Origin of the sequence: Streptomyces sp. NPDC058000 (assembly GCF_042886435.1) — a bacterium.
Classification (GTDB): Bacteria; Actinomycetota; Actinomycetes; order Streptomycetales; family Streptomycetaceae; genus Streptomyces.
Map to the genome: position 1 here is coordinate 1 of NZ_JBHVQS010000060.1, position 54,291 is coordinate 54,291.

At 72.9% G+C, this 54,291-nt stretch carries 41 protein-coding genes, 2 tRNA genes and 2 pseudogenes; 10 read left to right on the forward strand and 35 right to left on the reverse strand.

Going from position 1 to position 54,291, the window contains the following annotated elements:
* Window positions 1-28: 28 nt before the first annotated feature.
* From ACFVT2_RS35630 to ACFVT2_RS35645, 4 genes are all read right to left on the reverse strand, one after another.
* Window positions 29-102: transfer RNA gene (locus ACFVT2_RS35630), tRNA-Met, on the reverse strand.
* A 134-nt stretch (window positions 103-236) separates the two neighbouring features.
* A complete protein-coding gene (locus tag ACFVT2_RS35635) occupies window positions 237-2,072 on the reverse strand; it encodes a tetratricopeptide repeat protein (protein WP_390024877.1) in 1,836 nt (611 codons plus the stop codon).
* 208 nt (window positions 2,073-2,280) lie between these two features.
* Window positions 2,281-2,354, reverse strand: a tRNA-Met gene (locus ACFVT2_RS35640).
* A 108-nt stretch (window positions 2,355-2,462) separates the two neighbouring features.
* Window positions 2,463-5,276, reverse strand: a complete 2,814-nt coding sequence (locus ACFVT2_RS35645) for a UPF0182 family protein (protein WP_390024879.1) — start codon at window positions 5,274-5,276, stop codon at window positions 2,463-2,465.
* Window positions 5,277-5,490: 214 nt separating this feature from the next.
* Between ACFVT2_RS35645 and ACFVT2_RS35650 the strand changes: the two genes are divergently transcribed.
* The gene (locus tag ACFVT2_RS35650; protein ID WP_390024881.1) at window positions 5,491-6,045 is read left to right on the forward strand and encodes a PPA1309 family protein; all 555 of its coding nucleotides are present in this window, start codon (window positions 5,491-5,493) and stop codon (window positions 6,043-6,045) included.
* 36 nt (window positions 6,046-6,081) lie between these two features.
* On the opposite strand, the gene ACFVT2_RS35655 is transcribed toward ACFVT2_RS35650, so the two are convergent.
* The 4 genes from ACFVT2_RS35655 to ACFVT2_RS35670 form a co-directional block, all read right to left on the reverse strand.
* Window positions 6,082-7,176, reverse strand: a complete 1,095-nt coding sequence (locus ACFVT2_RS35655; RefSeq protein ID WP_390024883.1) for a PDZ domain-containing protein — start codon at window positions 7,174-7,176, stop codon at window positions 6,082-6,084.
* A gap of 67 nt (window positions 7,177-7,243) precedes the next feature.
* Entirely contained in the window at window positions 7,244-7,447 is a 204-nt protein-coding gene (locus ACFVT2_RS35660) for a hypothetical protein (RefSeq protein WP_390024885.1), read from the reverse strand.
* 135 nt (window positions 7,448-7,582) lie between these two features.
* The gene (locus ACFVT2_RS35665; protein ID WP_390024887.1) at window positions 7,583-8,062 is read right to left on the reverse strand and encodes a molybdenum cofactor biosynthesis protein MoaE; all 480 of its coding nucleotides are present in this window, start codon (window positions 8,060-8,062) and stop codon (window positions 7,583-7,585) included.
* A gap of 151 nt (window positions 8,063-8,213) precedes the next feature.
* Window positions 8,214-9,362 (reverse strand): SDR family oxidoreductase, encoded by a 1,149-nt coding sequence (locus ACFVT2_RS35670; protein ID WP_100599895.1) that lies wholly within the window; start codon window positions 9,360-9,362, stop codon window positions 8,214-8,216.
* Between the two features lie 190 nt (window positions 9,363-9,552).
* Between ACFVT2_RS35670 and ACFVT2_RS35675 the strand changes: the two genes are divergently transcribed.
* Window positions 9,553-11,061 (forward strand): zinc-dependent metalloprotease, encoded by a 1,509-nt coding sequence (locus ACFVT2_RS35675; RefSeq protein WP_390024889.1) that lies wholly within the window; start codon window positions 9,553-9,555, stop codon window positions 11,059-11,061.
* Window positions 11,058-11,600, forward strand: coding sequence for an NUDIX hydrolase (locus ACFVT2_RS35680; protein ID WP_390024891.1), 543 nt, complete (start codon window positions 11,058-11,060; stop codon window positions 11,598-11,600). The genes ACFVT2_RS35675 and ACFVT2_RS35680 overlap by 4 nt, the downstream gene beginning before the upstream one ends.
* A 266-nt stretch (window positions 11,601-11,866) precedes the next feature.
* On the opposite strand, the pseudogene ACFVT2_RS35685 reads toward ACFVT2_RS35680, so the two are convergent.
* Window positions 11,867-12,985: pseudogene (locus ACFVT2_RS35685) on the reverse strand (TerD family protein); the annotation flags it as partial.
* Between the two features lie 108 nt (window positions 12,986-13,093).
* On the reverse strand, window positions 13,094-13,705 hold the full coding sequence (locus tag ACFVT2_RS35690) for a M48 family metallopeptidase (protein ID WP_390024893.1): 612 nt from the start codon (window positions 13,703-13,705) through the stop codon (window positions 13,094-13,096).
* Between the two features lie 190 nt (window positions 13,706-13,895).
* On the opposite strand from ACFVT2_RS35690, the gene ACFVT2_RS35695 reads away from it, so the two are divergent.
* A complete protein-coding gene (locus tag ACFVT2_RS35695) occupies window positions 13,896-15,035 on the forward strand; it encodes a TOMM precursor leader peptide-binding protein (protein ID WP_390024948.1) in 1,140 nt (379 codons plus the stop codon).
* A gap of 34 nt (window positions 15,036-15,069) precedes the next feature.
* On the forward strand, window positions 15,070-16,524 hold the full coding sequence (locus ACFVT2_RS35700; RefSeq protein WP_390024895.1) for an ABC1 kinase family protein: 1,455 nt from the start codon (window positions 15,070-15,072) through the stop codon (window positions 16,522-16,524).
* A 3-nt stretch (window positions 16,525-16,527) separates the two neighbouring features.
* Here the strand turns inward: ACFVT2_RS35700 and ACFVT2_RS35705 are convergent, their stop codons facing one another.
* The 5 genes from ACFVT2_RS35705 to ACFVT2_RS35725 form a co-directional block, all read right to left on the reverse strand.
* A complete protein-coding gene (locus ACFVT2_RS35705) occupies window positions 16,528-16,728 on the reverse strand; it encodes a hypothetical protein (RefSeq protein WP_390024897.1) in 201 nt (66 codons plus the stop codon).
* A 113-nt stretch (window positions 16,729-16,841) separates the two neighbouring features.
* Window positions 16,842-17,159: a hypothetical protein gene (locus tag ACFVT2_RS35710; protein WP_390024899.1), complete on the reverse strand. Its 318-nt coding sequence runs from the start codon at window positions 17,157-17,159 to the stop codon at window positions 16,842-16,844.
* Window positions 17,156-17,506, reverse strand: a complete 351-nt coding sequence (locus ACFVT2_RS35715) for a WhiB family transcriptional regulator (protein ID WP_390024901.1) — start codon at window positions 17,504-17,506, stop codon at window positions 17,156-17,158. Before ACFVT2_RS35715 ends, ACFVT2_RS35710 begins: the two co-directional genes overlap by 4 nt.
* Before the next feature lie 119 nt (window positions 17,507-17,625).
* Window positions 17,626-17,952 carry a hypothetical protein gene (locus ACFVT2_RS35720; protein ID WP_390024903.1) on the reverse strand — a complete coding sequence of 109 codons (327 nt, stop codon included), beginning with the start codon at window positions 17,950-17,952 and terminating at the stop codon, window positions 17,626-17,628.
* Window positions 17,953-18,095: 143 nt separating this feature from the next.
* Window positions 18,096-20,423, reverse strand: a complete 2,328-nt coding sequence (locus ACFVT2_RS35725) for an ATP-dependent DNA helicase UvrD2 (RefSeq protein WP_390024905.1) — start codon at window positions 20,421-20,423, stop codon at window positions 18,096-18,098.
* 190 nt (window positions 20,424-20,613) lie between these two features.
* Between ACFVT2_RS35725 and ACFVT2_RS35730 the strand changes: the two genes are divergently transcribed.
* A complete protein-coding gene (locus tag ACFVT2_RS35730; protein ID WP_039632983.1) occupies window positions 20,614-20,859 on the forward strand; it encodes a mycoredoxin in 246 nt (81 codons plus the stop codon).
* A gap of 205 nt (window positions 20,860-21,064) precedes the next feature.
* Here ACFVT2_RS35730 and nudC read toward each other — a convergent pair whose 3' ends face one another.
* From nudC to ACFVT2_RS35755, 5 genes are all read right to left on the reverse strand, one after another.
* Window positions 21,065-22,000, reverse strand: a complete 936-nt coding sequence (gene nudC / locus ACFVT2_RS35735; RefSeq protein ID WP_390024907.1) for an NAD(+) diphosphatase — start codon at window positions 21,998-22,000, stop codon at window positions 21,065-21,067.
* Window positions 22,001-22,075: 75 nt separating this feature from the next.
* Window positions 22,076-23,476 (reverse strand): dipeptidase, encoded by a 1,401-nt coding sequence (locus ACFVT2_RS35740; RefSeq protein WP_390024909.1) that lies wholly within the window; start codon window positions 23,474-23,476, stop codon window positions 22,076-22,078.
* 10 nt (window positions 23,477-23,486) lie between these two features.
* Window positions 23,487-27,305, reverse strand: a complete 3,819-nt coding sequence (locus ACFVT2_RS35745; RefSeq protein ID WP_390024950.1) for a UvrD-helicase domain-containing protein — start codon at window positions 27,303-27,305, stop codon at window positions 23,487-23,489.
* Window positions 27,306-27,400: 95 nt separating this feature from the next.
* On the reverse strand, window positions 27,401-30,970 hold the full coding sequence (locus ACFVT2_RS35750; protein ID WP_390024911.1) for an ATP-dependent helicase: 3,570 nt from the start codon (window positions 30,968-30,970) through the stop codon (window positions 27,401-27,403).
* A gap of 266 nt (window positions 30,971-31,236) precedes the next feature.
* Window positions 31,237-31,689, reverse strand: coding sequence for an MGMT family protein (locus tag ACFVT2_RS35755; RefSeq protein WP_390024912.1), 453 nt, complete (start codon window positions 31,687-31,689; stop codon window positions 31,237-31,239).
* Between the two features lie 187 nt (window positions 31,690-31,876).
* Here ACFVT2_RS35755 and ACFVT2_RS35760 point away from each other — a divergent pair, with 187 nt between their 5' ends.
* A complete protein-coding gene (locus tag ACFVT2_RS35760) occupies window positions 31,877-34,891 on the forward strand; it encodes a lysylphosphatidylglycerol synthase domain-containing protein (RefSeq protein WP_390024914.1) in 3,015 nt (1,004 codons plus the stop codon).
* A gap of 36 nt (window positions 34,892-34,927) precedes the next feature.
* Here ACFVT2_RS35760 and ACFVT2_RS35765 read toward each other — a convergent pair whose 3' ends face one another.
* The 15 genes and pseudogenes from ACFVT2_RS35765 to ACFVT2_RS35835 all read right to left on the reverse strand — a co-directional run bounded on the left by ACFVT2_RS35765 (window position 34,928) and on the right by ACFVT2_RS35835 (window position 52,601).
* The gene (locus tag ACFVT2_RS35765) at window positions 34,928-37,540 is read right to left on the reverse strand and encodes a DUF6185 family protein (protein ID WP_390024916.1); all 2,613 of its coding nucleotides are present in this window, start codon (window positions 37,538-37,540) and stop codon (window positions 34,928-34,930) included.
* The gene (locus tag ACFVT2_RS35770; protein ID WP_390024918.1) at window positions 37,522-37,902 is read right to left on the reverse strand and encodes a hypothetical protein; all 381 of its coding nucleotides are present in this window, start codon (window positions 37,900-37,902) and stop codon (window positions 37,522-37,524) included. The genes ACFVT2_RS35765 and ACFVT2_RS35770 overlap by 19 nt, the downstream gene beginning before the upstream one ends.
* A gap of 194 nt (window positions 37,903-38,096) precedes the next feature.
* Complete coding sequence (gene moeZ, locus ACFVT2_RS35775; protein WP_390024919.1) at window positions 38,097-39,275, reverse strand: adenylyltransferase/sulfurtransferase MoeZ; 1,179 nt, start codon at window positions 39,273-39,275, stop codon at window positions 38,097-38,099.
* Between the two features lie 97 nt (window positions 39,276-39,372).
* A pseudogene (locus tag ACFVT2_RS35780) lies at window positions 39,373-39,459 on the reverse strand (phage tail protein); the annotation flags it as partial.
* 169 nt (window positions 39,460-39,628) lie between these two features.
* Complete coding sequence (locus ACFVT2_RS35785; RefSeq protein WP_390024920.1) at window positions 39,629-40,588, reverse strand: NAD-dependent epimerase/dehydratase family protein; 960 nt, start codon at window positions 40,586-40,588, stop codon at window positions 39,629-39,631.
* Window positions 40,589-40,838: 250 nt separating this feature from the next.
* On the reverse strand, window positions 40,839-42,086 hold the full coding sequence (locus tag ACFVT2_RS35790) for a hypothetical protein (protein WP_390024922.1): 1,248 nt from the start codon (window positions 42,084-42,086) through the stop codon (window positions 40,839-40,841).
* Complete coding sequence (locus ACFVT2_RS35795) at window positions 42,083-42,307, reverse strand: hypothetical protein (protein WP_390024924.1); 225 nt, start codon at window positions 42,305-42,307, stop codon at window positions 42,083-42,085. The genes ACFVT2_RS35790 and ACFVT2_RS35795 overlap by 4 nt, the downstream gene beginning before the upstream one ends.
* 17 nt (window positions 42,308-42,324) lie before the next feature.
* A complete protein-coding gene (locus ACFVT2_RS35800) occupies window positions 42,325-44,094 on the reverse strand; it encodes a DUF3492 domain-containing protein (RefSeq protein WP_390024926.1) in 1,770 nt (589 codons plus the stop codon).
* Between the two features lie 167 nt (window positions 44,095-44,261).
* Window positions 44,262-45,971 carry a dipeptide ABC transporter ATP-binding protein gene (locus ACFVT2_RS35805; RefSeq protein ID WP_390024928.1) on the reverse strand — a complete coding sequence of 570 codons (1,710 nt, stop codon included), beginning with the start codon at window positions 45,969-45,971 and terminating at the stop codon, window positions 44,262-44,264.
* The gene (locus ACFVT2_RS35810) at window positions 45,968-46,957 is read right to left on the reverse strand and encodes an ABC transporter permease (protein WP_390024930.1); all 990 of its coding nucleotides are present in this window, start codon (window positions 46,955-46,957) and stop codon (window positions 45,968-45,970) included. Before ACFVT2_RS35810 ends, ACFVT2_RS35805 begins: the two co-directional genes overlap by 4 nt.
* Window positions 46,954-47,913, reverse strand: coding sequence for an ABC transporter permease (locus ACFVT2_RS35815; RefSeq protein WP_390024932.1), 960 nt, complete (start codon window positions 47,911-47,913; stop codon window positions 46,954-46,956). Before ACFVT2_RS35815 ends, ACFVT2_RS35810 begins: the two co-directional genes overlap by 4 nt.
* Window positions 47,910-49,649 (reverse strand): ABC transporter substrate-binding protein, encoded by a 1,740-nt coding sequence (locus ACFVT2_RS35820; protein WP_390024934.1) that lies wholly within the window; start codon window positions 49,647-49,649, stop codon window positions 47,910-47,912. Before ACFVT2_RS35820 ends, ACFVT2_RS35815 begins: the two co-directional genes overlap by 4 nt.
* Window positions 49,650-49,828: 179 nt before the next feature.
* Window positions 49,829-49,921 (reverse strand): Ms4533A family Cys-rich leader peptide, encoded by a 93-nt coding sequence (locus tag ACFVT2_RS35825; RefSeq protein WP_390024936.1) that lies wholly within the window; start codon window positions 49,919-49,921, stop codon window positions 49,829-49,831.
* 176 nt (window positions 49,922-50,097) lie between these two features.
* Window positions 50,098-51,531 (reverse strand): DUF3152 domain-containing protein, encoded by a 1,434-nt coding sequence (locus ACFVT2_RS35830; RefSeq protein ID WP_390024938.1) that lies wholly within the window; start codon window positions 51,529-51,531, stop codon window positions 50,098-50,100.
* An 8-nt stretch (window positions 51,532-51,539) separates the two neighbouring features.
* Window positions 51,540-52,601 (reverse strand): alpha/beta fold hydrolase, encoded by a 1,062-nt coding sequence (locus tag ACFVT2_RS35835; protein WP_390024940.1) that lies wholly within the window; start codon window positions 52,599-52,601, stop codon window positions 51,540-51,542.
* A 149-nt stretch (window positions 52,602-52,750) separates the two neighbouring features.
* Here ACFVT2_RS35835 and ACFVT2_RS35840 point away from each other — a divergent pair, with 149 nt between their 5' ends.
* The 3 genes from ACFVT2_RS35840 (at window position 52,751) to ACFVT2_RS35850 (ending at window position 54,135) form a co-directional block, all read left to right on the forward strand.
* Complete coding sequence (locus ACFVT2_RS35840; RefSeq protein WP_390024942.1) at window positions 52,751-52,975, forward strand: hypothetical protein; 225 nt, start codon at window positions 52,751-52,753, stop codon at window positions 52,973-52,975.
* Window positions 52,976-53,123: 148 nt separating this feature from the next.
* Complete coding sequence (locus ACFVT2_RS35845; RefSeq protein WP_390024944.1) at window positions 53,124-53,765, forward strand: TetR/AcrR family transcriptional regulator; 642 nt, start codon at window positions 53,124-53,126, stop codon at window positions 53,763-53,765.
* A gap of 142 nt (window positions 53,766-53,907) precedes the next feature.
* A complete protein-coding gene (locus tag ACFVT2_RS35850) occupies window positions 53,908-54,135 on the forward strand; it encodes a DUF3107 domain-containing protein (protein WP_390024946.1) in 228 nt (75 codons plus the stop codon).
* The last annotated feature ends 156 nt before the right edge of the window (window positions 54,136-54,291 follow it).

Genomic DNA, 54,291 nt, shown 5'->3' on the forward strand with positions numbered 1-54,291 from the left:
GCTTGAGGATCCGGGCCTTCGACTTAAGTAGCGGGGACAGGATTTGAACCTGCGACCTCTGGGTTATGAGCCCAGCGAGCTACCGAGCTGCTCCACCCCGCGCCGTTGTGGGTTTACTGTAACCCACCCCCGACGACCAGCGCAAATTCCCTCCGCCCCGCCCGGGAACAGGGCCCAGGACCCGGCCCGATCGACCGCGCCCTGGGCACCGGAGTCACCGGCCTCGCCCGCCGGCGTCAGGCGCTCAGCTCCTCCTGGAGCGCCGTCCGCAGCCGGGCCGCCCGCTCCGCCACCTCCGGCGGCCCGAGATCCACGGCCCGCGCGCACCAGCGCTGGGCCTCCCCGAGCGCCCCACGACGGGCGGCGATCAGCGCCAACCGCAGCGCCGCCCGGCCGTGCCCGCTCTCGGCGGCGCGCTGCCACCACAGGGCGGCCTCGGGGAGGCTGCCCTCGCGGGCCAGCAGCAGCCCGAGGTTGAAGGCGCCGTTGCGGCTACCGGCCTCGGCCGCCTCGCGGTACCAGGCCGCCGCCTCGACGGCGTCCCCGCGAGCCGCCGCGAACATGCCAACCCGGACCTGGGCGCGGCGGTGACCCTGCCGTGCGGCCCGCTCGTACCACTGCCGGCTCTCGTCTTCCCCGGACCGCTCGTCGTCCGCTTCCACGGACCGGCGGTCGAGGAGGTCGGCGAGCCGGAAGGCCGCCTCGGCACTGCCGCCGCCGGCCGCGCAGCGCAGGTTCCGCTCCGCGTCCGGGAGGTCGCCGTCGCGCAGCTGCGCTATGGCGACCTGGAGCGCCGCCTCGGTGTGCCCGGCGGCCGCCGCCCGCTCGTACCAGGAGCGCGCCAGCCGTTCCTCGCCGCGCCCGGCGAACAGGATGCCGAGGTTGAACGCGGCGTCCACGCTGCCGGCTTCGGCCGCCTTGGAGAACCACGGCTCGGCCCCGGAGGCGTCGCCGCGCTGGAGCAGCAGGATGGCCAGCGCGTTGGCGGCCTCGCGGTGGCCGGCGTAGGCGGCGCGGCGGTACCACTGCTCGCCCCGGCCGGGGCGACCCTGCTCGGCGCAGAGCAGGCCGAGGTTGTAGGCGCCGTTGACGTCCCCGGCGTCCAGCGCGGCGCGGTACCAGCGCTCGGCGGTCTGGAGTTCACCGCGGTCGGCGTGGAGCGCGCCCAGGGCGTTGGCGGCGTTTCCGTCGCCGTCCTGGGCCGCCCGCCGCCACCACTCCGCGGCGCTCTCCTCGTCCCCGGCGTCACGCAGCAGGAAGCCCAGTGCGCAGGCTGCGCGGGCCTCGCCGTCCTTGGCCGCGGAGAGGTACCAGCGGCCGGCCTCCTGGATGTCGCCGCGCTCCTCCAGCAGCGCGCCGAGTTGCAGCGCGGCCCGCCGGTGGCCGCGGGCGGCGGCCTGCCGGTACCACTGCTCGGCCTCGGCCTGCTGGGTCAACTCCCCGTAGGCAGGCACCGTCCGGCGGTCGGCGTCGCGGCCGTCCTCGATGACCCGGGCGAGCCGGTAGGCGGCCTCGCGGTGGCCGCGCTCGGCGGCGGCCCGGAACCAGCGCTCGGCGCCGATGTCCCCGCGGTGCTCCAGGAGGTCGGCGAGGGCGTACGCGCCCAGGTAGTGGCCGGACTCGGCGGACTGGCGCAGCCAGTACTCGGCGGCCGGTTCGTCACCGCGCTCGCGGTAGTGGCGCCCCAGGGCGTGCGCCGCGGCAGCGGATCCGGCGACGGCGGCGATCCGCCACCAGCCGGCGGCCTCGTCGGCGTAGCCCCGCTGGTGGAGGAGGACGCCGAGGTTGTTGGCCGCGGCCCGGTCCCCGGCGGCGGCTGCGGAGCGGAGGTACGACTCGGCTCCATCGAGGTCGGCGCGGCGCAGCAGCATCGCACCCAGTGCGCTCATGGCGGCGGTGTCGCCCGCCTCGGCGGCGCGGCGGTACCCGGACTCGGTCACCGCGTCGGACGCCTCGGCCGTGCCGTCGGCCTCCATCGCGTCCATCGCCATCTCGGAATCGCGCCCCTCATCGGGCGCCTGCACAAACCGGTCCGTCTCCAACAACCTTGCCTTGTCCCCCATAAGAACCATCGTCGCATCACCTGTAACCCGCGTACACCTGGTATACCGCAGCCGGTGAGGTCACTTCAGCGGTTTGTCGACTTCCCGACACGGCGACATCCCAAACTCAAGCACACGACTTTCCCCCATGGGTTGTCCGACCCGCCCCGGACGAGCTTTGACCCGAACGCATGACAAAGGCCCGGATTCTCAAGGAATCCGGGCCTTGGTCTTTCAGTAGCGGGGACAGGATTTGAACCTGCGACCTCTGGGTTATGAGCCCAGCGAGCTACCGAGCTGCTCCACCCCGCGCCGTTGTGACTTCAACCTATCACGTCACGGGGGCCACTATTGACACACAGTTCCCGGTGGCCGCCGGTTCGCACCGACGGCCACCGGACCTCGGTCCGTGGCAGCGGCTCAACTGCCGGACTTGGCGCCCTTCTCGGACGCCTTGGCCGCCCGGTCCAGCGCGGCCTTCAGCTTCTTCTGGGCCTCGCCGTACGCGCCCCAGTCGCCGGCCACCCGTGCCTTCTCGCCGTCGTCGTACGCCTTCTCGGCGTCCGTCAGGGCCTGCTGCACGTTCTGGCCGGACGGCGGCGGCTGCTCGCCGGTCTGGCCGCCGCCGGGCGGGGTCTCCGAGCCCGCGCTCGGCGCCTTCTTGCCGAAGACGACGTCGAGCGCGTCCTTGAGGCTGTTCTCCAGGACGGGCTTGCTGTCGCCGTAGCTCACCAACACCTTCTTCAGGAGCGGGTAGTTGGTGTTGGCGCCGCGCAGGTAGACCGGTTCGACGTAGAGCAGCCCGCCGTCCAGGGGGACGGTCAGCAGGTTGCCGTACTCGATCTCCGAGTCGCCGAACTTCTTGAGGATGTTCAGCTCATTGGCGATCGTCGGGTCGGAGTTGAACTTCGACTGGGCCAGCTGCGGGCCCGGCACCGGTGTCTGCGCGGGCAGCTTCAACAGTCTGATCTTGCCGTAGTCGGAGCTCGTCGCATCGGCGTCGACCGCCATGAAGGCGCCCAGGTTGTCCTTCTTGTTGGGCGTGAAGGTCGTCGTCAGCGAGAACGCCTGTTCCTTCTGGTCGGGCATCTTCATGCTCAGGTAGTACGGCGGCACCGCGTTGCCCGACTTGGTGGTCGGGTCGCTGGGGATCTGCCAGCGCTCCGAACCGGTGTAGAAGGTGCCCGGGTCGGTGACGTGGTACGTGGTCAGCAGCTGGCGCTGCACCTTGAAGAGGTCCTGCGGGTACCGCAGGTGGGCCTGCAGGTCCGGGCTGATGGCGCTCTTCTTCTCGACCGTGCCGGGGAACGCCTTCATCCAGGTCTTGAGGACCGGGTCCTTGGTGTCCCACTGGTAGAGCTTGACCGTGCCGTCGTACGCGTCGACCGTCGCCTTGACGGAGTTGCGGATGTAGTTGACCTGGTTCTGCTGGGCCACCACCGCCCGCTGGCCGTCGGTGAGCGAGTCGGCGGTGCTGTCCCCGAGGGTGGTGCGCGAGGCGTACGGGTAGCCGTTGCTGGTGGTGTACGCGTCCACGATCCACTGGATCCGGCCGTCGATCACCGCCGGGTAGGCGTCTCCGTCGATGGTCAGCCAGGGGGCGACGGACTCGACGCGCTCCTTGGGCGTGCGGTTGTACAGGATCCGCGAGCCGTCACCGATGGCGCCGGAGTACAGGATCTGCGGCTCCCCGAACGCCACCGCGTACGCGGCGCGGTTGATCGGGTTGGCGAGGCTGACCCCGCTCTTGCCCTGGTAGCGGTAGCTCTTCTCACCGCTGTCGTCGGAGTAGTCCAGCTCCTGCTGCGGCCCACCCACGATGGAGTACTGGGTGGTCTTCTCGCCGTAGTAGACGCGCTGTTCGTGCGGCGGGAGCTGGCCCTTGGACGGCAGGTCCGACTCGGTGTACTGCGGGCCGCCGCCGTCGGCGGTCTCGGTCCCCTTGGCGGTGACCGCGCCGTAGCCGTGGGTGTACTTGAAGTGGTCGTTGATCCAGTTGCGCTCGGGGATGCCGGCGATGTTCAGCTCGCGCAGGCCGATGACGGTGTCCTGCTCCTTGCCGTCCTTGTCCTTGTACCGGTCGACGTCCAGGGTGGACGGGAACTGGTAGTAGGACCGCACCTGCTGCTGTTGCTGGAAGGCCGGCGAGACCACGTTCGGGTCGAGCAGGCGCATGCTGGCGGTGGTGTCCGCCTCGTCCCGGAGCCGCTGGCCGTCCTCCTTGGTGGCCGGCTTGTTGTTGCCCTTGTAGGGCGTCTCCTTGGAGTCCTGGATGTCGTACGCGTCCCGGGTCGCCTTGATGTTCTGCTTGATGTACGGCGCTTCCTTGGCCTGCTCGTTCGGCTGGACCTGGAACTTCTGGACGATCGCCGGGTACAGCCCGCCGATCAGGACGGCGGAGAGCACCATCAGGCCGAACCCGATCACCGGCAGCTGCCAGGTGCGCCGCCAGAGGGTGGCGAAGAACAGGACCGCACAGATCGCCGCGATGAAGAACAGGATCGTCTTCGCCGGAAGATAGGCGTTGGCGTCGACGTAGCGCAGACCGGTCCAGTTGTCGGCCGACTTCAGGCCGCTGGACTTCACCGCCAGGCCGTACCGGTCGAGCCAGTAGGCGATCGCCTTCAGGGAGACGAAGATGCCCAGCAGCACCGAGAGATGGCCGGTGGCGGCGGCGGTCGCCCGCGAACCGGGGCTGGTCAGCCGCAGCCCGCCATAGAGGTAGTGGGTGAGCGCGGCGGCCACCAGGGACAGCACCGCACAGGCGAAGCCGAAGCTCAACAGGAAGCGGTACCAGGGCAGATCGAAGGCGTAGAACGAGACGTCCTTGTGGAACTGCGGGTCCGTCGTGCCGAACGGGACACCGTTGACCCACTGGAGCCACGTGCTCCACTCACCGGAGGCGGAGGCCCCGGCGATCAGCCCGATCACCGCGGTGACCGCGACCAGCGCCCACTTCTTGAACGGGGCGACGCCCATGCGGTAGCGGTCCAGGCTCTGCTGCTCCGTGGACATCGCGCTGAGCGGCGGCCGCAGCCGGTGCGCCAGCCAGATGTTGACGCCGACGGCGACCGCCATCACGACGCCGAAGGCGAAGAACAGACCGATCTTGGTCCACAGGGTGGTGGTGAAGACCGAGGAGAAGTGGACCGACCGGTACCAGAGCCAGTCGGTCCAGAATCCCGAGAACATCACGAAGAGCATGGCCAATACGGCCAGCACGCCCAACGTCATGAGCAGGGTCCGCAGCCGTCGCGACGGTCGGCCGACTCTGATCCGTGGCCCGGTGGGGCCTCCGCCGCGGTCCGGCATCTGGAAAGCCAAGGTGCGCACCTCGAAGTTCGCTGTCGTGTGGGGCAGGCCCGGCGATAGTAGGACCCAGTGATGCAACTTACGACGGCTTTACTCGGTTCCCGATTTCCGGGGTTCACAAGGCACGATGTTGGGCATGACCAACCTCCCCGTTGACGGCACCCCCCTGGCCGCCGACCCGCTGACCCGCGCGGTACTCGAAATCGACGAGTACACCGCCGGACTCGGCTGGGATCAGCCCGCCCGTCTGTTCGCCCTCGTCGACACCGCCAAGCTCCGTACGCAGGAGCCCTCGCTCGCCGCCCAACTGGGCATCGACGAGTCCGCCGACACTTCCCTGACCCCCATCGAGCAGGACGAGATCCCGGCCGGCACACCGCTGGACGAGTTCCTCGCCACCATCGCCTGGCCGGACGCCGTCGTCGGCTGTGCGTTGACCGTGGAGCGCCTGATGCTCCCGCCGTCCGCCGAGAAGGCCGAGCCGGCGGGCATGACCGAGAAGCAACTCGCCAAGTGGGTCGCCGAGCACCCCGAGCGCCAGGAGGTGCGGATGACGGTGGCCGTCCTCCGGGACGGCGCCCGCGAATCGGCGCTGCGGCTGCGCGAGAAGGACTCCACCTCCGAGGTGCTGACCGGCAAGGCGCTCGTCCCCGGCCTCGCGGACGCACTGGCGGCGACCTTCGAGGAATAGCCGCGGCGGGCCGGACGGCCCGCCGGTCAACCCCCGCTACCGGCCTGCTGGGCTACAGCTCGGCAGGCCGGCGGTGTCGTTCTTGCGGATCTTCTCCAGCGCCTGCACCGCGTCTCCTATGGTGCCGACCTTGACCAGGCGGAGCCCGCTGGGGGTGTCCTTCGCGGCGGCCGCGCAGTTCTCCTTGGGCGTCAGGAAGAACTCCGCGCCCTTGTCCCGCGCACCGATCGTCTTCATCGAGATGCCGCCGATCGGGCCGACCTTGCCCTGGTCGTCGATGGTGCCCGTGCCGGCGACGAACTTGCCGCCGGTCAGATTCCCACCGGGAGTGAGCTTGTCGACGATGCCGAGCGCGAACATCAGGCCGGCGCTCGGGCCACCGACATCAGCGAGCTTCACGTCGATGGGGAACGGGAAGATGTGGTCCACCTGGGCCTGGATGCCCACCACCGCACGGCCGCTGTCCGCCGCAGTGGTGATCGGGATCTGCTTGCCGGGGCCCTCCGGCCGCTTGCCCTGCTTCTCCGCCGCGGCCGCCTCCTTGGCGGGGATGACGGTGAAGACCACCTTCTCGCCCGGCTTGTGCCGGGTGACGAACTTGGCGACGTCGCCGGTCTGCTGGACGTTCTTGCCGTCCACCGCCTTGATCACGTCGCCGGCGTGCAGCAGCCCGTCGGCCGGCTTGTCCTTGACGACGGCTCCCACGACGGTCTGACTGGCGACCGGGATGTGCAGCTGCTGGAGCGCGGCGGTCTTGGCGCTCTCCTGGGACTGGGTGAACTCCTCGGCGTTCTGCTGATCGGCCTGCTCGGCCGTCTGGCCCTCCGGGTAGAGCGTCTTGTGCGGCACCACCGCACTGCTCGGGTCCAGCCAGCCGTAGACCGCCTCGAAGAGGTTCATGTTGTAGTCCGGCCCGGTGACCCGGACCGTGGTCATGTTGAGGTTGCCGGTCGTCGGATAGGTCTTCCGGCCGGAGATCTGGAGCACCGGCTCACCGTTGTGATCACCGAGGGTGTTGACCGTCGGCCCCGGCGACATCTCGGCATACGGAACGGGAATCAGCACCCCGGCACAGAGCAGCGCGATCAGCATCAGGGTCGAGGCGAGCAGCGTCGCGGTGCGGCGTGGCATGGAACGACAGTACGGGACGGGTATGACAACCGGCCCGCGGGGCCGTCCGGACGGGGCACCGGAGGCGTCAGGCCGGTTCCGAGGCGTGCTCGGGGGCGGTCGTGGCGGAGGCGGGAGCGGCGTGCTCCTTCTCCATCGCGGCGCGGAACCGGGCATAGCCCGCCAGCTCGGCGACGTCCCCGGTCCGGCGGTTGCGCATGGCCCAGCTGCTCCACAGTGCAGCGATCAGCCCGGCCAGCACCGGAATCAGCAGCCAGAGGAGCGCTCCCATGGCGACCTCCCTACCCCTTGCGCGCCCGCGATCGACAAATAAGCAGATTAACCATCTGCCAGGTCAACGCTGGTGCCGGGGAGCCGGTTACGCAACCGGAACTCGGGATACCGGTTCAGCCTCAGAAGGGGACGGCTACGCGCCCACCCACTCCTCTGTCCCGTCCGAGAACGTCTGGTGCTTCCAGATGGGGACCTCGTGCTTGAGGTCGTCGATCAGCTTGCGGCAGGCGGCGAACGCCTCGGCGCGGTGGGGGCAGGAGACCGCGACGACCACGGCCAGATCGCCGATGGCCAGATCGCCCACCCGGTGGACGGCGGCCAGCGCGCGGACCGGATAGTCGGCGACGACCTTCTCGGCTACCCGGCGCAGCTCCTCCCCGGCGGTCGGGTGTGCGGAGTAGCCCAGTCCGTCGACGTCCGAGCCGCCGTCGTGCGAGCGGACGGTGCCGACGAAGAGTGCGGTGCCGCCCGCCGCCTGGTCCCCGACGGCCGCGAAGACCTCGTCCACGGACAGCGCGTCGTCGCGGATCTCCAGGAGCCGGATGGGGTCCGCGGTGCCCTGCTCACCAGGGTGGTCTCGGCCGGTGGACGGGCGGGTGTGCGTACCAGACATGGTCCCATCGTGCCGTACCGGGTACGCCTCGGGGAATGGCCGTTTCCACCGGGCGGCAGGGGCCCGGTATGGAGGCTCGTACAGTCCACGGCCCTGGTGCGCCGACCCCACCGGCCTACGGGACGGTCGGCGGTCGGCGGCCCCGGTGGCGTCAGATGCGGCGGCGGGCCTTGCGGGCGCGGCGGACCAGGGCCGCGGTACCCAGGAGGGCGACGGTGGCACCGGCCGCGCCGGCGGCGGTGGCGTCCTTGCGGCCGAGCCGGCGGCCGGCGACCGTGTGCCGTCCGGCGACCTCCTCCAGCAGTTCGGCGAGGACCTCCTCGTTGGTCCACCGGGGCCGCCAGCCCGCGTCATGCAGTCGACTGCCGCTGACCACCCAGGGGTGCATGGTGTAGGCGAGGTCCCCGGCGGGCGACGGCGTCAGGCCGATCCGGTGCAGCCGGGCGGCGGCGCCCAGCGCCACTGAGGACGGCAGCTCCATGCGCCGGATGCCGGAGAGCTCCTCGACCTCCTCCTGCTCCAGCCAGCCGTCGCAGCCCACCGCCAGCTCGCCCTCGACCTTCTCCAGGGCGGCGTGCTCCAGGGCGCTGACCAGGTCCTCCACGTGGCAGAACTGCCAGGCCGGGCGGGACCCGGCGACGACCAGGAGGCGCGGCGACTCGAAGTAGCGGGTCAGCGCGGTGTCGGTGCCGCCGACCAGGACGGCGGGGCGCAGCACGGTGACGTTCAGGCCCGGGTGGGCGCGCGGGGCGCGGCGCGCCAGGTGCTCGATCTCCAGGAGGTCGCCGACCCCGGTTGCGTCCGCCGTGGCCCGCAGTTCGGCGTCCTCGGCGAGCGGGACGTCGTTGTCGGGCAGCGCCCCGTAGACCATGGCGGAGGTGCACAGCACCACCCGGTGGACGCCGGCGGCCGCGGCGGCGGTCAGCACGGTCTGGGTGCCGCGCACGTTGTAGGCGGTGCGGGCCGTGGCGTCGGTCTCCAGGTCGAGATCGAGGGCGAGATGGACGACGACGTCCGTTCCGCGAAGTTTGTCGGCGATGGCGGGGTCACGGACGTCCAGCACGTGCCACTGCGCCTCGGGGACGTCGCCGGGCCGTTCGTCGATGGCCACCACCTGCTTGACCTCGTCGGACGCGACCAGGGCACGGGTGAGCAGCGCGCCGACCCCGGAGGCGGCTCCGGTGACGGCGACGACGGGGCGGCGCAGCGGCCGGTCGGCGTCGACCGGGGTGCGGTCTGCCTGTTCGGCTGTGGCGGCAGCGTTTCGCGCTGCGCGAACGGTCGGATCTGGGGAACTCACCGGGCGTCTCCAGCGGTTGTCTTCAGTACGGGCGCGCCGGACGCGTCCGTACCAGGTGGCATCCATCCTGCCGCAGCCACCGGGACAGCGAAGCACCGAGCCCCAGGGCGGGGCGAGTGTCTACGCTGGAGGTGATGTCGGGCAGCCGCCGTCGGCGTAGGGCCGGCGGCCCTACGAGCCGAGGAAACCCGTGAGTGACACCCCATTTGGATTCGGCCTTCCGCCGGAGGAGCCGGAGGACGGCGACAACGGCAAGCAGAAGGGCGGCCAGGGAGGTAGCCAGGGCCCCGCGAACCCCTTCGGGTTCGGCGGCGGGAGCGGCGACGCGGACAATCCGTTCGCGGCGCTCTTCGGCGGCATGGGGGGACCCGGCGGCCAGATGAACCCTGGTGACCTCGGCGCCGCCTTCCAGCGACTCGGCCAGATGCTCTCCTACGAGGGCGGCCCGGTGAACTGGGAGATGGCCAAGGACATTGCGCGGCAGACCGTCGCGCAGGGCGCCGAGGACGGCAGCAAGGACGCCAGCGTCTCCTCCGGTGAGCGGAGTGCGGTCCAGGACGCCGTACGGCTCGCGGACCTGTGGCTGGACGGGGTGACGTCGCTCCCGTCGGGTGCCGGCACCGTGGTGGCCTGGAGCCGCGCCGAGTGGGTCGAGGAGACCCTGCCGGTGTGGAAGGACCTGGTCGACCCGCTCGCCGAGCGGGTCGGGGCGGCGATGGGTGATGTGCTGCCCGAGGAGATGCAGGCCATGGCGGGCCCGCTGCTCGGGATGATGCGCTCCATGGGCGGCGCGATGTTCGGCACCCAGATCGGGCAGGCGCTGGGCGTGCTGGCCTCCGAGGTCGTCGGTTCGACCGACGTCGGGCTGCCGCTGGGCCCGGCCGGGAAGGCCGCGCTGCTGCCGGCGAACGTCAAGGCGTTCGGCGACGGACTGGGCGTCCCGGAGGAGGAGGTGCGGCTCTATCTGGCCCTGCGCGAGGCCGCCCACCAGCGGCTCTTCGCCCATGTGCCGTGGCTGCGCTCGCACCTGTTCGGTGCCGTCGAGGGCTACGCCCGCGGCATCAAGGTCGATACCTCCAAGCTGGAGGACGTGGTCGGCCAGATCGACCCGCAGCACCCCGAGGAGCTACAGAACGCCCTGCAAGGGGGCATGTTCCAGCCCGAGGACACCCCGGAGCAGAAGGCCGCGCTGGCCCGCCTGGAGACCGCGCTGGCGCTCGTCGAGGGCTGGGTGGACGCGGTTGTGCACGCCGCCGCCAAACCGCACCTGCCGTCCGCGGACAAGCTCCGCGAGACGCTGCGGCGGCGCCGGGCCACCGGCGGTCCGGCCGAGCAGACGTTCTCCACGCTGATCGGGCTCCAGCTGCGTCCGCGGCGCCTGCGGGACGCCTCGCGGCTGTGGGCCTCCCTGACGGACGCGCGGGGCCTGGACGGCCGCGACGGCCTGTGGGAACACCCGGACATGCTGCCGACGGCGGCCGACCTGGACGACCCGGACGGCTTCGTGCACCACGAGCACGCGGACTTCTCCGAACTCGACAAGATGCTGGGCGAGGCGGCGAGCGGTAGCGGCCCGGACCTGACCAAGCGGGCCGAGGACGGCACCGCCGAGGGCTCCGGGGACGGCCCGGCCGAGGGCGACCCGCGCGGCCCCGAGGACGAGGGCAAGGGCGAGGGCAAGGGCGACGGCACCAAGTGAGTCTGCATGCGGAAGCGGCGCGGGTGCTCAAGGAATGGCCCGCGCCGTCGGCTGATCAGGAGCGGCTGCGGCTGGCCTATCTGGACCACCTCGTGGCCCATCAGGACGGTATGTGGAAGCCGTGCAAGGACGGGCACATCACGGCCAGTGCGCTGGTGATCGACCCGGCCGGCGGGCGGGTGCTGCTCACCCTGCACCGCAAGCTGGAGATGTGGCTTCAGATGGGTGGCCACTGCGAGCCCGAGGACGCCTCGTTGGCCGATGCGGCGCTGCGCGAGGCGCGTGAGGAGTCCGGGATCGCGCACGGGCTGACGCTGCTGGGGTCCGCACCGGTGCGGCTGGACCGGCACCGGACGCCCTGCGCGGTGCATCTGGACGTGCAGTACGCCGCGTTGGCGCCCGCGAACGCGGTGGCGGCGATCAGCGACGAGTCACTGGACCTGCGGTGGTTCCGCTACGACGAGGTGCCCGCGGTCGCCGACGCGTCGGTGGTGCGCCTGGTGGCGGACACCCGGGCGCTGCTGTCCACGAATTCCTGACGCATCATCACGTCCGGCGCCCGCCCCTCCTCGGGGCGGGCGCCGGACGCATGTGTACAGCGGGGCGGCACGGCGGTCGGCCGCAGCCGCACCGGTCAGCGGCCTCGGGACGGGTCGCCCTGCGGTGCGCCGGGGGCTCCCGGGCCCTCTGGGCGGTGCCACGGGCCCGTACCGCCGTCCTCGGGGAGGGGCGCGCCCTGCCCCGGATACGGGGCGTACGGGGCTCCCGGGGGCTGCTGGCCCGGCTGACCGTACGCGCCGGGCGGCGGGAGCGGCGCGGGCTGGCCTTGGGGCGCGCCGTATCCACCGGGCGGCGGGGGCTGCTGGCCGTACTGCGGGGGCGGCGGGGGCTGTTGGCCGTACTGCGGCAGCGGCGGAGGCTGCTGACCGTAGGGGGGCGGCGGTGGCGGCTGCTGACCGTACTGCGGGGGCGGGGGCGGGGGCGGCTGCTGGCCGGCCGGGAAGCCACCGGGCGCCTGGCCGTACGGGGGCGGGGGCGGCGGAGGCCCCGGCATTCCCGGGGGCGGGGGCGGCCCCTGGACACCCGGGGGCGGCACCGGGCCGCCGGGCGGGAACATCGGCGCAATGACCGTCGGCGCACTGTGGATCTGCGCGGCGGCGGACTGCGGGGACTGTGCGACGGCCGGCTGCGGCAGCGGGGGCGGAGCCGACTGCGGGTGGTACGGCGCGGGCTCGCGCGGGTCGGGGGCGACGGGCACCGGCGGCGCCGGGACGGGCGCGGCGGAGGCGGGCGGCACCGAGGCCGGGGCGGGCCCCGGAACCGGCGGCGGCAGCGTGAAATCGGGCACGCCCTGCGCGGTGGCCGGCGGAGCCGGCGCCTCCCCGGCGGCGTCCTCCTCCAGGACCTCGCCGCCGAAGTTCGTCAGCAGCGCCTCCAGCCCGCCGTCGAAACCCTGGCCGACCGCGGCGAACCGCCAGACGTCCTTGACGTAGAGGTCACCGAGCATCACGGCACGCTCGGTGCTGAACTCGCCGCCGGTGAAGGGGTACCGGGCCACCTCTTGGCCGCCGGCCACGATGCGGAGGCAGCCGGGGCCGATCTGCGCCATCTGCCCGTCGCCGTCGAGGGCGGCGGTGAAGGTCAGCTTCCGGACGTACGGCGGAAGGCGGTCGAGGGCGACGCGGAAGGACTCGGTGTCGCCGGCCTGCGGGCCGAGCAGTCGGACCGCTTCCTCGGGAGCTTCGGGCTGGTTGAAGAAGACGAAGTAGCGGTCGTCGGAGAGCCGCTCGTCGGCGTCCAGACCGAAGCAGCTGATGTCGAAGGTCAAGCCGGGGCCGGCGATCTGCACCCCGATATACAGGTCCCGTTCCGCCGTCAGATCGACCAGCCTGGCCTTGTGGCCTCGCTGGAATTCCCTGGCCATGGGCAACGCCCCTCCCCCGCTCTCGCCTTGAGTCCCTACCCACGCCAGGCTAACGGCTGGCACTGACGGTCCGCGGCGGCGGGGCGCGTCGGGGGACAGCCGGCGCGATCAGCGGCGGCGGGCCGCGGGCAGATGCGGCAGTCGGTCGGCGGCCACCACGCCTTCGAGGTAGCCGCGGGCCCGCTCCGTGCGCGGATAGGGCTCCAGCAGCCCCCAGAACTCCGGTCCGTGGCCGGGGACGAGGAGGTGCGCCAGCTCGTGCAGCAGGACGTAGTCGATGACGTACTCCGGCATGCCCTGGAGGCGGTGCGACAACCGGATGCTGCCCTCGGCGGGGGTGCACGATCCCCAGCGGGTGTTCTGGTTGGTGACCCAACGGACCGATGCCGGCCGGGCTCGTCCGTCGAGGTACTGCCCGGAGAGCCGCTCGGCGCGTTCGGCCAGGTCGCCGTCGCCGAGCATCCGCTTGCTCTCCTGGGCGGCGAGCTTGTCCAGCATGACCGACACCCAGCGCTGCTCCTCGGCCTGCGACATCCGGGCCGGGATCAGGACGATCGTGCGGTCGCCCTCGCGGTACGCGGAGACCGTCCGGCGCCGCCGGGCACTGCGGCGCACCTCGACCGGGCGGGCCGGCGGGCTCGGTTCGGCCCGCCGCGGGCCGTCGGCGGCACGGCGCAGGGGCGTCTCCCCGGAACCGCGCGGGGAAGGGTCGGCGGGCACGCGCCCGACGTTACCCGCTGGCACTGGGGGAAGTCCCGACCCACGGACGGTTCGCCACCTGAACGCCCCCGGCGTGCACCGCTTGTACGACTCTCGGCCGCTGCCTGTGGATAACTTCCGGGTCCGGCGCCCGGCCGGCGCATGCTGGAGGCCGGACGAAAGGGAACGGGGGGCGGATGACATGCATCCGATGCTCAAGCCCGCGCTGCGGCGCGGCTGGCGGGACCGGGAGACCGTGCGGTTCGGCGTGGCGCCGGCCCATGCCCGGGTGGTCGGCCCGGTCGACCTCGCGACCGGTTGCTTCATCGAGCTGATCGACGGCACCCGCTCGCTGCCGCAACTGGTCGACGCGGCCGCGGCGCTGGACGTCGCGCCGGAGCGGGCGCGCGGGGTGGTGGAGCGGCTCGGCGCAGCCGGCCTGTTGGAGGCACCGGCGACGGACGGGCCGGCGGACGGCGCCGTGCGGGCGGACGGGCTGGCCGTCGAGCGGCTGCGGGCGGATCTGGCCGCGCTGTCCGTGCGGCAGCACCCGGAGGCGGCGGGACCGCTCGCGCAGTTGGGGGCGCGCCGCTCGGTCCGGGTGAAGGTGAAGGGGGCGGGGCGGGTGGGCGCCCAGATCGCGGCACTGCTGGCGGCCTCGGGGATCGGCCGGGTGGATGTGGTGGACGGCGGCACGGTCGCGCCGTGGGACGTGGTTCCGGGCGGGCCCACGGCCGGTCAGATCGGCGTACGGCGGGACGAGGCCGCGCGCCGGCTGGTCCGGGAGTCCTCCCCGTGGAGCCGCCGGCCCCGGTCCGGCGGCCCGGTCACCGAGGCCGGCGAACCCGGCATCTCCCTCCTGGTGCTCGCCCCGCGCGACGGCCTCGGTGCCTACGCCCCCGATCCGGTTCTCGCCACCCCCCTGCTCTCCGCCGGCATCCCGCACCTCTACGCGGGTGTGCTGGAGGGCACGGGAGTGGTGGGCCCGCTGGTGGTGCCCGGCGTCTCGGCTTGCGCCGGCTGCGACGAACTCCGCCGTACGGACACGGAACCGGCCTGGCCGCGGCTGCTCGCGCAGTGGCGTTCGGGGCGCGGTACGCCGGCGGTGCCGGCCTGCGACGCCGCACTGGCGACGGCGGTCGCGGGACTCGCCGCAGCCCAGGCGCTGACGTTCCTCGACGGCGAGCCGCCGCCGTGCACCGGGGCGCGGATGGAGCTCCCGCTGCCGTGTGCGAGCGTTCGGACGGTGCGGATCGCCCCGCATCCCGACTGCGGCTGCGGTGCCGCCGCGATACGGGACGCGGCGGACACCTCGGATCCTCGGCCGCGACACGCAACAATGACGGGATAACCCCGGTAGGGGACGGTGTGAGTTGGAGGGGCGCATGTCTGATCTTCCCCGCAAGGCGGTCACCCGCACCGCCAAGCTGGCCGCGCTGCCACTGGGGTTCGCCGGCCGCGCCACCTGGAGCCTGGGCAAACGGCTCGGCGGCAGGTCCGCCGAGATCGTCGGCCGGGAGCTCCAACAGCGCACCGCGGAGCAGCTCTTCAAGGTGCTCGGCGAGCTGAAGGGCGGTGCGATGAAGTTCGGGCAGGCCCTGTCCGTCTTCGAGTCGGCGCTGCCCGAGGAGGTCGCCGGTCCCTACCGCGCGGCCCTGACGAAGCTTCAGGAAGCGGCCCCGCCGCTGCCGACCAGCACCGTGCACGCCGTGCTGACCGAGCGGCTCGGCGCGGACTGGCGGGAATTGTTCGAGGAGTTCGAGGACAAACCAGCCGCCGCAGCATCGATCGGGCAGGTGCACCGGGCGGTGTGGCACGACGGCCGCGAGGTGGCCGTCAAGGTGCAGTATCCGGGGGCGGGCCCGGCGCTGCTGTCGGACCTGACGCAGCTCAGCCGGTTTGCGCGGCTGCTCGGGCCGCTGATCCCGGGCATGGACATCAAGCCGCTCATCACCGAGCTGCGCGACCGGGTCTCGGAGGAGCTGGACTACGCCCTGGAGGCCGAGGCCCAGCGGGCGCACGCCGCGGAGTTCGCCGGCGACTCGGACGTGGTGGTGCCGGCCGTGGTGCACCAGAGCGACCAGGTGCTGGTGACGGAGTGGCTGGAGGGGGTGCCGCTGTCCGAGGTGATCGCCCACGGCACCGAGGAGGAGCGCGACCGCGCCGGGCAGTTGCTGGCGCACTTCCTCTTCTCCGGTCCGGCGCGTACGGGCCTGCTGCACGCCGACCCGCATCCGGGCAACTTCCGGCTGCTGCCCGGCCAGTCGCCGGACGGGCCGGTGGCCGAGTGGCGGCTGGGCGTACTGGACTTCGGCACGGTCGACCGGCTGCCCGACGGGCTGCCGCCGACGATCGGCACCTCGCTGCGGATGGCGCTGGACGGCGAGGCGGACGCGGTCTACCGCATGTTGTGCGAGGAGGGCTTCGTCAAGGAGTCCATCGAGCTGGATCCGGACGCGATGCTGGATTACCTGCTGCCGATCATCGAGCCCGCGCAGGTGGACGCGTTCACCTTCACCCGGGGCTGGATGCGGCGGCAGGCGGCCCGGATCGGCGATCCGCGCTCCCCCGCGCACCAGTTGGGCAAGCAGCTCAATCTGCCGCCCGCCTATCTCCTGATACACCGTGTGACGTTGAGCACCATCGGGGTGCTGTGTCAGCTGGGGGCCACGGTGCGGCTGCGTGACGAGCTGGAGGCGTGGATGCCGGGATTCCTGCCCGCCGAAGCCGACGAGGCCACAGCAGAAGAGGACGCGGCAGAAGAGGAGACAGAGGACACGGCCGCGGAGGAGGCGGGCACGGGGAGCTCCGCCGGCAGCCCGGCGGAGAGCCCGGCCTGACCCTCACCACCAGTTGGAGTCCAGTCGGCCCTCGATGGCACGGATGTTGTCCCGGGCGCAGCGGTCGCAGAAGTACCGGCGCTCGCCGTTCTCGACCGAGCAGATCCACGTCGGCGGGGCGCCCTCGGCCACCGCGCCGCAGCGCGCACACACCGTGCCGTCGGAGGCCAACTCCGCCTGTTGATGCGTCTTCTGGTCCACCATCCGACGATATCCCCACGAGAACTGTGAAACGGGATGCAACGCACCACGGGGCCCGTCCTGTGGGACGGACCCCGTGGTAGCGACGGATCAGTGTGCGGTGCGGGGGTACCCGGTCACTGCATCACGGCCATGGCCAACGCCCGGCGGGCACGCTGCGACGCGCGCTCGGCGCGCCGCTGCATCCGCCGCGCGGCGGCGAGCCGATGTCCTCTGCGTTCGGACTCGGCTTCCGACAGGCGTTGTTCCACATGGGCCCTGGCCAGGGCTTCTGGCATGAGTTGCATGGCGAGGTTCCTGTTCTGACGCGACTCGATCGCGCCGAAGTTCGCGGGGGCGGTGGTCTCGGTGAAAGACGGGTTCATCGTGGGGTCCTGCTTCTGGGGATCCCGTGTGACGGGACGGTCGATCGTTCCTGTGCGCGCGGTGTTCATGCCATGACCGGGTTCTTACGCGGACGGCCCCGCGGACGCTTCCGCGGCACGACGACACCCTGGACGAAGAGCTCACCGCCCCAGACGCCCCACGGCTCGCGGCGGTCCTTGGCGCCGGCCAGGCAGGCCTCGCGCACCGGACAGGTCTGGCACAGCGTCTTGGCGTACTCGACGTCGGCCGGGGACTCCGCGAAGAAGACCTCGGGGTCGTAGGTGCGGCAGGGTACGGCGGTGCCGAGGCGGTCGATCTCGTCGTCGAGCTCGGTGAGGGGCAACAAGGGGTTCTCCTGGGGGTCGGGCGGAGGGATCAGGTCGGCGGCGGACGGGGTGTGCGTCTGGAGTTGCACTGTGGTGTGTTCCTCGTCTGTTCCGGCCCGGCTGGTGGCGGGCACATTGGGCAAAACAAAAGGACCGCGGATCCCGGTGAGGGTTCCGCGGCCCTGGAAGGTGCCGACCTGATCGCCGATCAGGCTGGATCTCTCCAGGATTCGTGGCCGCGGTAGGCCCACATGTCATGCTGCGACTGGTACTTCCGGGATTCGGCACCATTGGCCGGCGTCGCGAAGGCGGAGGCATTCGCCGCTTCCTTCACTACCGCTGCCGCGGGTGCCTCGGTCGGTCGCACGAAGCGCTCGCTCACCGTCAGGACGGCGAGGGCGTCGGGACGCGCGACCTCGGTACCGGAAGGACGGCCGGAGCCGGACAGACCGGTGCCCAGGAGCGAGAAGCCGAGAGCGCAGGGGGCGACGACCGAGAGATCGGTCATTTTGTTGGTCTCGATGAAGCTGATCACTGGGCTCGCCTCCTCTCGGCGTCTAGGGGATCGGGAAAACCCGATCCGGGGTGTTCAAGTACAGCACGGAATCATCGGATCCCGGAAGTTCCGTTGTTTCCGCTGCTCCCGAAGGCTATGGGGATGCGCTCCGCGCACGCAAACTATTTTTCCGACGAGTTTTCCGCGGCGTCGTCGGACCCGTCCGCGACGTCCCCACCGGGCTCCGCACCAGGCTCCTCGCCGGCACAGATCGCGAGCACGTCGGTGCCGAAGCGGTCGAGCTTGCGGCGGCCCACGCCGGGGATGACGGCCAGCTCCTCGGCGGTCGCCGGGACGACCTCGGCGATGGCCATCAGGGTCTTGTCGGTGAAGACGCAGTAGGCGGGCTGGCGGGTCTGCGCGGCCTGCTCGGCGCGCCAGTCCCGCAGCCGCTCGTAGAGCGCCTCGTCGAGCTCCGAGGGGCAACTCTCGCAGCGCATCAGCTTCATCTCGCCGGGGTCGGTCAGCGTGCGGTTGCAGACCCGGCAGCGGGCCGGGCTGCGGTGCGTACGGCGCGGTCGGCCGGGGGCCGCCGGGGCGCTGCCGCCGCGCTCGACGCCGCCGGTGACCAGGCCCGACGTGCGGCGGCGGGCCGCCCCGCCGGAGCCGGGCCGCAGGCCGTCGAGGAAACGGCTGGCGCTGCGCACGGGCCGCCCGCCGGGTGAGCGGGCCAGCGACCAGGACATCGCCAGGTGGCGCCGGGCGCGGGTGATGCCGACGTAGAGCAGCCGGCGCTCCTCCTCGACCTGCTCGTCGGTGCGGGCGTGGTGGATCGGCAGCATGCCCTCGGTGAGGCCGACCAGGAACACCGCGTCCCACTCCAGGCCCTTGGCGGCGTGCAGCGAGGCGAGGGTGACGCCCTCGACGGTGGGGGCGTGCTGAGCCGCGGCCCGCTCGTCCAGCTCGGCGACGAGGTCGGCGAGGGTGGCGGTGGGGCGGGCCCGGACGAAGTCCTCGGCGAGCCGGACCAGGGCGGCCAGCGACTCCCAGCGGTCGCGCGCCGCGCCGGAGCCGGCCGGCGGCCGGTCGGTCCAGCCCATGTCGCTGAGCACCGCGCGCACCTCGGACGGCAGGCCGGCCGCGCCGGCGAGCAGGGTGTCGTTGCCGCCGAAGCGGGCCGCGCCGCGCAGTTTGACGCCGGCCTCGCGCACCTCGGGCCGCTCGAAGAACCGCTCGGCGCCGCGCAGCTGGTACGGCACGTCGACGTCGGCGAGGGCCTGCTCGTAGACCTCGGACTGGGCGTTGATGCGGAAGAGGACCGCGATCTCGCTGGCCGGGACGCCGGCGGCGATCAGGTCGCGGATCCGGCGGGCGGTGCCCTCGGCCTCGGCGGGCTCGTCGGCGTACTCGGTGAAGACCGGCTCGGCGTCCGGCTCGCGCTGCGAGACCAGCTCCAGGCGGTGCTCGGCGGCGCGGCCCCGGGCCCGGGAGAGCAGGCCGTTGGCGAGGTGGACGACCTGGGGGGTGGAGCGGTAGTCGCGGACGAGCTTGACGACCGTGGCGTGCGGGTGGCGGATGCGGAAGTCGAGGAGGTGGTCAGGGGTGGCGCCGGTGAAGCTGTAGATCGTCTGGCTGGCGTCGCCGACCACGCACAGGGTGTCGCGGTCGCCCAGCCACAGCTCCAGCAGCCGCTGCTGGAGCGGGCTGACGTCCTGGTACTCGTCGACGACGAAGTGCTGGTACTGGGTGCGGACCTGCTCGGCGATGTCGTGCCGGTCCTGGAGCACGCCGACCGTGAGCAACAGCACATCCTCGAAGTCGATGGTGCCGCGGTCCCGTTTGAGCTGCTCGTACGTGGCGTATATCTGGCCGATCTCGGCGGGATCGCGGGGTGCCTCGCGGCCGGCCTTGGCGACCGCGGCCGGATAGTCGGCGGGCACCGTCTGGGTGACCTTGGACCATTCGATCTCGCCGGTGACGTCGCGCAGCTCGTTGCGGTCGAGGCGGAGGCGGCAACGGCCGGCGGCCTCGGCGACCAGCGGGCCCTTGCGGTCCAGCAGCCTCGGCAGCTCACCGCCGACCGCCCGGGGCCAGAAGAACTGGAGCTGGCGCAGGGCCGCGGAGTGGAACGTGCGGGCCTGGACGCCGGCCGCGCCGAGCTGCCGGAGCCGGCCGCGCATCTCGCCGGCGGCACGGGCGGTGAAGGTGACCGCGAGCACACTGGCGGGTTGCAGGATCCCGGCCTGGACGCCGTAGGCGATGCGGTGGGTGATCGCGCGGGTCTTGCCGGTGCCGGCGCCGGCCAGGACGCACACCGGTCCGTGCAGGGCCGTGGCGACCTCTCGCTGCTCGGGGTCGAGCCCTGCGAGCACCGCGTCCGCCCCGCTCGGCGGAACCGCGTGGGGAGAGCCGCCCGGAACCTGCGGGAAGAGAGTGGCGTCCGTTGCTGCTGTCACCCCGCCATGCTGCCAGGTCCGCCGGCGCACCCGGGAAAACCGTCCACACCGCATGGGGACCGGTCGTACCGGTGGGCCCCGGCTGGGGACGGTGGCGGGGTGCCGGCGAGTGGCCGGGAACACGTCCGGGGTGGCCGGGAATGGTCCGGGCCCGGTGGGCGTTGTTGAGATCGGTGCCACGGCGTCGGAGCGACGCGCGTGGCACATGATCACGATCAAGACCGAGCTAAGGAGCGCGGGACGCATGGCGGGCACTGTGACGATGTACAGCACGACCTGGTGCGGTTACTGCCGTCGGCTGAAGGGCCAGATGGACCGCGAGGGCATTGCCTACACCGAGATCAACATCGAGCAGGACCCGGAGTCCGCGGCGTTCGTGGAGAAGGCCAACGGCGGCAACCAGACGGTGCCGACCGTGCTCTTCGCCGACGGCACGACGCTGACCAACCCGTCCCTGGCACAGGTCAAGGAGAAGGTGGCCGCGGCCTGAGGGCCGGGCGCACCGCCAAAGCGGGGCCGTCGGCCGGTCCGTGAGGGAGCCGGTCGACGGCCCGTGCTGTGCACGGCCCGGGCCACGGTGTCGTCCGTGGTCCGGGCCATAGTGCTGCCCGTGGTCCGGGCCGCAGTGCTGTCCGCGGCCCCGGCTGCGAAGGTGACGGCCCCGGCCGCGGGGGTCACGGCCCGGACCGGTGACATCACGGCTTGGGCAGCGGCTTGCCGTACCAGCGCTCGATGAGCCGCGCCGCGATGGAGATGCCGTAGGGCGGGAGGACCTCGCCGGAGGCGAAGGCGGCGCAGAGGTCGTCCCGGGAGAACCATCGGGCCTCCTCGATCTCCTCGCCGTCCACCTGGATCTCGGAGGAGGTGGCGCGGGCCATGAAGCCCAGCATCAGGCTGGAGGGGAAGGGCCAGGGCTGGCTGGCGACGTACTCCACGTCACCGACGACGACCCCGGCCTCCTCGTAGACCTCCCGGGCGACCGACTGCTCGATGGACTCGCCCGGCTCGACGAACCCGGCGAGGGTGGAGAAGCGTCCCTCGGGCCAGTGGACCTGGCGGCCGAGGAGGGCGCGGTCCTGGTCGTCGGTGACGAGCATGATCACGGCCGGGTCGGTGCGCGGGTAGTGCTCGGCGCCGCAGGCCGGGCAGCGGCGGATGTGGCCGGCCGCCGCGATGACCGTCCGCTCGCCGCAGCGGGAGCAGAAGCGGTGCATCCGCTGCCAGTTCTCCAGGGCCACGGCGTGGACGAGGAGGCCGGCGTCCCGGGGGGAGAGCAGCAGGCCGGCCTCGCGGAGTCCGGCGGCGCGGGCGGACTGGTCCAGCCGGCCGGGCAGCGCGTCCTTCTGGAGGGCGAAGTAGCTGACGCCGTCCTCGTCGGTGCCGAGGTAGTAGCGGTGGGCCTCGGTCATCGGCGCCTCGAAGGAGGGCGTCATGATCAGTTCGGTGCGGCCGTCGGGGGTGTCGTCGATCAGCGCCTGGCCCCCGGACACGACGAAGACCCGCGTCGTCGGGTGGCTCCAGGCCGCCGCCAGCCATGCCTCGTCCTGACGGTGGTGGGCGGAGCGGTCAATTCCGCTCGGCGCGCTGAAGGTGATCGGTCGGTCGGCCGTGCGGTCGGTCCAGATGGTCACTACTGTTTCCAACTCCCCCTGTGGCGTGGGTGATTGCTGCGTGCGGGCGCGGAGCGGTACGGCGGTGGGCGCGGGTCAGGCCGGGCGCCAGGCGTCCGCCAGGTCGCCCCAGAGGTAGGCGGCGGTCTCGACGCCCTTCATCAGCAGGTCGAGTTCGACCTTCTCGTTCGGCGCGTGCCAGCCGTCGGAGGGCACCGAGATGCCCAGGAAGAGGACCGGGACGCCGAGGACGTCCTGGAGGTCGGCCGCCGGACCCGAACCACCCTCGCGGGTGAAGCGGATCTCCGTCTCGAAGGCCCGGCTCATGGCGCGGGCAACGGACTGGAGCGCGGGGTGGTCGAGCGGGGTGAGGCAGGGGCGGGTGGCGCCCCACCAGGTGATCTCGTGGCGGATGCCGGCCGGGAGCCGGGCGGCGACCCAGGCGCGGACCGCCTGCTGGACGGCCTCGGCATCCTGGCCGGCGACCAGGCGGAAGGAGAGCTTCAGCTGGGCGGAGGCCGGGACGATGGTCTTGCCGCCGGGGCCCTGGTAGCCGCCGCCGATGCCGTTGACCTCGGCGGTGGGGCGGGCCCAGATGCGCTCCAGGGTGGTGGCGCCGGCCTCGCCGAGGGTGGCGTGCGAGTGCGCGGTGCGCAGCCAGCGCTCCTCGTCGAAGGGCAGCTCGGCGAAGAGCTCCCGCTCCCGGTCGGTGAGTTCGACCACGCCGTCGTAGAAACCGGGGATCGCGACCCGGCGGTCGGCGTCGTGCAGCGCGGCGGCGAGTCGGGCCGCCTCGATGGCCGGGTTGGGCACCGCGCCGCCGAACGAGCCGGAGTGGATGTCCTGGTCGGGACCGTGCAGATCGATCTGACAGTCCGTCAGCCCGCGCATGCCGGTGCAGACGGTGGGAGTGTCCTCGGCCCACATTCCGGTGTCGGAGACGACCACCGCATCGCAGGCCAGGCGGTCCGCACGCGCCGTGATCAGGGCCGGGAAGTTCGGGGAGCCGGACTCCTCCTCGCCCTCGATGAGCAGCTTGAGGTTGACGGCGGGGGCGGTGCGGCCGGTCGCGGCGAGGTGGGCGCGGACGCCCAGGGTGTGGAAGAAGACCTGGCCCTTGTCGTCGGCGGCGCCGCGCGCATAGAGCCGGCCGTCGACGGTCACCGGCTCGAAGGGGTCGGTGTGCCAGCCGTCCTCGCGGGCGGCGGGCTGCACGTCGTGGTGGCCGTAGACGAGCACCGTCGGGGCGGTCGGGTCCCCGGAGGGCCACTCGGCGAACACCGCGGGCAGTCCCTCGGTCTCCCACACCTCGGTCACCGGGAAGCCGGTCTCCGCGAGCTTGGCGGCGAGCCAGTCGGCGCTGCGGCGCACGTCGGCGGCGCGGCCGGGATCGGCGGAGACGGAGGGGATGCGCAGCCACTCCGCGAGGTCGTCGAGGAAGGCGTCGCGGTGGCCGGTGAGGTACGCGCGGACGGCGTTGTCCGGGGTGGTGCTCATACTCCCGAGCCTATCGGCCTTCTGGGGGATACCGGCCGGGGGTCTCGCCCAGCAGGATCCGTTCGAGTCCGGCCCGGCCCGGCAGGCGGGCGGGTCTGACCACTTCTCCGGTGCGGACGAAGAGGAACGCCGTGCCGACCTCGGAGGGGGCCAGGCCGAACCGCTCGGCCCAGGCCAGGCGGTAGACGGCCAACTGGAGGGGGTCCGCGCCGCCGGCACCGGAGGGGAGGTTCCGGCCGGTCTTCCAGTCGACGATCTCGAAGCGGTCGCCGTCCCGGCCGGGCTCCTTGTAGACCGCGTCGATGCGGCCACGGATCACCCGCCCGGCGAGCGTCATCCGGAACGGGACCTCCACCCGGAACGGGGTCCGGTGCGCGTACGGCGTCCGGGCGAACGCCTCCTTCAGGGCCGCCAGGTCCTGCTCGTCGGCGATCTCCGCGGCCTCGCCGGGCTCGGCGCCGGGCAGCTCCTCCGGGCCGAGCAGCGGCAGCGGCAGCTCCTCGAAACGGGACTGGACCCAGGCGTGGAAGCGGGTGCCGCGGCGGGCCGCGGGCTGCGGCGGGCGCGGCATCGGACGGGCCAGCTCGCGGGCGAAGCCATCCGGGTCGGCGGCGACCTGGAGCAGCTGGGTGGCGGTCAGCGAAGCCGGCAGCGGAACGTCGCGGACCCGGGCGCGGGAGCTGCGCAGCTCGGTGGCGAGCGCCTCCAGATCGCGGTCCCAGGACGCCACTGTGCGGCGCTCCTCGGGGATCAGCGCCGGGGACTGCCGGCCCGTGGGGCCTTCGGGGCCGGGGCCGGGGCCGCCGGTGAGGGTGGCCGGGTCGGGCTCGGCGGAGCGCTGCGCGATGAGGCGGGGGCGCGGGGCCGGGGCGTCGGCGTCGGCTCCGGTTCTGGCTCCGATTCCGGCTCCGGACTGGGATGCGGTGTCGTCCCCGCCTGCGGGCTCGTCGAACGGGGTGTGACCGTCGAACAGGACGTGATCATCGGGCGCCTCGCCATACGCGTCGCGGTACGCGTCGTCGTACGGGGCGTCGTACGCGGCGTCCTCGTACGGCGGGTACGGCGGGTACTCCGCGTCCTCGTAGGTGGCCGCCCATTCCTCGTCGTCCGGTGGGGGCGGCCACTCCGGGTCGTACGCGGGGGCCGGGGTCGGCGCCGAGGAGTCCGGGGCGGTGTCCGGGGCGTAGCGGGTGAGGTGGTCGCGGACGGTGGCGGCGGCCGCGCGGCGGCGGGCCGTGGCCGTCGGGTCCAGCGGCAGCGGCCAGGGCCGGTCGGCGGCGGCCTCGGCGAGGGCCGGGTTCTCGGCGTCCTCCTCGGGCGGGTCGGCCCAGAACTCGATCTCGCCGTGGCCGGCCTCGCAGTGCTCGCGGAGCGCCTCCAGGAAGGCCGACGGACCACGGGGACGCTTCTGGCTGGGGCCCCACCAGTGGCCGGAGCCGAGGAGGAGGGAGCGGGGGCGGGTGAAGGTGACGTAGCCCAGGCGGAGCTCCTCGGTCTCCTGGTGGTGCCGCATCGCCTCCTTGAAGTCCTTGACGCCGCGGGCGGTCCACTCCGCCACGTCGGGCAGGGTCGCGGCGTCGCCGCGGAGGGCGTGCGGCAGGACCTTGGCGCGGCTGATCCAGGACTCGCGGGCCTGCTCGCTGGGGAACTGCTTGGTCACCAGGCCGGGCGCCGCGACCACGTCCCATTCCAGGCCCTTGGACTTGTGGGCGGTGAGCACCTTGACGGTGTTCTCGCCGCCCGGGAGCGAGCTGTCCAGGCCCTTCTCGTACTGGACGGCGGTGCGCAGGAAGCCGAGGAAGGCGAGCAGGGTCGCCTCGCCGTCGAGGGCGGCGCCGCCCTCCTTGGCGGCGAACCCGGCGGCGATGTCGAGGAAGGTGCCCAAGGTCTCCCGGCGGCGGGCGGCGAGGGCGTGCGGCGAGGCGGACAGCTCGACCTCCAGGCCGGTGACGGCGAGGATCCGGTGGAGCACGTCCATCAACGGGTCGGCGAGCGAGCGCCGCAGATCGCGGAGTTCGGCGGCCAGGCGGGCGAAGCGGACCGTGGCCTCCGGGGAGAACGGCAGGCCGTCGTCGGGCCCGCCGGACTCCAGGAAGGTGTCCAGCGCGTCCGCGAGCGAGACCGTCTCGGCCGGGTCGACGCCCTCGACGGCCGCGGCGAGACGCCGCTCGGGGTCGTCGGCGGGGGAACCGTGGGAGGAGGGGTGGGCCAGCACGCGGGCCCGGCGGCCCAGCAGGGCCAGGTCGCGGGGGCCGATCCGCCAGCGGGGGCCGATCAGCAGGCGGACCAGGGAGGCGTTGGCCGTCGGGTCCTGGAGGACCTCGCAGACCGCGACCAGGTCGGCGATCTCGGGGAGGTGGAGCAGCCCGGAGAGGCCGACGACCTCCACCGGGACGTCCCGGGCGACCAGCTCGCCCTGGATGCCGGCGAAGTCGGCGGCGGTGCGGCACAGCACCGCGATCCCGCCGGGCGGGGTGCCGGTGCGGACCAGGTGGGCGAGGGAGTCGGCGAGCCAGGTGAGCTCTTCGCCGTGGGTGGGCAGCAGGGCGCAGCGGACCACGCCGTCCCGTTCGGCGCCGGGGGCCGGACGCAGCGCTTCCACGCCGGCGTGCATCGCGCGCAGCGGGGCGGCGAGGCGGTTGGCGAGGTCCAGGAGGCGGCCGCCGCTGCGACGGTTCTCGCTGAGGGCGAAGCGGCGGGCCGGGGTGCCGTCGGCGAACGGGAAGTGGGCGGGGAAGTCGTCGAGGTTGGCGACGGAGGCGCCGCGCCAGCCGTAGATGGCCTGGCAGGGGTCGCCGACGGCGGTGACCGCATGCCCGCTGGCGGTCCCGGGGCTCGTCCCTGTGGCGGCCCCGGTGTCAGTCCCCGTGGCGGTCCCCGTGGCAGTCCCGGCTCCGGCGCCGAAGAGGCCGGAGAGCAGCAACCGCTGGGCGACGGAGGTGTCCTGGTACTCGTCGAGGAGGACGACCCGGAACTCGTCGCGGAGCAGCGCGCCGACCTCCGGGCGGGTGGTGGCCAGGGTGGCCGCGAGGGCGATCTGGTCGCCGAAGTCCAGCAGGTCGCGGCGGCGCTTCTCGCGGCGGTAGGCGCCGACCAGGTCGAGGAGTTCCAGCCGGCCGCGGGCGGCCTCGGGGACCTTGCGCAGATCGGCGTTGCTGAGCTTGGCGCCCTCCAGGGCGGCGAGCAGGGCGGTGTCGTGGGCGAGCAGGGCGGCCGGATCCACCAGGTGCTCGGCCAACTCGCCGTCGAGGGCGAGGAGGTCCTCCACCAGAGTGGGCAGCGAGGTGGTGAGCGACGGGTACGGACCGGGGGCGGCGCGCAGGGTGCGGGCGGCGAGCTGGAAGCGGGTGGCGTCGGCGAGCAGCCGGGCGCTGGGCTCCAGGCCGATGCGCAGGCCGTGGTCCTTGAGGAGCTGGCCGGCGAAGGCGTGGTAGGTGGAGATCCGCGGCTCCCCGGAGGGCGTCTCGGCGCCCGGGGCGTACTCGGCGGGGCCGGGCGCAGCGCTCCCGACCGGGCCGGTGGCCGGGTGGGGGGCGGGCGCTTCGGGGTCGGTGACGCCGGCCGCCAGGAGGGCCGCGCGGACGCGTTCGGCCAGCTCCCCCGCCGCCTTGTTGGTGAACGTCAGCCCGAGGACCTGCTCGGGGGCGACCTGGCCGGTGCCGACCAGCCACACCACCCGCGCGGCCATCACCGTGGTCTTGCCCGAACCGGCTCCGGCCACGATGACCTGCGGCGCGGGCGGGGCCGTGATGCAGGCCGTCTGCTCCGGGGTGAACGGGATGCCGAGCAGCTCCTTGAGCTGCTCGGGGTCGGTGATGCGGGCTGACACGGCTGACACATCGGACACCGTAACGGCCGCCACCGACAATCCCGCCCCGAACGGTGTCCGTGCAGGTCAGCGCGGTGCACGGACCGTCGGTCGACTTACTCCACGATCTGCCGGCCCTCCGGCCGCGCGCTGCACGAGGCCCGGAAGGCACAGTGCGTGCAGTGCGCGCCGGTGGTGGGCGTGAAGCGCTCCTCCAGAACGCGGCCGGCGGCGGTGGCGAGCAGATCGCCGACCCAGTCGTCCTCCAGCGGTGGCTGCGCCTGGACGGCGGGCAGCGCGTCACCGCCCTCCTTGCGGGGTGCGCCCAGCCGCAGGTGGACGAGTTCGGCGCCGCCCGGTTCCGGCCGGCTCCCGTCGAAGGCGTCGTCGAGGGCGCCCTCGCGGACCGCGAGCTGGTAGACGGCGAGCTGCGGGTGGCGGGCGACCTCGGGGCCGGTCGGCTTCTGCTTGCCGGTCTTGAAGTCGACGACGTAGGCGCGGCCCTGGGCGTCCCGTGCCACGTGGTCCATGCTGCCGCGGATGCGGACCTCGTAGGCGCCGGCGTCGAGGGTGACGTCGAAGCCGTGCTCGGTGGCGACGGTGTCCCGGCCGAGGGTCTCGCGCTCCATGACGTGCCAGCGCAGGAAGCGTTCCAGGGCGGCGCGGGCGCTGTCCTTCTCCTGGCGGGACTTCCAGGGGGCGTCGAAGGCGAGCGCGTCCCACACCGAGTCCAGCCGCGCCATCAGGACGGACAGGTCGGCCGGGGTGCGGCCGGAGGCGACCTCGTCGGCGAGCACGTGGACGACGTTGCCGAAGCCCTGGGCGGCGGTGGCCGGGGCGTCGGCCTTCACCTCGCGCCCCAGGAACCACTGGAGCGCGCAGGTGTTCGCCAGTTGGTCGAGGGCGCTGCCGGAGAGCACCACGGGCCGGTCGCGGTCGCGCAGCGGGACGGCGTTGTGGGTGGGCTCGTACAGGCCCCACCAGCTGTCCGGGTGCGCGGCCGGCACCAGCGGGTACCCGTCGTCGTCACGCAGCGCGGCCAGCCTGGCCAGCCGCTGGGCGGCGGCCTCGCGCAGCGCCGGCCCGGCCTCCGGATCGACGGTGGTGGCGCGCAGCTCGGCGACGAGTGCGGCCACCGTCAACGGGCGACGGGGGCGCCCGGGGACGTCCTGAGGGGTGACGCCCAACTCGGTCAGGAACCGGGACGGTTGGTCGCCGTCCTCGGCCGCGGCCTTCACGGCGGTGACCACCAGGCGCTCCCGGGCCCGGGTCGCGGCCACGTAGAACAGTCGGCGCTCCTCGGCGAGCAACGCGCCCGGGGTGAGCGGTTCGGCCAGACCGTCCCGGCCGATCCGGTCCGCCTCCAGGAGCGAGCCGCGCCGGCGCAGGTCGGGCCAGAGGCCCTCCTGGACCCCGGCGACCACGACGAACCGCCATTCCAGGCCCTTGGCGCGGTGCGCGGTCATCAGGCGTACGGCGTCGGGGCGGACCGTCCGGCGGGTGAGGGTGTCCGCGGCGATGTCCTGGGCGTCCAGCTCCTCCAGGAAGTTCCGGGCGCCGCGGCCGCCGGTGCGCTCCTCGGCGCGGGCCGCGGTCTCGAACAGGGCGACCACCGCGTCCAGGTCCCGGTCGGCGTTGCGGCCGGCGGCCCCGCCGCGCCGGGCGGCCCGCTCCAACCGCCCCGGCCAGGGGGTGCCGTCCCACAGCTCCCACAGCGCTTCCTCGGCCGTTCCGCCGCCGGCGAGGAGTTCCCGGGCCTTGCGCAGCAGCAGGCCGAGCCGCTGGGCACCACGGGCGTAGCCGGGGTCGTGCGCCACCAGGCGCTCGGGCTCGGCCAGTGCGCGGGCGATCAGCTCGTCGGACGGGGGCGGCAGCGGCTGGCCGGCCGCCCGCTCCTCCTCGCGGAGCGCCCGGCCCAGCCGCCGCAGATCGGCGGCGTCCATGCCGCCCAGGGGGGAGGTCAGCAGGTCGATGGCGGTCTCGGGGTCGATCCGGAGGGCGGTCGTACGGTCCGGTGCGTCGTCCTGGGCTACGGAAGTGTCGTTCTGGGCTACTGAGGCGTCGTCCTGGGCTACGGACGCGTCCGTTCCGTCCGGAACTGCGTCGGGGGCATGGGGGGCATCGGGCACATCGGGGGACTCGCCGACCTCTCCGACCTCAGTGAGCTCAGCAGCGCCACCGGCAGCGCTGCGGCCGTCGGTGGCGGGCCCGGCCGGTGCCGGTGCCCCCGCGGCCACCCGCAGGGCGGTCAGCAGCGGGCCGACCGCCGGTTCGTGGCGGAGCGGCAGGTCGTCGCCGTCGATGTCGAGCGGGACCCCGGCGGCGCTGAGCGCACGGCGCACGGCGGGGATCGAACGCCCCCCGGCGCGTACCAGTACCGCCATCTCGCGCCAGGGCACCCCCTCCTCCAGGTGGGCGCGGCGCAGCAGGTCGGCGATGTTGTCCAGCTCGGCGCCGGAGGTCGGGTAGGTGTACGCCTCGGCCCGGCCGCCGTCCCGTACGGGCGCCGGTTCGCGGTGGGCGCGGACGGCGTCGGCCGGGAGGCGGGTGAGCGGCATCCGGCGGGTGATCAGGCGGGTGGCGGCCAGCAGGGCGGCGCCGGAGCGGCGCGAGGTGCGCAGGACGGCCACCGGGGCGGGGGTGCCGTCGGCGCACCGGAAGGTCTCCGGGAAGTCGAGGATGCCGTTGACGTCGGCGCCCCGGAAGGCGTAGATCGACTGGTCGGGGTCTCCGAAGGCGAGCAGCGTGCGGCCCGGGGAACCGGCTGCGGCCGGTGCGCCCTGGTGGCCGGCGAGCGCCCGCAGCAGCCGTACCTGGGCGGCGTCGGTGTCCTGGTACTCGTCGACGTAGACCGCGTCGTACGCGCCGGCCAGTTGGGCGGCGCCCTCCGGGCCCTCGGCCAGCAGCACCGCGCGGTGCACCAGCTCGGCGTAGTCCAGCACCCCTTGGGCGTCCAGGACGTCGAGGTACTCGGCGAGGAAGGCGGCCGCGGCCCGCCAGTCGGGACGGCCGGTGCGGCGGGCGAAGGCGCCCAGCGCGTCCGGGCCCAGGCCCAGCTCACGGCTGCGGGCCAGCACCGCGCGGACCTCGTCGGCGAATCCGCGGGTGGTCAGGCAGGCCCGCAGCTCGTCCGGCCAGCTCACCCGGGCCCGACCGGCGCCGGCCAGCTCCGCCTGGCCTTCCAGGAGCTCGCGGACGACCAGGTCCTGTTCGGGGCCGGACAGCAGCCGCAGCGGGTCGGCGAAGAGGTCGGCGTCCTGGTGGGCGCGGACCAGGGCGTAGCAGAAGGAGTGGAAGGTGGTGGCCTGGGGGACGCCCGGCCGGTGCCCTCCTGGATGCCCCGCCGGCGGTCCGTCCGGGTCGGCCAGGCGGGCGGCCAGCCGGTCGCGGAGGGCGACCGCGGCCTTCCGGCTGAAGGTGAGGACGAGGATCCGCTCGGGGTCTCCCCCCTCCCGGATGCGGCGCACCACGGACTCCACCAGGGTCGTGGTCTTGCCCGTCCCCGGGCCGGCGAGGACCAGCAGCGGCCCGTTCCGGTGCGCCACCACGGTGCGCTGGGCGGCGTCCAGGACGGGTGGCGCGGTCCGCTCCGGCGGGGTGCGCACCAGCCGGTACGCGCCGGGGGCGCCCCGCCGCGCCGCCTCGCGGGGCTGCGCCGGCGGAACGGCCGGAAGGGAGGAACTCACGTGGATCGCCGGTCCTGGGAGGGAGGTGCTGGTCGTGGTGCGGGGGTGCCGGACGGTGCCGGCAGTGCCACCGGCCGTCCGGGCCGTCGGGGTGCCCGCGGCGGGCCGCGTCCGGAACGGCAGTCTTCGACCGTACCGGGTCGAGGGGCCAACCCTAGGTCCTGTCCGGACCCCGATCCGCCGGGCGGGCCCTCAGGGCCTTCGGTGGATCACACCGCGGACCCGGCCCTGATCCGCGGACCCGGCCCCGATCCGCCGGACCGGCCCTAGGCTCCGTCGCCGCCGTCCCACCGCGCCCGGCGCATGTCGATCCGCGGTATGTGGCCCTCGGACGCCGCCGGGGCTCCCTTCAGGGGCGTGCCCTCGTCCCGGTAGTGGGTCAGGGCGCGCAGTTCGTTCCCGGGGAGCAGGACGCCGTCCGCGCGCACCACCCGCCACCAGGGCACCGCGCCGCCGTAGAGGGCCATCACCCGCCCCACCTGCCGGGGGCCGCCCGGCGCCGGTCCGTGCGGGTGTTCCTCGTCCTTGAGCCACTCGGCGACGTCGCCGTACGTCATGACCTTGCCGGGTGGGATCAGCTCGGCGACGCCGAGGACCCGCTCCGCGTAGTCGGGCAGCTCGACGGCGGCGCCCGGTGTGTCGTCCGGCGCGGCCCGGTCACCGGCGGCGCCGGCGCTGTCCGTGCCGTCCGTACTGTCCGTGGATCCGGTCCCCTTCATTCGGCCCATCCTGCCGCACAGCACCGACAATGGGCTTGGACGTCCGGTCCCCCGCCGGCCGGGAAAGGCCCGGAATGCGGTGGAGACCCTGTGCGGTGGCTGTGATTCCGCTTCCCGCGGCCCCCAAATGCACCCTGATGCCTCCCCGGATCGGACGGCCATGCCACCATCTTCCGGACGGTGACTGGTGATACGAGATCGAGAAGAGACAGCCGAGCAGCAGGGTGCGGCGCCTCCCCGGGAGGCGGGCGCCCCTGACGTGCTGGTCACCGGCACCACCCCGGAACCGACCGCAGGGACCGCGCAGCCGCAGGCGCCGCGGGCGGCCGAAGAGGGGAAGCAAGAACGGGAGCCGACCACGGCCCCCGCTACCGAAAAGGCGAGCACGATCGAGAAGGCCGAACGACCCGAGGCGTCCGCGAGGCCGGGACGGCCCACGGCGCCCGAGCCACCAGAGCGGCACCAGCCCGTCCGGCGGACGAAGGAGAGCGACCAGGGCGACCGGCAGCCGGACGAACGGCTGGAGCACCACAAGACCGCCGACGACGCGCCCCGCACGGGCGCGCACCGCTTTGAGGACGGCTCCCAGGGCACCGGCGAGTTCCACGTCGACCGGCTCGCGGTGGACGAGCCGCTGCTGCCCGCGCGGGTGCACCGCCCAGCCGACCTGCTGCGACTGCTGCTCGGCGTCGCCGGGATCGCGCTGGTGCTGGCGCTGGCGACCTTCGCGCACGGCACCACCCAGGGCCTGAAGAACGACATCGGGCAGAGCGCCGGGGCGGCCCCACCGCTGCTGATCAACCTGGCGGGGCTGGCGTCCAGCGTCCTGGTGCTGATCGTGCCGGTGGCGTTCGCCGTGGAACGCCTGGTCAAGCGGGACGGGCTGCGGATCGCGGACGGCGTGCTGGCCGCCGTCCTGGCGCACGGGGTGTCACTCGCCACCGACCTGTGGGTGGCCGAGGCCGCCCCCGCCTCGATCCGTAGCGCGCTCACCCAGCCGCTGGCCAACGGGGCGCTCTCCCCGCCGGTGCACAGCTACCTGGCCCCGGTGATCGCCTACATGACGGCGGTGGGGATGTCCCGGCGCCCCCGCTGGCGGGTGGCGATGTGGTGCGTCCTGCTGCTGGACGCCTTCGCGGTGCTGATCGGGCGGTACACCACCCCGTTCGCGATCGTGGTGACCGTGCTGATCGGCTGGACCGTCGCCTTCGGCACCCTCTACGCCGTCGGCTCGCCCAACGTCCGCCCCACCGGCCAGAACCTCCTCGCGGGCCTGCGCCGGGTCGGCTTCCGGCCGGTCAGCGCGATGCGCGCGGAGGACATCGGCGACCCGGACAACCCGGCCCAACCCGAGCACGCCGACCGGGGCCGCCGCTACCTCGTCAGCCTGGAGGACGGCCCGCCGATCGACGTCACCGTCGTCGACCGCGAGCAGCAGGCGCAGGGCTTCTTCTACCGGGTGTGGCGGCGGCTGTCGCTGCGCGGGATCAACCAGCGCCGCAGCCTCCAGTCCCTGCGGCAGGCCCTGGAGCAGGAGGCGCTGCTGGCGTACGCGGCGATCGCGGCCGGGGCCAACGCGCCCAAGCTGATCGCCACCTCCGAACTGGGCCCGGACGCGGTGATGCTGGTCTACGAGCACATCGGCGGCCGCAGCTTCGACGCACTGGCCGACGAGGAGATCACCGACGAGCTGATGCACAGCGCCTGGCGGCAGGTGGCCGCGCTGCAATCGCGGCGGATCGCCCACCGGCGGCTGGTCGGGGACGCCCTGCTGGTGGATCGTTCCGGCAACATCGTGCTGACCGATCTGCGGGGCGGCGAGATCGCCGCCGGCGACGTGGTGCTGCGGATGGACATCGCCCAGCTGCTGGCCACCTGCGGGCTGCGGGTCGGCGCCGAACGGGCGGTCGCCGCGGCCGTCGAGGTGCTCGGCCCGGACGCGGTCGCCGACAGCCTGCCGCTGCTCCAGCCGATCGCGCTCAGCCGCACCACCCGGGCCACCCTGCGCCAGCTGGCCCGGGAGCGGTCCAAACGGGAGCGGGAGGCGGTGCTGGCCGCCTCGCAGGCCGCGAAGGAGGCGCGGGAGGCCCGGGACTCCCAGGGCCCCCAGGACCGCAAGGCGCAACGCGCGATGCGGAACGCGGAGAAGACCGCCGAGAAGCGGGCCCTGGAAGAGGCGTCGGAGGAGGCCCTGGAGGAGGATCTGCTCGCCCAGATCCGCCGGCAGGTCCTGCTGATCCGGCCGACCGCGGTGATCGAGCCGGCGAAGCTGGAGCGGCTGAGTCCGCGCATCCTGATCAGCTGGATCGCCGGTGCGTTCGCGGCGTACGTGCTGCTGTCGCAGCTCACCAACTTCAACCTCGGCGATGTGATCAACCAGGCCCGGTGGGTGTGGGTGCTGGTGGCGGCGTTCTTCTCGGCGCTGACGTACGTCGCGGCGGCGATGAGCCTGCTGGGATTCGTCACCGAGAAGGTCTCGTTCCTACGGACGCTGCTCGCGCAGGTCGCGGGCGACTTCGTGAAGCTGGTGGCGCCCACGGCGATCGGCGGGGTGGCGCTGAACACCCGCTTCCTCCAGCGGGCCGGGGTGCGGCCCGGCCTGGCGGTGGCGAGCGTCGGCGCGTCCCAGCTGTTCGGGCTGGGCAGCCACATCGTGCTGCTGCTGGCGTTCGGCTATCTGACCGGCACCGAGCACGCGCCGCAGATCTCGCCGTCCCGGACGGTCATCGCCGGTCTGCTGACGGTGGCGGTGCTGGTCCTGGTCGTCACGGCGGTCCCGGTGCTGCGCAAGTTCGTGGCGACCCGGCTGCGGTCGCTGTTCGCCGGGGTGGTGCCGCGGATGCTGGACATCCTCCAGCGGCCGCGGAAGCTGGTCACCGGCATCGGCGGGATGCTGCTGCTGACGGTGGCGAACGTGATGTGCCTGGACGCCTCGATCCGGGCGTTCGGCGGCGGCGACAAGATCAGCTACGCCGGTATCGCGGTGGCCTTCCTGGCGGGTAACGCGCTGGGCTCTGCGGCGCCGACGCCGGGCGGGGTGGGCGCCGTGGAAGCCGCGCTGGTCGGTGCGCTGACCTTCGGCGGGCTGCCGGCCGACACGGCGGTCCCGGCGGTGCTGCTCTTCCGGTTGGTGGTCTTCTGGCTGCCGGTGCTGCCGGGCTGGCTGGCCTTCACCTTCCTCAGCCGCAAGGGCGAGATCTGAGCGAGCACGGCGCGCCGTGGGCAGTCGCCTGACGGGTCACTTCGGTGGGGTGACGATCTGGTGCCAGATCGTCACCGCGGTCGCCACCTGCGCGATCAGGAAGGCGATCACCCCGGAGAGGCCGTGCGCCTGATAGATCGATGTCACCAGTCCCAGGCGTCGTGTCGCGTAGGGCCGCTCACGGCTGAACGTGTCCGTATCCATCCACATGCTCGCCAGGGTCAGCACCATGAGCATCAGGATGACGTCCAGCACTGCCAAGCCCAGGTCCTTGTGGCCGATGCTGACATTGAGCGCGGCGACCACACCGATCGGGACGAGCCAGGCGATGAACAGGTTGAAGGCCCGCACTGGGCCACGCTCTCCGGGCAGTAGGCGCCACAGCGCCCCCAACACCAGTCCTGCACCGGCGAAGGAGATCTCCTGCATCAGGAAAAACCCCACCGTATCCGGAACGCCTGTTGGTGAGTTGAGCGTGAATGTCCAGTGCTTCGCACCGAATGCTTGCTTATACCAGGCGGCGACCATACTGGGAAGAATTCCGAAGATGGCGGCCCAGCGCGCGGCATTGACACCGTTTCCCCACCAGTTCCGGCATGGTCCCCAGCTAAGGGCGACGTCGACCACGGATACCGGGTCCGGTAGGCAGTCCTTGTCAGATCCGATGGGTCGCCAGTGGTTGGGTCGCCAGTGGTGCAGCAAGCGGAGTTGCTTCTCCAGGCTTTGTCTCGTCCTTTCCTTCGCCCGCCCGTGATCAACGAGGCGCAGCCGGTGGAGCAGATCGCGGCAGCGGTGGGCATCGTCCAACAGCTTCCCGTACTTTGCCGGGTCGCTCAGTTCCGCTACGACGCATTGCTTCCCTGTTTTTCGGTCCACTCGGCTCAGCACAGACCAGCGACGCCCCGCCTTCACCATGGCGTAGAGTGCGGCCATATTCATTGGTACCCATAATCCGTACACTGCCGCCACACTTCCTGCGAACAGAGTTCCCCGCAACGCCACAACGATGGCGAAGATTGCGGACACCAGCAGCAGGTCCGCCCCCTTCGGCCCAAGAGGCTTCTCTGGTTCGGTTCGGGAACTGCGGTGGAGTAGCGCCACGAGTGCGATTCCCGATAGTACCCACGTGTAGGCGTACGCCCATTCAGGGCCCCTGGATGCGAAATCCGCGAGTTGGTATCCCAGGTCGCTTCCGCGATCAGTGCGGAAAAGCACGGTTGCTTCCGCCATCCAGTTTGCACGTTTCCACCTCAGTTCAGCGGACAGTACGCGGCACGCCACCACCATGCCTGCGACCACGGCGAGCGCGGCTCCGATGGCGACGATATGGCGGAGCGGATGCTCAGGTTCGCGCTCGATTGAGGATTCATCTTGGCCTGGTTCGGTTCCGCTTGAGGGTTCGCTCACTTTTACTTCTCGCGCAAAGCGCCAGCCCCAGGCGACCATCGCGATCAGCCACAGCCACAGAATGGAAAGGTCCAGCAGGATCAGCCCAGCAATTCCCACGCCTGACAGCGGGGCTTTCGGGATGAGATTCTTCGGGAGGCCGAAGAGGCGGTGACCGAAGATCACCAGCAGACCGACCCCCGCCACCAAGAAGACGGTGACGACCATCACTACGCAAATCTTCTTCAGTCTCGGGTGACTGCCGTTTGAGCTCTGCACCACGGAAAGCCACACACAGAGGACGAGAATGGGACCCGACACGACTCCAATGAGGGCGCGCCATTGGGTTACATCGGGGGAGGGGCGGAGCACCAGAACAAACGCCAATCCGAGGACCGCGCTCACCCCTGCCCACCCCAAAACCATGATGGCCAATGTCTTTGAAGCGGTCTCCTCGGAGTTGCCGGCGTTTTTGATGCGATTAAGGAATTTCCCCGCCGACACGAAGATCACGACTGAGGCGCAGACCCACCAGGAGGTGATTCCTAGATATTTGATCCAGGCTTGGCGAATCGGTTCCAGAGAAGTAGCCCGGAGGGGCATCAATTGGACCTCAATACCCTTCGGGCTGTATGCATACCACACTCTGCTACTGTCTTTACTCGTCCTCGTTGCCCTGGGGGCTTCACTGATTCCCAGGGCGCCGGGATCGACCTCGACTTCCTGCCATGAGGATTCTCGCAGGGCGCCCTGCGAGTAGAGCCCGGCTACCCATTTTCCCGATTCGACGCTAACCGTCCATGGACCCACTTCATATTCGCCAGGTTCGTCACCGATCAGATTCCATGACCCGTAATGTACCGTGACCAGGCCTTTATCCTTGGTCGACCGGGAGCTACTGGATTTCCACTCTGGATGCCATTTCTCGAACCCCTCCCGCGTTTCACTCTCCGCGTGCAGCAGGCAGTACATGGCATTTCGGTACCTAGGGGAATCCGCGCTGAGCGTCAAGTCACCTGCGAGCCGCCACTGCCATTCCGGCACCTCGATGATTAATTCCTGCCGTACCTCGACGAAATCCTGATGCCGTTGACTGAGGGTCAGCGTGGATTTGAGGACGTTGGCCTTCGTGAGTTGCGTTGCCGGGCAATGAACCGCATCGGCGGCGTATGCCTGCGCCGGTTGTGCCGCCCAGCACCCGAGCGTCAGGCACGCGAGGACGATCCACCGCCACGCCACCGACGTCATTTCCGAGGCGGACATCCGCTGTAGGGGTCGCACACCAGGATGACCTCATAGGGGTCGCCGGCGAACTCGCCGCGGCGTGAGTGGTGCACGCCGGGGAGGAATCGCCACTGGGAGGGCTTGTTATGCCGGGTGGCGCTCACCTTCTCCACGCGGGTGTGGAGGGTGCGCGACTCCTTATCGGTCGTCTCGACCAGGGTCTCGTCCGCGGCCAGGCGAAAGTGGTCGTGCAGCAGGCACAGGCCGAAGCGCTCCAGGTTGCCGTGTCGTTCCAGGACCGCGACCAGGTCTTGGACGAATGCCGCGTCCTGCGGCCCGAGAGGTTCGGCCTCCTCGAACCGCGGGAGGCTCGACCGCGGGTTCGTCTCCTGAGTGCTCACCTCTGCCTCCACTACGTAGAGCGTTGATGTGATCACGATAAGTGGCGGCTGGGTGGCCGGCAACAGGACGGCGCGGCGGGAGTCCATGCAGGCCGGACGCCTCGTCGGGCCCGGGCTCGGGGCGTCCGGAACCGTCTTCCGGCAGCACAACGGCGGGCCGCGACGTCATCGCCACGACCCGCCGGGGTGAATGCTCAGTAGACGGGCTTCTCAGGCTCGACGGTGTTGACCCAGCCGATGACGCCGCCGCCGACGTGCACCGCGTCGGCGAAGCCCGCGGCCTTGAGGACCGCGAGGACCTCGGCGGAGCGGACGCCGGTCTTGCAGTGCAGGACGATCTTCTTGTCCTGGGGGAGGTCCTGGAGGGCGGTGCCCATCAGGAACTCGTTCTTCGGGATCAGTCGGGCGCCGGGGATCGAGACGATCTCGTACTCGTTGGGCTCCCGGACGTCGATGATGTCGATCTTCTCGTCGGCGTCGATCCACTCCTTGAGCTGCCGCGGAGTGATCGTCGAACCGGCCGCCGCCTCCTGGGCCTCCTCGGAGACCACACCGCAGAACGCCTCGTAGTCGATCAGCTCGGTGACGGTCGGGTTCTCGCCGCAGACCGCGCAGTTGGGGTCCTTGCGGACCTTGACCTGGCGGTATGTCATCTCCAGCGCGTCGTAGATCATCAGGCGGCCGACCAGCGGGTCACCGATGCCGGCGAGCAGCTTGATGGCCTCGTTGACCTGGATCGAGCCGATGGAGGCGCAGAGCACGCCGAGCACGCCGCCCTCGGCGCAGGACGGCACCATGCCGGGCGGCGGGGGCTCCGGGTACAGGCAGCGGTAGCAGGGGCCGTGCTCGCTCCAGAACACCGACGCCTGGCCGTCGAAGCGGTAGATGGAACCCCAGACGTACGGCTTGTTCAGCAGCACGCAGGCGTCGTTGACGAGGTAGCGGGTGGCGAAGTTGTCCGTGCCGTCGACGATCAGGTCGTACTGGGCGAAGAGCTCCATGACATTGGTGGAGTCCAGGCGCTCTTCGTGGAGGTTGACCGTGACGTACGGGTTGATGCCGACCACCGTGTCCTTGGCGGAGGCGGCCTTGGAACGGCCGATGTCCGCCTGGCTGTGGATGATCTGGCGCTGCAGGTTCGACTCGTCGACCTCGTCGAACTCCACGATGCCCAGGGTGCCGACGCCGGCCGCGGCCAGGTACATCAGCGCGGGCGAACCCAGGCCGCCGGCGCCGACACACAGCACCTTGGCGTTCTTCAGCCGCTTCTGCCCGTCCATCCCGACATCGGGGATGATCAGGTGGCGGGAGTACCTGCGGACCTCGTCGACGGTGAGCTCAGGAGCGGGCTCGACCAGGGGTGGCAGCGACACGGGGACTCCGTTGGTCGGTCTCGATGGGCTTCCCCCGCCCCGGCCGGAACCGGGAACGGTGGAGATTGTTCTTCCCGTAACACTGCCACGCCCTTCTTCATTCCGAGACACCTGGTCCGATGCGCGAGACGAATCCGTCCCAGTAGCCGGGCAGCGGCTCCCAGGTGTCGCCGCCGGCCGTGGTCGTCCCGCCGGCCCGGCGCGCGGTGGGCGGCGGAGACCGGCTCGGCCAAGGGGCGGGCACCCCGCCCCCTGCCCAGGTGTCTCAACAGGCGGACATCCGTCTCACAGATCCGTGCGGCGGCCGGGAGGCCGGGACGGGTCGAGCCGGGCGCCGGTGTCCGAAGGCGTGCTCAGATACGACATGCGGCCTCCATCCAGATGTCGGCGAGGGACTCCTCCAGAACGATCCGCGGGCGCCAACCGAGCCGGTCGCGGGCGGTGCGCACATCGGCCTGCTGCCAGGTGCCGCAGCCGTCCGGATACGGGTACGCGGTGAGCGGCGCGCCGGCCGCGTGCCCTTCGGCGGCCGGGGCCGGGATCACCAACCGGGCCGGCGGCGAGTCGAGTTCGTGCAGCGAGCCGCCGAACCCGGCGACCCGGGCGAGCACCGCGGCCGCCTCCCGCAGCCGCACCGCGCGCCCGGTCCCGATGTTGACCACGCCCTGCGCGGCGGAGAGCGAGGCGGCGTGCACCGCCCGGGCCACGTCCCGGACGTCGACGAAGTCCCGCTGCACGCCCAGGCCGCCCAGCTTGAGCTCGCTGTCCCCGGACTGCATGGCACGCCGCATCGCCTCGGCGAGCCGGCCCAGCGGCGACCCGGCCGGGGTGCCCGGGCCGACCGGCGAGAAGACCCGCAGCACCACGGCGTCGAGCCCGGAGCCCAGCACCAGTTCGGTGGCGGCCAGCTTGCTGACCCCGTACGGGCCGCCGGGGCGCGGCACCGCGTCCTCGGCGGTGGACGAGCCGGGCTGCGAGGGCCCGTACTCGGAGGCGCACCCCAGGTGGACCAGGCGGGCGCCGCAGCCGCTGCGGCGCAGCGACTCGCAGATGGTGGCGACCGCGACGGTGTTGTGCCGGGTCAGCTCCCGGGCGCCGCCGCGGGTGGTGCCGGCGCAGTTGACCACCACGCCGGGGTGCACCGCGTCGAGGAAGCGGGTGAGCGCCCCGGGGCTGCCGGTGGCGAGGTCGAAGCGGACGTCGGCGTCGTCTCCCCGGCCGAGGGCGGTGAGCTGGACGGCGGGGTCGGCGAGCAGGCGGTCGGCGACGTAGCGGCCGAGGTACCCGTTCGCGCCGATGAGCAGCACCCTCATCGTGCGGCCCCCCTGCGCGCGTGCCGTGTGGTCGGGTGGACGTTCATGTGTGGACTCCTCATGCGGATCGAGGGAAGCGGGCCAATGCCTCCGGCTCCGGCCGCGGATTCGGCGTCCGCCCCTGGGGGCGGGGGCCCGGTGGGGGGTGGGGTCCGCGGCGCGGTGGCCGGGGCGGGCGGGGCGACGGCACCGGGGCGCCGCGCCGCGGGGAAAGCGGGGTACGGGGGCCCGTACGGGCCGGTGGGGCAGCTCATGACCGGCGGGCCTCCACCGGGTCGAGGGTGGGGGTACCCCCGCGCCGGTCGGGCGTGGGGGAGGGCGGGTGCGCGCAGGCGCCGGTGAGCGCCCGCAGGCCGTGGACGAGGAGGCCCAGCGCGGCGAGGGTGCCGGCGACGGCGGGGACCGCGGCGAGCCCGGCGGCGCGGACCAGGGCCTCCACCGGGACGCCGAGCGGGGCCAGACCGGGGAGCCGGGCGGCCAGGACTAGGGCCAGCACCGCCGCTTCCAGCGCGGCGGCGGTGCCGAGGCCGGCCGCGGCGGCCGTCGGGAAGCCGTGCACCGCGAGCAGCCGGGCGAGGAAGAGCAGCACCGCCAGCGCGCAGACCGCCGGGACGGCCGACCGGCCGCCGGGGCTCCCCACGCCGGCGAGGAGCAGGTGGGCGCCGAGCGTCAGCGCCACCGTGGCGACGAGGAAGAGCAGGGTGGCGCCGGCCAGCAACGGCCGCACGCGGGAGGCGAGTTCGGCCAGCGCGCGGCTGGTGGCCAGTCCGCGTCGGGCCCGGACCGCGAACCAGTGGGCGCAACCGGCGGCCGGGGCGAGCGCGCAGGCCAGCGCCACCGCGGCGGCGACGGCCGCCCGGGGGTGCGGGCCGGGCACGTCGGGTCCGCCGGAGCGCAGCTGCGCCAGCAGCCAGTCGCCGTAGACCGCGTACCCGACCGTCCAGGCGGCCCACAGCACCGCCGTCCGGGATCCGGGACCGCGCCGCAGCCGCAGCGGCCCGTGCCGCAGCGCCAGCCGCAGCGCGAGGACGGTGAACAGCAGCCCGGCCGCGTCGACTGTGGGCAGGAGAGGCATGGGTGAGGGTTTGACGGAGGCGTGGGCGGCGACCGTGGCGAGGCCGATCGCGCCGGGCAGCAGCTGCACCGCGGCGCGGGCGACCCGGGAGGGGGGAGCGGGCGCGGGGACCAGCGGGGCCGGGTCCGGGCCCGACTCGTCCTCCGGCTCCCCCGCGGCCCGCTGCTCCGGTTCGTCGGCGCGCGGGACGCGGGCGTAGAGCTCCTCGGCCAGGGAGAAGACGTCGCGGTGCCGGAAGCGGGCGGCGGCGCGGTCGGTGACCCCGTGCGCCTCCAGGCCGGCAGCGATCTCCAACGGGTCAATGGCCCGTTCGCACAAGGTGCGGTGACGGTGCATCAGGATCTTGACGGGGTCGGCGGGGCCGTGTCGCGGGGCCGGCCGGGGGGCGGGCGGCGCCGCGGTGCCGCTCTCCGGGGCGGTCATGCGCCGTCTCCTCTCCCCCGGTCCCCGGGACAGGGGTCGGTGGCGCGGACGCCGCGGGCGGGCCGCGAGAGCCCGGCGCGCCGACCACGCCCGACGGGCGGCCGGCCCCACCTCCGGGCGCCGACCCGACTCCCCTCGTGCGCCACGTCCGCCATCCCGGTCACCAGGGCCGTGCCCACCACGCCCACCGCGCAGACCACGTCCAGCACGACTGTCACCACTGCCGCCTCCCTCACCCTCACCACACCTGCCCGGCGGCCGGTTCGCCGGCCGCCCCGTACCGTGTGCGCCGGGCCCGTCCGCCCGCCCGGTCGGCCCGTACCCAGCTCGGCGTGCGGGCGGCGCCGGTCGGCAACGGCCCGCCGGGCACCCGGGATTCCGGGGGTCGGGCGAAGGGCCGCGGGACGCCGTCCCCGGCCGTGCCGTCGCACCCCGCCGGACCGTCCGGTGCGTGCGCGATCAGCTCCAGATAGATGCCACGAAATGCCGCGATGTTCTGCTCGACGGTGAAGAGTTCGAGGGCCCGGGCGCGGGCCGCGGCGCCCAGCCGGGCGCGCCGCTCCGGGTCGGCGAGCAGTGCCCGGCAGGCGTCGGCCAGCGCGCGGGGGTTGCGCGGCGGGACCACCAGACCGGTGCCGCCGATCACCTCGCAGACCGCGCCGGTGTCGGTGGACACCGTGGCGCGGCCGCAGAACATCGCCTCCACCAGGGAGCGCGGGAACCCCTCGACGGCGCTGGAGAGCACCACCACCGTCGCCGAGGCGTAGGCGTCCGCCGGGGTGGGCGCGGTGGGACCGCCGAACTCCTCGAAGCTGACCGGGTTCTCCCCGGCGGACCGGGCGTCGGCGGCCTCGTCGGGGAAGAGCTGGGCGGCCAGCGCTCGGCACTGGGTGCGGTATCCGGCGGCCTCCGGGTCGGCGCCGAGGCCGCCGATGATCCTCAGGGTGGCGGCGGGGACGGCCCTACGGAGTTCGGCGAAGGCGTGCAGCAGTCCGATCAGGTCCTTGTCCGGGGCGATGGCGCCGGTCCACACCAGGGTCGCGGAATCGTCCGCGGCGGCGTCCGGGACGGCCGCGAAGGGGCCGGCGTCCCTGCCCGGGTACACCGTGCGCAGCCGGGCCGGGTCCGCCCCGCAGCGCTCCTGCCAGCGGCGGGCCCGGGTGCCGCCGGGGGTGATCAGCGCGGCCTGGGCGTAGGTCTCGGCGGCGAGGGCGCGCCGGAAGGCGGTGAGCAGCGCACGGACCGGTGCGGGGCGCGGCGCGGCGGGGTGCGCGAGGTAGTGCTCGCGCAGCCGCACGCCGTGCTCGGTGACCAGGAGCGGGGTCCCGAAGAAGCGCTTGGCCAGCAGTCCCGGGAGCGCGGCGGCACCGGCCGAGGTGGCGTGGCAGAGGTCGACCCCGGCGAGTCCGGCGTCGCCGTACCAGTCCAGGGCGAGCGGGCGGAGCGCCGACTCCAGCTCGGCTGCGACCGCCAACAGGTCGGTGACCTGGGCACTTTGGAGGGCGGGCGACGCACCGGGCCGGTGGCAGACGGCCTCCAGGACGCGGACGGCGCCCTCGGAGCGGAGCAGGGCGGGCAGCGCGGCACCGGCCCGGGCGAGGTCGGCGAGCCCGTAGAGGCCACTGGCGAAACGGTCCGCCTGGCCGTCCGCGGCGCCGTCCGCACCGGCGGCCCGCTCCCCCGCCGCCAGCACCGCGCAGGCCGCCACCAGGTCGCCGAAGTGCTCGGCGAAGCGGCGCCGGGCGCGGCGGCCGACGGCCCGGCCCCGCGGGTGCTCCGCGGCGGTCCGGCGGTGCGCCGAGGCGTCGCCCCACAGCGGCGCCTGCCCCGTGAGCCGGGCGTTGGCCGGCAGTTCGACGGGGCCGCGGGCCTCCTGCCGAGGGTGCGTGGTCAGCGCGTAGAGCGCGAAGTCATGGCCGGCGAGCCCGCGGACGAGCCGCTCGCACCATCCGTGCGCCTCACCGGACGCATAGGGATAGCCACCCTCGGTGAGCAGTCCAATGCGCACGACGGCACCCCCGTCCTCCCATATCGGCGTCCTGGCGCGGCACGACCCCCGCCACCTGCAGGAAGAAGCTACGCAAAGGGGCCGGTGGCGCGATGGACGGTTGTCCGTCGCGCCACCGGAAGGGGTGAACACGCGTGACTTTCCACCCCTCGGGGCGTTTCGCCGCGCTATGGGGGCGTTGGGTCGCGGAGGGCCGGTGGCTGGGCGATCGCCCGCACCGCCCGCTTCCCGGCCGCGATCTGCGGATCCAGTACCGGGACGGCCGCCAGCAGCCCCTGGGTGTAGGGGTGTTGCGGGCTGTCGTACACCCGGTCGACCGGCCCCTCCTCGACGATCCGGCCGGCCCGCAGCACCGCCACCCGGTCGCTGACCGCCCGGACCACCGCCAGGTCGTGGGCGATGAAGACCAGTGCGAGGCCCAACTCCCGGCGGAGTTCGGCGAGGAGGGCCATGATCTGCGCCTGGGTGGTGACGTCGAGCGCGGAGACCGGTTCGTCGCAGACCAGTAGGCGGGGCGTGGGCGCCAGGGCCCGGGCGATGCCGACGCGCTGCCGCTGGCCGCCGCTGAACTCGTGCGGATAGCGGTGGTACCAGTCCGGGTCGAGGCCGACCCGCTCCAGCAGTTCCTTGGCCCGCCCCGCGATCCGCCCCTCGTCCGACCCTCCCGCCGCGCGCAGCGGGTCGGCCACCGACTCGCCGATGGTGCGGCGCGGGTTGAGCGAGGACGAGGGGTCCTGGAAGACCATCTGCACCTCTGCGCGCAGCGGCCGCAGTTGGCGCTCGCCGAGCCGGCCGGCCTCCCGGCCGCGGTAGCGCAGGCTCCCGGCGGTGGGTTCCAGGAGGCGGACCAGCATCCGGCCGAGCGTGGTCTTGCCGCTTCCGGACTCGCCGACCAGGCCCAGCACCTCCCCGGCGGAGACGGTCAGCGAGACGCCGTCGACGGCGGTGGTACGGGCCCGGCCGCGGCCGAACTCCCGCCGCAGGCCGGTGACTTCGAGCAGCGGCTCGCCCGGGGCGGGGTCCGCGGCGGCCGGCCCGGGCGGTGTCACGGCCGGCGCCGGTATCCGTACGGCGTCCAGTCGGGGCACCGCCGCCAGCAGCTCCTTGGTGTACGCGGCGCGCGGGGCGCCGAGCACCTCGGCGACGGGGCCGCGTTCCGCCTCCCGCCCGTTGCGCAGCACCAGCAGTTCGTCCACGCTGCCGGCGGCCACCCCGAGGTCGTGGGTGACCAGGATCAGGCCCAGTCCGCTCTCCGTGCGCAGTTCGTGCAGCAGGTCGAGGATCTGCGCCTGGACGGTGACGTCCAGTGCGGTGGTCGGTTCGTCGGCGATCAGCAGCCGCGGCTCGCAGACCAGCGCCATCGCCAGCAGCGCGCGCTGCCGCATCCCGCCGCTGAACTCGTGCGGCCGGGCCCGGGACCGGCGGGCCGCGTCCGCGATCCCGACCCGGTCCAGTACCTCGACGGCCCGGGCCCGGGCGGCCCGCCGGGAGGTGCCCGGCCGGTGCACCCGGTGGACCTCGGCGATCTGGTCGCCGATGGCGTAGTACGGGTCCAGGGAGGAGAGCGGGTCCTGGAAGACCATCGCCGCGGTGCCGCCGCGCAGCCGGCGCAGTGCGGCGTCGGGGGCGGCGAGCACGTCCTGTCCGGCGACCCGGACCGTGCCGGCCACCCGTGCGCCGGTGCCGCGGTGCAGGTCCAGCAGGGCCGCGGCGACGGTGGACTTCCCGGACCCGGACTCGCCGACGAGGCCGAGCGCCCGGCCGGGCGCGAGGCGGAACGAGAGCCCGTCCACGGCGCGGACGTCGCCCGCCGCGGTCGGGAAGTCGACGGTCAGGCCGGTGACCTCGACCAGCGGGTCGGTCGGTTGTGCGGTCACGTGAGGGTCACCCTTCGGTCGGCGAACGCGTACAGGACGTCGGCGACGGCGTTGGCCACGACCACGGCGGCGCCGATGACCAGCACCGTCCCGACCACCACCGGCAGGTCCACGGTGCGGACCGAGTGGACCATCAGTTGGCCCAGGCCGGGCAGGCCGAACAGGGTCTCGGTGAGCATCGCGCCGCCGAACATCGTGCCGAGGTCGACGGCGTTGAGCGCGATCACCGGCGGCAGGGCGCCGCGCAGCGCGTGCCGGCCGATGACCGCCCGCTCGCGGAGCCCGTAGGCGCGGAAGGTGCGGATGTGGTCCTCGGCCAGCGTCTCCAGGGTGGCGGAGCGGGTCAGCCGGGCGTATTTGGCGGATTCCAGCAGGGCCAGTGCCGTCCAGGGCAGCAGCAGGTTCCAGGCCCACTGCTCGGGGTCCTCGGTCAGTGGGACGTAGGACGGGAACGGCAGCCACTGGAGGGAGGCGCAGAACAGCATCAGGAGCAGCAGCCCGGTGATGAAGACGGGGGTGGCGGTGCCGGTGAGGGTGAGCACCGTCAGTACCCGCTCGGTCGGTCCGCCGCGGCGCAGCGCGGAGAGCAGTCCGGTGCCGACGCCGAGCAGCAGCCACAGCACCATCGCGCCGCACGCGAGGGAGGCGGTGACCGGCAGCCGGTCGGCGAGCAGCGTGGTGACCGGCTGGTCGTTCTGGTACGAGAGGCCCAGGCAGGGCGCCTGGCAGTGCAGGACGCCGGTCCCGGTGGAGAAGTCTCGGCCGACGGCGACGGCCTGGAGGAAGTGCAGGTACTGCGCCACCGGGCTCTCGTTCAGGCCGAGTTGTTCGCGCACCTGGCGGATCTGGCCGGCGTCGCAGCGGGGTCCGCAGGCGAGCCGGGCGGGGTCGCCGGGTGCGACGTAGAAGAGCAGGTAGACGACGACGGACAGCAGGAACAGGACGATCAGCGCGCCGCCCAGTCGGCGCAGGACGTGGCCGGTCATGCGGTGGCGCTCCTCTCCCGGCGGATCCGCCGCGCGCCCGGGGTGCCGATCCGCAGCCGGGACCGTTCCCGCGGGTCGAGCGCGGCGCGGACCCCGTCCGCGAGGACGGTCAGTGCGAGGACCGTGACGAACAGGAAGACGGCGGGCAGCAGGACGTACAGCGGGTCGGCGCGGAACCACGTGGTGGCCGTGGAGAGCATCTGCCCCCACGAGGAGGTGGGCGGTTTGACGCCGATGCCCAGGAAGGAAAGTGACGCCTCGACCACGATGTTCGTCGGGACCAGGAGCGCCGCGTAGGTGATGACCGGGGCGGCGAGCGCGGGCAGGAGTTCCCGGCGGGCCACCCGCCAGGGCCCGGCCCCGCCGAGCCGGGCCGCGGCCACGTGGTCCAGCTTCTTCAGCGAGAGGGTCTGGGCACGCACGATGCGGGAGGTGCCGCCCCAGTTGAGCAGCCCGATGACGATGACCAGCAGCAGCGGCCGGGGGAAGCCGGCCGGTACGACCGAGGTCAGGGCCACCCCGCAGACCAGCATCGGCAGCGCCACCAGGACGTCGGTGAGGCGGGACAGCACGGTGTCGGCGAACCGGCCGCCGAGTCCGGCGGCCAGCCCGACGGTCACCCCGATGAGCACCTGGACGACGGTGGCGCCCAACGCGACCAGCAGGGAGATCCGGGCGCCGTACAGCAGCCGGGCGAAGAGGTCCCGGCCGGTGCCCGGTTCGACGCCCAGCCAGTGGTCGCCGCTGATCCCGCCGTACGGGCCGAGCGGCACCCCGCCGCGGGCCGAGTCGATCAGGTCGTCGTGGTACGTCGTGGGGTCCTGGCCCGCCAGGGCCGCCAGCAGCGGGGCGGCGAGGGCGAGCAGGGCGAGCGCCGCGAGGACGGCGGCGGCCGCCACGACACCCGGCCGCGCCCGCAACCGCCGCCATGCGCTTACTTCTTGACGGTTCGTCACTTGACCGAGACCTGCGAGATGTCGAGGACGCCGTCCCAGTCGCTGATCACGACGTTCTTGATGTCCTTGCCGTAGAGCCGCTTGTAGACCGGGTGGAAGAGCGGCACGGACACCGCCTGCCGGCCGACGGTGCGGTCCAGGGCGCCCCACCGCTTGGCCGCCGCGGCCAGGTCGGTCAGCTTGTTGATCTCGTCGATCTCGTGGTTGACCGCCGGGTCGTCGAGCTGGGCGTGGTTGAAGTTGTAGGCGTCCTTGACGATCTGCCGGCCGTCGAAGATCGGCGCGAGGAACGGGCCGCCGGACGGCCAGTCGGCGCCCCAGCCGCCGATGAACAGGCCCGGCTCGTCCGTGACGCTGTGAATCTTCTCCTTGTAGGCATTGTCCTCAAGTCCGGCCAGTTTGACGGTGATTCCGGCCTTCTTGAGGGATTCCTGGACGGCGGTGGCGACTTCCGGGCTGGTCGCGAAGTTCTTGGCGGTGGAGTGGGTGAGGGTGATCGTCAGCCCGTTGTCGTAGCCGGCTTCCGCAAGGAGTTCCCGGGCCTTCTGCGGATTTCCGGTCCTCCCGGCCGGGAAGGGGTCGTACGGGGTGTAGCCGAAGGATTTCTGGTTCGGCAGGAAGGTGGTGGCGGATTCGGCGAGCGAGGATCCGCCGGCCGCGTTGACCACGCTCTGCCGGTTGACGGCGTAGGCGATTGCCTGCCGCACCTTCGGATTGTCGAAGGGCTTCACCTTCGGGTTGAAGGCGAGGTAATTGGTGTAGCCGAAATGGCCGGTGCCGACCCGCTTCTTCAGTTCCGGGTCGCCCGCGATCTGGGCGAGTTCGGCGGGTCCGAGGTTGGTGTCGGTGGTGACCGCGGCGGCGTCGGCGCCCGATCCGGTCGACAGGCGCTGGTTGATGACCGCGGGGTCGAGCCCCGATTTCACGTCGATGGTGTCGGGATAGGCGTGCCGCTGGTCGTCGGTCTTCTCCGACCAGTGTGCATTGCGTTTGAGGACGAGGTGTTCGCCGTCCCCGGTGTTCGATACGACCTTGTACGGCCCCGAGGAGATCGGGTGTTCCTCGTATTTCGTACCGGTGTCCTTGCTGCGCGGTACCGGCGTGAACTGAGTCTGCGTGGCCAGCAGCGGGAATTCCCCTTCCGGCTTGCGCAGATGGAAGACCAGGGTCTTGTCGTCCGGGGTCTCGATGGATTTCAGCCCGTCCTTGGAAGTGTCCTTGTACGGGCCCTCATAGGCTTCGCCGCCGACCAGCCAGTCCCGCAAATAGGGGGCGCCGCCGGAGAGTTCGGGGGCGAAGGAGCGCTCGATGCCGTATTTGACGTCGGCGCTGGTGATCGGGGTGCCGTCCTCGAACTTCAGGCCGTCCTTGAGGGTGTAGGTCCACACCGTGGCGTCCTTGCTGGGCCGTCCGGTGTCGGTGGCGAGGTCCGGGACGGCCTTGGTGCCGGCCGCGCCGTTGGCCCGGTTGCGGGTGGTCAGGGTGCGGAAGACCAGGGTGGGCACCTTCCCGCCGCCGGAGGTGTAGAGCCGGGCGGGGTCGAAGTTGGTCTGCGGATCGGAGTTGAGGACGGTCAGGGTGCCGCCCTTCACGGGTGCGGCGTCCGCACCACCGCCGGCGCCGGCGTCCTTGGGGCCGCAGGCCGCCGCGCCCCCGGCGAGGACGGCGACGACCACGGCGGCGGCCACCCGGGTCACGGTGCGGGACGGGTGGCGGGAGGGGACCGGCTCGGCCATGGGAGGGGTGCCTTTCACAGCAGGAAGCACCCGCACGGGACGGCAGGAGGGCGCGGTGGCGCGCGAGGCCGCCCCTGCGGACACGTCAACGAAGAGAAATCACAACGGAATTACGTGGCGACGCGGGGGAAACACCCCGGTCCGGGAGGCGTTCGCGCCTCAACGGGACCGGGCGGGCCTCAGCGACAGTCGACGTCGGCCACGCTCTGCACGGACACGCCGATCAGCGCCAGCTGGAGAGCGGCGCGGTCGGTGGCGTGGCGGTGCGGCATGCGCAGATGATGGAACGGAGGTTCGGTTCCTGGCAAGGCGTCTCAGAATACGAGACAATGTGTCTCACACCTGACCGACGAAGCGTCACACGCCTGACCGACGAGGCGCCTCACGTCCGGCCCACGAGGCGCCTCACGCCCGACCGACAAGGCGCCTCACGCCCGCCGGGTGCGGCTCACTGTCCGGTCGGGTACGGCCAGGAGTTGGGCCGGCAGGTCGCCCCGTCCGTGGTCAGGAACTTGGTCTGCTGCATCATCACCGGGGCGAGCGCGCCCGGCCGCGAGCAGACCTCGTGGTTGTGCCCGAGCCGGTGCCCGACCTCGTGATTGATCAGCATCTGCCGGTAGGCCAGCATCTTGTCGGAGCCGTAGGTCTTGGCGCCCTGCGCCCACCGGTAGGCGTTGATCATCACGCGCTCGGTGGCCGCCGAGTCGCAGGAAACGTTGTCCTCGGTGGTGTCCAGACCGGACTTGGCGCACCACTTCCCGGTGGTCCCGGGGCTCGCCAACGAGATCACGAAGTCCGCGTCGCCGGACCCCACCCGCTGGAAGGTCCGCTGCCCACCGTGCGCCCAACTCCGGTCGTCGTTGAGGGTCTTGTGCACCGCCTCGGCGAACAGCTCGCCGTCCAGCGGCAGTCCCTCCTCGACGTCGACCCGGTAACGCAGCACCTTGCCGTGGCCGGGCGCCCTGGCGTCGCCGCCGACCGGCCGGAACCGGCCGCTGGCGGTCAACTTCGGGTCCAGCGGGAAGACCTGCGCCATCTGGGTGGCGTAGTCGGCGGGCTTGGCGTCCTGGCCGGCCCGCACCTCGGAGCGCGACGCCTGGTCGGTGCCGCCGTCGGTCCGGTCGTCACCGCTGCGGGCCTGCGCCCCGCCGTCGTCCCGGTGTTGGTCGGCGACCTGGCCCGCGATGACGACGGCGAGTGCGGTGGTCACCGCCGCGGCCGCCGCACCGGTGATCGTCCGCGCCTTGGTGCTCTTCCGGGCCACGCGCACCGCGTCCCCGGACCCGGTATCGTCCCCGGCCGCCTCCTCGCCCTCGGCCGTGACCGCGTCGCCACCGCCCCGACCGGCCGTCGGAGCGGCGAACACCGCGCCGGACGTGCCGTCGGAAGCCCCGTCCAGGAAGGCCGCGGCCCCCTCGCGGGGGAAGCCCGCCGGGAAGTCGGCGGGCCCAGGGCCCCGCGCGACCGGCCGGCCCGACCCGCCGAACGCCTCCAGATACTCCCGCCGCGGCCCCGGCCCACCACCCGGCGACACCACCGGCGCGCCGAACACGGGCGTGCCGGCCGCGGACGTGCCGAACGGGGGCGTGCCGGAAAGGGGCCCGTCGGGCTCGGCGGCCCGCGGCCGGGGGATCCTCGGCGCGGGCGGAGCGCCCGGCGCGTACGCGGCGGCGCCGTGGGTGGTCGGCTCCGGGACCGCGCCCCAGCCTCCGCCCGGCTCGCGCTGCTCGGGGTGGCCACCGCGGACCATCCCACCGCCCTCCGGCGGCCCGGTCACCCGGCGGCGGCGCCCCGGCCCCGGGACGTGCGGCGTACTGCCGGCGGCCTCGGCCGCGTCACCGGACGGGCGCTGCGGCCCGCCCCGGCGGCTGTGTCGTCCCATGGGGCCCGTCAGCTCCCGCCCACAGCAGGCTGCGCGGCATCGACCGCTCGGCCGGATCCGGCGTCCGCACCGGGGGCTCCGGACCGGTCCGCGGCGGAGTCGACCAGGTCGCGGACGGCCCGTGCCACCGCCTCGGGGTACTCCATCATCGCCACGTGTCCCGCCTCCGGAAGTGTCAGCAGCCGTGAGCCGCGGAACGCCGCGGCCGCCCGCCGCGCCATCCGGATGGAGACCAGGCGGTCGCGTCCACCGTAGACGAGGAGGGTGGGTGCCAGGACCCGTTCGGCCTGACGCCACAGACCGTGCTGGCCGCCGAGCGTGTAGGCGTTGACCACACCGCGCGCCGAACGCTCCATCACCTCCCAGAAATAAGGGAGTTCGAGCCGTCGGGCGTACTCCTCGACCGCGGAGCCGAAGCTCTCGGGAGTGACCCGGGCCGGATCGCCGTAGCAGAGCGCCAGCACCTCGCGGGTGCGCTGCTCCGGCGTCCATTCGCGGGTGAGCCGGCTGAACAGCCGGGCCACGCCGGGGACCGCGAGCAGTGCGGTGGGCACCGCCGTCCGCTGCGGCCGGAGTTCGGGCAGTGCGGGGGAGATCAGGGTGAGGGTGCGGACCAGATCGGGGCGCATCGCCGCGACCCGGGTCGTCGCCGCGCCGCCCATGGAGTTGCCGATGAGGTGGACGGGGCCGCGCTCGGCCGCGTCGAGGTAGCGGATGACCGCGCGGGCCTGTGCGGAGACCGAGTAGTTGCCGTCGTCCGGCGGCGGTGACTCGCCGAAGCCGGGGAGGTCGATCGCCTCGCCGGCCAGCCGGTCGGCGAGCAGCGGCATCAGGGCCGACCAGTTCCGGGACGAGCCGCCCAGGCCGTGGACGTAGAGGGCGGGTTCGCGGTCCCGGCCGGCGGCGTCGGCCGGCTCGCCCGGGGTCCGGACGGCCATCGTCAGCCGTGGCGGCGACGCCGGCGACACCCACTCGACCGCCTCGTCCGCGGCACCCGGGGCGCCGGGTCCGGCCGGCGGCACCGGGAAGGCGGCGGCTGTCGCGGTGTCCGGCGACTCGGTCGAAGACATGCTGTCGATGTTACGAGACGATCACGCCCCCGATTGTGTGTTCGCGGTCACACACCGCATCGCGCTGGCGCAACCGCTCTCCTAGGCTCGTAGCTAGGGCGGCCACCCGCGGACCACGGCCCCCGCACGCACCGGACAAGGGAGCCACCATGCACGTCGACCCGACAGACCCTGACACCTTCGAGGAAGCGACGAACGGCCCGGCCCTCACCCAGATCGACGTGGAGGCGCCGGAGGCCGACGCCGCCGAGCAGCACGCCGAGCTCGCACCGCAGCGCGACGAGACCGTGACCGGCAGCGAATTCTCCTCGAACGAGGCGGACCGCGCCGAACAGGCCCGGGTCGTCGAGCTCAACGAAGACGAATACCGATGACCTGGGGCGTTATGTCGGCTTCGGAGAGTGGTGCCGGGCAGAATTTCTCACCCCGGACCGCACACAGCGCCGTTACCCAAAAGTACGATGACGGCCGCGGTGCACCACCTTGTACGGACCGCAAACGGAACGATTTCTGGGAGGCAGCGTGAGCGCCATCGAGCAGACCGAGGCGGCGCGCCCGCGGGGCACACGCCTGCCACGCCGAGCCCGGCGGAACCAGCTCCTGGGCGCGGCCCAGGAAGTGTTCGTCGCGCAGGGCTACCACGCGGCCGCGATGGACGACATCGCCGAGCGGGCCGGCGTCAGCAAGCCGGTGCTCTACCAACACTTCCCCGGCAAGCTGGAGCTCTACCTGGCGCTGCTGGACCAGCACTGCGAGGCGCTGCTGCACTCGGTGCGCACGGCCCTGGCGTCGACCAACGACAACAAGCAGCGCGTGGCCGCCACGATGGACGCCTACTTCGCGTACGTGGAGGACCCGGGCGGCGCCTTCCGGCTGGTCTTCGAGTCGGACCTGACCAACGAGCCGGCCGTCCGCGAGCGGGTGGACAAGGTGTCCCTGGAGTGCGCCGAGGCGATCAGCGCGGTGATCGCCGAGGACACCGGGCTGTCGCGGGACGAGTCGATGCTGCTGGCCGTGGGCCTGGGCGGGGTCTCCCAGGTCGTGGCGCGGTACTGGCTGTCCTCGGAGAGCCAGGTGCCGCGGGACACCGCGGTGCAGCTGCTGACCTCGCTCGCCTGGAAGGGCATCGCAGGATTCCCGCTGCACGGCAGCGACACACACTGACCGTGTTCGCTGCTGGCGTGGCTGGCGACGTCCTGTCCGTCCCCGTACCGGGCTAATGTGTGCTGCGTACCGCGCGGCTGACCGCGCACCCTCCCCCGGCTGACGCTCGGGGGACCCCCAGACCGTCGGAGGGACAGTAGCCGTGGAGGTCAAGATCGGCGTGCAGCACGCGCCGCGCGAGATCGTTCTGGAGAGCGGGCAGTCTGCCGAGGAGGTCGAGCGCGCGGTGAGCGACGCCCTGACCGGCAAGGCGGAGCTGCTGAGCCTGGTGGACGATCACGGTCGCAGGGTCTTCGTCGCGGCGGACCGGGTGGCCTACGTGGAGCTCGGCGAGCCGACCGCCCGCAAGGTCGGCTTCGGCGCGCCCTGAGCGGCGGCAGCACCCCGGCGCTGAGGCGCCATCACTGACACAGGGCGGGGGGGGGGCGGCGGAGGGCAAAGCGCGCCCCCCCCGGGGGGTTTGGATAATAAAAAAAAAAAACAAACCAACAACCCCCCCACAACAAGAGAAAACCCAGAGGGTAAA

Excerpts from the sequence above, each read along its gene's own strand:
- ACFVT2_RS35635 (WP_390024877.1), bottom strand. The coding sequence starts at position 2,072 with ATGGTTCTTATGGGGGACAAGGCAAGGTTGTTGGAGACGGACCGGTTT.
- ACFVT2_RS35645 (WP_390024879.1), bottom strand. The coding sequence starts at position 5,276 with ATGACGTTGGGCGTGCTGGCCGTATTGGCCATGCTCTTCGTGATGTTC.
- ACFVT2_RS35650 (WP_390024881.1), top strand. The coding sequence starts at position 5,491 with ATGACCAACCTCCCCGTTGACGGCACCCCCCTGGCCGCCGACCCGCTG.
- ACFVT2_RS35655 (WP_390024883.1), bottom strand. The coding sequence starts at position 7,176 with ATGCCACGCCGCACCGCGACGCTGCTCGCCTCGACCCTGATGCTGATC.
- ACFVT2_RS35660 (WP_390024885.1), bottom strand. The coding sequence starts at position 7,447 with ATGGGAGCGCTCCTCTGGCTGCTGATTCCGGTGCTGGCCGGGCTGATC.
- ACFVT2_RS35665 (WP_390024887.1), bottom strand. The coding sequence starts at position 8,062 with ATGTCTGGTACGCACACCCGCCCGTCCACCGGCCGAGACCACCCTGGT.
- ACFVT2_RS35695 (WP_390024948.1), top strand. The coding sequence starts at position 13,896 with ATGCTCAAGCCCGCGCTGCGGCGCGGCTGGCGGGACCGGGAGACCGTG.
- ACFVT2_RS35700 (WP_390024895.1), top strand. The coding sequence starts at position 15,070 with ATGTCTGATCTTCCCCGCAAGGCGGTCACCCGCACCGCCAAGCTGGCC.
- ACFVT2_RS35705 (WP_390024897.1), bottom strand. The coding sequence starts at position 16,728 with ATGGTGGACCAGAAGACGCATCAACAGGCGGAGTTGGCCTCCGACGGC.
- ACFVT2_RS35710 (WP_390024899.1), bottom strand. The coding sequence starts at position 17,159 with ATGAACACCGCGCGCACAGGAACGATCGACCGTCCCGTCACACGGGAT.
- ACFVT2_RS35725 (WP_390024905.1), bottom strand. The coding sequence starts at position 20,423 with ATGCGGTGTGGACGGTTTTCCCGGGTGCGCCGGCGGACCTGGCAGCAT.
- ACFVT2_RS35730 (WP_039632983.1), top strand. The coding sequence starts at position 20,614 with ATGGCGGGCACTGTGACGATGTACAGCACGACCTGGTGCGGTTACTGC.
- ACFVT2_RS35740 (WP_390024909.1), bottom strand. The coding sequence starts at position 23,476 with ATGAGCACCACCCCGGACAACGCCGTCCGCGCGTACCTCACCGGCCAC.
- ACFVT2_RS35755 (WP_390024912.1), bottom strand. The coding sequence starts at position 31,689 with ATGAAGGGGACCGGATCCACGGACAGTACGGACGGCACGGACAGCGCC.
- ACFVT2_RS35765 (WP_390024916.1), bottom strand. The coding sequence starts at position 37,540 with ATGTCCGCCTCGGAAATGACGTCGGTGGCGTGGCGGTGGATCGTCCTC.
- ACFVT2_RS35785 (WP_390024920.1), bottom strand. The coding sequence starts at position 40,588 with ATGAGGGTGCTGCTCATCGGCGCGAACGGGTACCTCGGCCGCTACGTC.
- ACFVT2_RS35790 (WP_390024922.1), bottom strand. The coding sequence starts at position 42,086 with ATGACCGCCCCGGAGAGCGGCACCGCGGCGCCGCCCGCCCCCCGGCCG.
- ACFVT2_RS35810 (WP_390024930.1), bottom strand. The coding sequence starts at position 46,957 with ATGACCGGCCACGTCCTGCGCCGACTGGGCGGCGCGCTGATCGTCCTG.
- ACFVT2_RS35820 (WP_390024934.1), bottom strand. The coding sequence starts at position 49,649 with ATGGCCGAGCCGGTCCCCTCCCGCCACCCGTCCCGCACCGTGACCCGG.
- ACFVT2_RS35825 (WP_390024936.1), bottom strand. The coding sequence starts at position 49,921 with ATGCCGCACCGCCACGCCACCGACCGCGCCGCTCTCCAGCTGGCGCTG.
- ACFVT2_RS35830 (WP_390024938.1), bottom strand. The coding sequence starts at position 51,531 with ATGGGACGACACAGCCGCCGGGGCGGGCCGCAGCGCCCGTCCGGTGAC.
- ACFVT2_RS35835 (WP_390024940.1), bottom strand. The coding sequence starts at position 52,601 with ATGTCTTCGACCGAGTCGCCGGACACCGCGACAGCCGCCGCCTTCCCG.
- ACFVT2_RS35840 (WP_390024942.1), top strand. The coding sequence starts at position 52,751 with ATGCACGTCGACCCGACAGACCCTGACACCTTCGAGGAAGCGACGAAC.